Consider the following 57,671-nt stretch of genomic DNA (forward strand, 5'->3'; position numbering starts at 1 on the left):
TTAAGTAATCGGTAAATTTCACTTCTATATAAGATGAGCTGAATACATTGTTGGATCTCAGCTGGTCTGTAGTATTACGTACATATACATAAGGATTGGCAGCCAACCAGTTCAGTTCGTTCGATTCCTGACGGCCTACCAGAGGATCGTATGTAGGAGGAAAGATCAGTGCCGAACGAACCACAGAAGATTCGGATGAGTTTGTCTTTGCGAAATCCGTTATCGAATTCGTATAACTCAGGTTTGTACCCACCTCGAGCCAGCTTCTCAGCTTACGTCCCAGATTCGTACGCAACGAATAACGCTTATAAGCCGAATTCACAATAATACCCGTCTGATCCATAAAGTTACCGGAAAATGAATGCCATCCTTTATCGCTCGCACCGGAAACACTGATGTTATATTCCTGGCTATATGCAGTCTGGAAGATGCCGTCCTGCCAGTCGGTACTCATCACCGAAGTTGTATTTCCATACTGATCTGTACGCATACCCAGATTCTGGAAATCTTCCGGCCCGGGAAGGTATTTACCCGTATCGGTCAATATATTATTATTGGCATCATATCTGTACGACCATGCTCCCGGATATGGCAGCATAAAATAAGAAACACCATCGTAAAGTTTACGGTTGGTCACACCTTCATTCACATAACGAGCATAAGTCACCGGGTCGAGTACATCCATCTTCTTACTGCGATTGGACATACTGAAATTGGCCGTGAATTCTATTTTTTCAGAACCTAGTTGTCCTCTTTTTGTAGTAATCAATACAACCCCGTTTGCCCCGCGGGAACCATATATAGCTGTCGCCGACGCATCTTTCAATACTTCGATAGACTCTATGTCATGCGGATTGATATTTGCCAATGCATTGGCTGTCTGGTTATTCCCGTTCTGCAAACCATTTGTCGGCATAGAGGCAACGTCGTATGGAACACCATCGACAATATACAACGGCTGCGAATTGGTCTTAAATGAGTTTGCTCCACGAACCAGGATACTGATTCCTGCTCCCGGAGCGCCATCGTTCTGTATAACACTGACCCCCGCCATCTTTCCTTGCAGCGCCTGATTGATACTGCTCATAGGATTGCCTTTCAGCAGATCATCGGCTTTCACCTGACCTACAGCCCCGGAAAGGTCTCTTTTCTTTACAGTACCGTACCCGATGACTACAACCTCGTCCAGGTTTATATTTTCATCTTCCATGGCAATGTTGATACTCTTTTCCGATTCCACTTTTACTTCCTGGCGTTTCATTCCAATGAGTGAAAATGTGAGAATATCACCTTTGTTAGCCTTGATTGAATAAAGGCCGTCGGCATCAGTCATTGTTGCCACTCTGTCTTGTGTCTGAACAGCAACTCCCGGCAATGGAGAACCATCTTTTGCATCCGTTACCAGGCCGGAAATCTGATATGCCTGGGCGAACGCCGCATACGGGATTATGCAAAGAAAAAATAATAGATAAAGTATTCTTTTCATAATTTAAGGTTTAGATTAAGAATATAGTTAGTAATTATTATTGGAATAATATTTTCCGCAAGAAACTTACATTACAAAAGTATCTATGTGATGCATAAAAAACAAATACTTTATTATCATATAATAATACTTTTTTTGCCAAAAAAAGATTGATTCGGAAAGTTGTTATTTTGATATTGGATGTAATTGCCTTACTGTCAATGTTTGTTGTTTTATTATTTGTAATATCAATTTAACATTATTGGTATTATTTTTCATTTAAAAGGATAAAAAAGTATTACAACGAGATAAATAAATACTTGTCTCTTCAAGGGGATCTATTGTATTTTTGTAATATCATTTCTAATATTATCTAATACCCTCTAAAAATGAAATTTTCTTTATTATTTATTGTCTCCATATTTATATTATATGGATGTAAAGGGCAAACATCGGATAGCCGTTTTATTACCATAGCCGAAAATGGCCAGTTTCTAAAAAACGGGGAGCCTTATTACTATATAGGTACTAATTTCTGGTATGGAGCTATTCTTTCTTCCGAAGGTGAAGGCGGAAATAGGGTGAGGCTCGAAAAAGAACTGGACTCGCTTTCGGCTATTGGAGTTGACAACCTGCGTATACTTGTAGGTGCCGACGGGATAAATGGAATAAAGGCAAAGGTGGAACCTACTTTGCAAACTTCGCCGGGTGTTTATAACGATACCATACTGGCAGGGTTAGATTTTCTGCTGGCAGAGATGGGCAAAAGGAATATGTCGGCCGTTCTTTTCCTGAACAATTCGTGGGAGTGGTCGGGAGGATACAGCCAATATCTTGAATGGGCGGGGAAAGGCAAAGCACCCATTCCCGCAGTAGATGGCTGGAATGCTTTTTCTGAATATGTAAAGCAATATCAAAAGTGTGATTCATGCAAGACTTTATTTGCCAACCATGTCGAATATATTGTTACACGTACAAACCGCTACACTAATAAACGATATATAGATGATCCGGTGATAATGTCGTGGCAGATAGGTAATGAACCTCGTGCGTTTGCCGAAGAGAACAAGGTCTCTTTTGCTTTATGGATAAGTGATGTTGCCCGCCAGATAAAAAAACTCGATCCTAATCATCTGGTATCGGTAGGAAGCGAGGGGTATCAGGGCTGTGAAGGTGACATCCAGCTATGGGAACTGATACATTCGTACAAAGAGATCGATTATACGACTATTCATATCTGGCCTTACAATTGGGGATGGGCAAAGAAGGATGACCTGAAAGGTACATTGGAATATTCGAAAGAGCAAACAGGCATATATATTAAGAAGCACCTCAGCATCTCGTCCAAATATAAAAAGCCTATGGTTATAGAAGAATTCGGGTATCCCCGTGATGATTTTGAATTTGCAATAGCTTCTCCTGTAATTAATAGGAATGAATATTATACTTATGTATTCGATTTGGTCAAAGATAATTATAATAATAAAGGAATGCTGGCCGGTGCCAATTTCTGGGCGTGGGGCGGATTTGCCAGGCAAAATAAACAGCATATATTCTGGGAAAAAGGGGATGACTATATGGGCGATCCGGCTCAGGAAGAGCAAGGGTTATATTCGGTATTCCATTCTGATAATACAATAGATATAATTTCCGGATTTAATAAGGAAATGCAGAGTAAAAAATAAAACAAATAAAACTGTATATTATGTATAAACGAATATTACTACAACTTATATTAATCAATTTATGGCTCGCCTCCAGTGCTGCGATTTACAATGTAAAAGATTTCGGCGCGTTGAATGATGGAAAAACACTTACTACTATTTATATACAAAAAGCTATAGACCAGTGTAGTTATGAAGGTGGAGGAGTGGTATATGTGCCAAAAGGAAACTACCTTGTAGGTACAATCAATTTAAAATCGGATGTAGAATTCAGATTCGAAACCGGAGCCACATTAGTTGCTACTACAGACCTGTCACAATATCAGAAAGATAACAATGGTCTGGCAGGTGTATTTTATACAGAGAATGCAAAAAACGTATCTATCACAGGAAACGGAAAGATATTCGGGCAGGGAATGGAATTTATGTATGCAGATAGTGCAAAAGTTATCAGTGGGGATGTCCTTAATTATGTGCGTCAGAAAAATGATTTCCGGAAAGTGTCTGCAGGGCTTGGAGACGGTCCGGTATATCCTAAAGACAGGTTTCAGCAAATGATAATATTCAGCAACTGTTATAATGTTACATTATCGGACTTTGAATGTGTCGACGCACCTTACTGGACATTCCTTATCGTGCATTGCGACAGGGTAAAAGTAAGCGGTTTGTCGATTAATAATAACCTGCTGATTCCCAATAGCGACGGGCTGGACATTATATCCAGCAGCAATGTGAATGTTTCGGACTGCATTATCACCTGTGGCGATGATGCCATCGTGTTAGCGGGTTATGCACACCACTTTGGTGATCCGGGATTTAAAGATATACGCAAACCATCGAAAAATATTAATATATCCAATTGTGTACTTCAATCACGTTCGAGTGGAATAAGAATCGGTGGATGGGATCAAAACCATATGTCTAATTATAATTTCAATAATATAACAATCTTTGATTCCAATTGCGGAATCAATATTACAGTGCGGGATTCAGGTTCGGTACAGAATATGAACTTTTCCAATATACATATAGAGACAAGGCTGCATACAGGTGACTGGTGGGGACAGGGTGAACCTATCAAAATATCGGCGATGAGAGGCGTGCCGGATAATCCTGTCGGGATCGTTAAGAATATAAACTTTTCCAATATTACATGTGTAGCAGAGAATTCAATATTAATGTATGCTTCGGATGAGACTAAACTGGAGAATATAACATTCAATAATTTCGATTTTATTCTAAGGAAAAGTGCATTGGAAAAGACCAGCGGCGGGAATTTCGATCTCAGGCCAAATACTGTATCGGGAAAAGAGATATACAAGTCCAATATCCCCGTTATTTACATAGAAAATGCTCAAAATGTATATTTTAATCAAGGGAATATAGATTGGGATGCTACAGACGCATCTTATTATACACATGCGATTGAAGCTATAAGGGTAAATAACATGAAGTTGAATAATATGACAGCCGTTTCGTCTCCTTCCAATCCGAAGCTACCGGCTATTTCATTAACAAATTGTACACAAGTATCTAACAATATATTGAAAAGAAAATAACATATTCAAATAAATAAGAACTATGACTAACAAGATATTTTTTATTATTTTATTTTTCAGTTTTTGTATAACATCAAACGCCAAGATTTATAATATAATTGATTATGGTGCAAAAAATGATGGAGTAACACTAACTACCGCCCAGATACAGGAAGCTATAAATGAATGTCACAAAGAGGGTGGGGGAATAGTACATGTACCGTCCGGGACTTATCTTGTGGGGACTATCAATTTAAAATCAAATGTGGAATTTAACTTCGAAACCGGAGCCATATTGAAGGCGACAACCGATCTTACGCAGTATCAAAGGCATAACAGGGAATTGGCCGGGATATTTTATACCGAGAAATCCGAAAATGTATCTATCACCGGAAATGGCAGGATATTCGGGCGAGGCATGGAATTCATGTATGAAGGCAAGGCAAAAACAATAGGTGACGATCAAAAAGTATTTACTCGCCAGAAAGAGAATTTCAGAAAGGTTTTTAGCGGTCTGGGCGATGGGCCATTGTATCCAAAAGACAGATTTCATCAAATGGTTATATTTAGCGAATGCACAAATGTGACACTTTCCGACTTTGAATGTATCGACGCGCCTTATTGGACAATATTGATTGTGCATTGCGACAGGGTTAAGATTACCGGACTGAGTATAGATAATAATTTATTGATTCCCAATGGCGACGGAATCGATATTATTTCTTGCAGTAATGTAAATATGTCCAATTGTATTATTACCTGTGGTGATGATGCTATTGTTGTAGCCGGATATGCTAATCATCACGGTGATCCCGGATTCAAGGATATAATGAAACCGTCGAAAAATGTTAATGTGTCGAACTGTGTCTTACAATCCCGTTCCAGCGGGATACGCATTGGGGGACATGATCAGAATCATATGTCAAACTATAATTTCGACAATATCGTCATATATGATTCGAATCGCGGTATAAATATTTCTGTAAGTGATACCGGATCGGTACAGAATATGAACTTTTCCAATATACATATAGAGACAAGGCTGCATACAGGTGACTGGTGGGGACAGGGGGAACCTATAAATATAACTGCTATGATGCTGATACCGGAAAAGCCAAATATCGGAATTATCAAAAACCTCAATTTTACAAATATCACTTGTGTAGGTGAAAACTCAATTGTAATGATTGCATCGGATGATACACGAATACAAAATGTGACATTCAATAACTTCGACTTTGTATTGAGAAAAAGTGCCTTGGAAGAAGTAGCCGGGGGAAACTTTGATTTAAGGCTGAATGCAAACAGGGAAAAAGAACTTTATCAGTCAGATGTACCTGTGATATATCTTGAGAATGTAGAGAATATATATTTCAACCAGGGGAATATAGGCTGGGATAAGGTAGAGAAGCATCATTACACATATGCTATCGAGGCAAATAAAGTGAAAAATATGAATCTGAATAATATGACCGCTGCACCTTCTCCATCCAATCCTAAATTGCCTGCTGTGTCTTTAAAAAACTGTGAAAGAATAACAAATAATATACTCAAATAGGTTAGGTTTGCATTTATATGCCCGGTAATGTTTATAAAGGAAGAAGCATGAATCTTAGATACAGGTTCATGCTTCTTTTTATATTTTTCTTATACCTATAAGAAAAACCTCGATTCCTTATAGTTTTCTCTGAATTCGCGCGGAGTACAACCTTTTTTCTTTTTAAAAATCCGGTTAAAATTGGAAAGATTATTAAATCCGCAAACCATACATATCTCCATAATACTATGGGTTGTATCCACTAACAGGCGCGTGGCATGTCCCAGACGTATATCATTTAACGAATCGATAAAATTTCGTCCTGTCCTTTTCTTTATAAAACGGCTGAATGCTACTTCTGTCATACCTACAAGGTCAGCTACATCGGCCAGTCTTATTTCTTTATTGTAATTCTCCAGCATAAAGTTGTATGCCCGCTCTATCCTCCGGCTATCGTAACTTTGTTCGTGAGATTTAAACGAACGGCTCGAAAGTTCACGCATGGGGGAAAGTGAGAGATCATATAATATACCAAACAATTTTAAGACCGAATGCGCACCTTGGGCCTCCGATGCGAGAGAGTATAACCGTTCTCTCATTGAGGTAATGGTTTCCTGAGAAAAAACCACACCAAACTGCGCTTTTTCGAACATTTCCTTTACCGTGCGGAACTGGTTTTTTTGCAATAAATGCTCGTTCAATAAATCTCCGTGAAATTGTATGGTAATCTCTTTTATTTCTTCCGATTCGCACTTATTGTTTAACCATGCATGTTCGAGGTTGGGGCCGGTTATGAGAGCTAGTTCCAGATTTTCTATATCTTCCATGCTATCACCAACGACACGTTTGGCACCGGCACCGTTTTCGATGAAATTCAATTCATATTCGGCATGTATATGTACCGGATATGTAAACTCTTTCTTTGTTCGCGTAAAAATCATGAAGCAATCTCTTTCCGAAAGAGGTGTCACTTCTCTGAGTACAGATTCCATAGGTATATAGTTTGATAGCAAATATAAGAATTTTATGGTGTAAACAGAAGAAGGTATAAGCTTTAACATGGCGTATAATCATGGTGTCGTTTTTAGCATAAAATAACAATTGATTTAACTATGCAGGGAGATAAAGTCTGAAAGATATTTCAAATATTGTATATCTTGCCAAGAATAAAAGTGAGATTGATCAACATTTGTCAATAGTCTAGCCTGAGTATGTCTAATGCTCGTTTTTGAACCGTTTGATTGAAAAAAAAGATTAATAATTGATTCTAATTATTTAGTAATGTCAAAAAAAGTAAAAATATAATATGTGCGGCTCGTTATTTGCATTGTCTGTCTCTTGGATTCATTTACTGACATTGTTGGTGGCTTGGATGTCATAAATGAAATATATAATATGCTAAATGCTATAAAAGAAAATTATACTTTGATAATAATCACAAAATGTACGCTTCGAAAGTATCTGTATCTATAATTTTGCGACAAAATTAATATTGCTATATTATAATGACTTTACAGGGTTTAAGGATTGTGTAAATGGGGGTGTTGTTAAGTAAATAGTCTTTTCTATAGTTTATTTATAAACAGATTAAAAGGAAATTAAATCATGAATGTAGGAATAAATTCGATGAAAGAGACAAGTGCGCATGACAGATTAATCAGGACGATACGGACTGCAATTACAGAAAAAGAGAATTTAACAAAATCAGAAAAAGAAAAAGTCGCTTCCGTATTAGGTGACATCTTATGTTTGGGGAAAGAATCAGTTTATAGAAGACTCCGGGGAGAAGTAAGATTTTCGTTCGAAGAAGTAGCTCAGATATCGCAGGCATTAGGCTTTTCTGTCGATAATATCATAGGTTCGCAAGTGGATAAGAAGGCTATATTTGAGTTGAATCTGGTAGATATGACTCATATAAATATAAATTATGCCAAGAGAATAGAGGAATATGTAGCATTAGCTTCCAAATTTGGAGCATTAGAAAACTCAACATTCAAATGTGCATTTAACAGTTTGCCTTTTATATTTTTTCTTCACTACGATAGTTTGGCTAAATTTCGCCTGTTTAAATGGTCTTATCAGATTATGAGGGTTCAGTCATTGCCATATAAGGATTTTATGATAGAAAAAGAATTGACTAATGCTCACCGTGCATTTGTATCCGAAATACGGAAAGTGAAAAATTCTCAAATAATAATTAATCACGATATGTTTGCCTCAGTGATAAGGGAGGTGAAATATTTCTATGATTTGAATCTCCTTGATGCGGAAGATGTGGAACTTATCAGAGCTGAACTAAATGAAGTGATATCAGAAATAGAAAATATATCGATTTCGGGGATTTATAATAATACCGATTCTAATATTGCAGTATATTTATGTAATATAGATATTGATGCAACTTATTTGCTCCTGGAGAGCAATAATACTTCTCGTTCGCATATTGCATTATATGGTATAGGTGGGATCAATTCTCTTGATCCAAGTATCTGTAAAAGTCATGCATTGTGGATTGAATCTCTGAAGCGATATTCTACACTTATAACATTCGGCGGGGAGATTCAAAGACATAAGTTTTTTCAGGAACAACGAAAATTGATTAACTCAAAATTATCTACGACTTGAATTGTTTATGCCCAATTATTTTAATATCACAATTACAAAAATGCAAAATAATGGAATATTTGAAAGGTGAATGCAATATCTGCCCGAAAACTCTTCTTGGATATTAAAATAGAAAATAAAAAAGAGCCCATTGCTCATATTTTGTACCTTTTATGAATAGGGTATTGTCTATTTTTGTACATATAAGTAAAAGAAGAATAGAATAAAAGTTTATAAGGAGGAAAATAGCTAATTTATAATTAGCTACTGTGTAGTTTTGTAAAGTTTGTGTTAAGGTGAAATCCGTGGGTCGGGATGGTTCGCGGATTTTCAATTGTATAAATTAAAAAATAAGAATATTTATTATGTATTTATAGCAAGAGAAAAGCCTTTGATCACATATCCTTCTACATTTTCCGGCTTTTATGAATCTGAAATTTATTTGACAAGGTTTTACCTGAAGATACCAAAATATTTGAAATGAAAAATAACTAAAAATATACTTTTTTAAAGTAATAAATAAAGATCTGTCAACCCATCGGGGGTATGCCCATCATTGATTATCCGGGTATTTGAGATATACACCTATTATATAGTTTATGACGTGGAGAATTTAATGGTCGTGATGACCATAAGATTTGTTTTTATGTATATACATTCGTATATACTTATTGTCTTCCAAAACCTGTGAGTCGGGATGATTCGTAGGTTTTTTTATTCTTCATTTGTTGATTCGCATATTATAAGAAAGATAAATACCCGGTATATATATTTTCAGGAAATCCGTTTTGCAATTTTTCTCTTATCTCACCAGTAAATCGCAATATGACTTTACATTTGATTATCCGGTCTTTTTTTAAGTATCAATCATATATATGATATCTATAATCGATAAATGTGTTCTATAAGTGTTTGATTTATAATATACTAAAAGAGTTTGAATAGCTAGTCTCTGTTTCTGCATTATTCATTTGTTAAATTCATTATTGTATGTTTTATGTAAGTTAAAAAACATATAATGGGAATGTGTGGAAGTGAAATTGTGTCAATAATGATTATTCTGTGCCAGGATGGAAAAAGAGAAAATCGCAACCTTAAAATACTATAAAAATGTACCATAAATAAGGTCATATAGATAGATATTTGTAGAAAGAAATATAGCATGGATACATTGCCTTAATGATTGATTATAAATATATAACAAAAGAATGATGTGACGATTTCTTTAATTATATAATGTATATGATTTGTTAAGAAATAGATATTGTCAATATTAAGCGTACGAAGATTTTTTCTAAAAGTTGCATATAATAATGTAACTATAAGTTGATATGCATTATTCCGGATTACTCCTGCTGTATATTTCTTTAGTGAAGGACAAAAAATAATATAAACGTAGTGTCATAACATAAATATATAAATAAGAATGTAGAGCTTCTTTCATAGGGTAAGAAGTAATAACCTGATAATTATTATATAATATAAGAAAATGAATAATAGTCAAACATTAAGAAAAATCTGTCTGGTTGTTTTGATTTTTACGAGCTTTTATTCTGTAAGCAGATCACAGGAAGTAGGCGTAAAAACCAATCTGGCTTATTGGGGCACTACTACTCCCAACTTAGGCCTGGAGTTTGGGTTGGGTAAGAAAAGTACACTGGAAATTGCCGGGGGATTAAACGTCTTTGAGTTTTCTGATAACAAGAGTTTTAAGCACTGGCTTATCCAACCCGAATATCGGTGGTGGTTTTGTGAGACCTTTAATGGTCACTTTTTGGGGCTGCATGCACATGGTGCGCAATTCAATGCCGGAGGATTGGATATCCCTGTCGGCCGTCTGGATGTCTTTAAGGATAAACGTTACGAAGGATACCTTTATGGCGGGGGCATAAGCTATGGTTACCAGTGGGTCTTGTCTAACCGGTGGAATTTCGAATTCAATATAGGTGCGGGATATGCCCGCATTCATTACGACGAGTATCCATGTACAAATTGTGGAACCAAATTAGATGAAGGCAATTACAATTATTGGGGTATAACCAAAGTGGGCCTTTCTTTTATTTATTTCTTAAAATAGGAAGCAATGAAGAAGAAAATTATATTAAAGTCATCCCTGTATATATTATTAACAATATTCTTTACACCTGCTTATTCACAAGTCCGGACCGAAAAAATACAAGTATCGGCAGAACATTTTGTCAGGCAGGGTAATCAGGTTCTGGTCTCTATGGATATAGTTATTCCTGAAGAGATGGATGTTAAGAGAAATGACATGGTTATCCTTACACCTGTTCTCAAGTCCAATGAAAATAATATGGATTATCTTAATCTTCCGCCTGTAGCTGTAACAGGAGGTTTGCGAAATAAAATTATAAACCGTAAAAATAAACTTGGGGGTGATCTGCCTTTCGAAACACAACCGGAAACGATTCTTAAGAGAAAGAATAAAACGGAACAATCAGTCAGTTACAGTGTAGACGTTCCTTACAAATCCTGGATGGACGATGCATCTTTGGTGATTGAAAAGAATGTGTCGGGATGTGCAAACTGTTCCGAACCTGCAGGTAATCAGCTGATCGCGCATAATATATTGCCTAAGAAAGATCCGGAATTGTATAAACTTACATTCATTGTGCCTGAAGTAGAGCCTGTTAAAGCTCGCAGCGATCGTCATACGGCGACCTTTAATTATATCGTCGACCGGTACGAACTATTACGTGACTACAAGAATAACTCACGGGAATTTGCTCAGGTGGATAGTGTGATCGGTGAAATAAGGGACAACAAAGACTTGGAGATTACAGAGTTTAGTGTAGCCGGATATGCTTCGCCGGAAGGGGGATTTGAGCATAACCGGAAACTGGCGGAAAACCGGGCTAACTCATTTGCTGATTATTTGGTTACTAAGTTTGGCGTACCACGTAATAAGTTTACAGTTGATGGGATGGGAGAGGACTGGCCCGGATTGCGGAAAGCTGTAGCATTATCCTCATTGGCAGATAGACAAGCTGTACTGGATATTATTGATAAAGTTTCAAATCCGGATGCACGCGACGGGGAACTTTTAAAGCTTTCGGGTGGTGATACTTACCGTACATTGCTCAACAACTATTATCCGGCATTGCGCCGTACCGAATATTCTATCGCATATGTAGTACGTGCATTTAATGTAGAGGAAGCCAGACAGGTAATCAAAAAGAACCCTAAGCTGCTTAGTCTGAACGAAATGTATCTTGTGGCAGAGAGCTATCCGTCCGATAGCAAAGAATTCAGAGAAGTATTTGATATAGCTGTCAGGCTATATCCTGACAGTGAAATAGCCATTATGAATTCGGCTGCGGCAGATATTGAAAGTAAAAATCTGGATGCAGCTATCGAACGATTGAAAAAAATAGAAGACAAACCTCAATCCTGGAATAATCTTGGAGTTGCATATATACTCAAAGGTGACTCAGAGAAAGCTGTAGATTATTTTAGAAAATCAGCAGACTACAAGGACCCGAATGGAAAAGCAAATTTAGAAATAATAGAGAAATCAATTGACACAAAATAGAAAGTGCATAATAAATCTTATGAGAATAATTCTTTAAAAATGAATAGAAAATGACGATTAGTAAATTATTTATGATTGGTGCTGTAGCCCTGACTCTGGGATTTACAGCATGTAGCAGTGACGATGACATTACATCATCGACCGGGGAAAAGGAAGCGAACACAAACGTGAGTGTTACATTAAGTATGTCTTTGAGCGGAAACCAGAATTCAACTAAAGCTGCTGGTTTACCGGAAGATTATAATTATCTTGATGAATGGGCGGGAAAAGATAAAATTGAGAAAATAGCAATTTATCTTGTAGATGGAACTACAGTGACAATGAAGCCTTTCGCAGTAGGTACTGATTATTTATTGACAAAGAATGGAAATCAGGTTGTTTTAACACCACAGACATCCGCAGCTATTAAAACATCGGCAGGTATTAAAAAAGTTTATGTACTGGTGAACGGAACATCGGATGTTGAGACAGCTTTGGCTGCGACTCCTGCCGATGCATTCGAAAACGCTTATAAAACACTGGCCTTAACTCTTGCCAACTCAGGTACAGACCTTGCCGTAAGTACATCAGCTGAAAAACTGGCTAAGAAAAACGGTATTGTTGATGAAACGATTGTAATGACTAATACTGCTGAAATTACAATCAATGTTGCGCCTAATATAACTGAAGTTCAGACAATCTCAGGAGGCCAGAACCGTGCGAGTGTGAATGTGGAAAGAGCTGTTGCCCGTGTAATGGTAACCACTGAAAACGATACTTATGATATAAAATCGGGAGCAACTACTTTGGGGACTGTTTCTGATATAACATGGGTACTGGCTCAGGGAGAGAACTCTTTATTCGTTCAGCGCAAAGCAGATTTCGCTACACCTAATTTCGGATGGTCGCCTGCTACAGATGCAGCATATATAAGTGATGCAGGTAGTAAATATGATTACTCAGGCTTGTTCGAAGCATATGATCCCGCAACTCAGTTTGGAGGAACGGCAGTACCGACAATGGCTGATTATAATACCGATCCTAAAGGAACTGTAACTGCTGATCTGGATGCTCAACTTTCAGGTAAGTTCATATTACCGAATACACATACTATTGGTGTTGCGGAAGCATCAAACTACAAGAAAGGAAATACTGCTTATGTCCTTGTAAGGGCTAAATTTACACCTGGTGTGTTTATCGATGGAGGTTCGTATACTGCTGGGGATGACTTCTATGTAGGTGCAAACGGAAGATTCTACATATCTTCGGATAATGCTGTTGATCCGGCCAAAGGCGGCGTTGTAGGACAGACAGTAGCTAAATATGTTGGTGGCAAAATACTATACTATGCATGGGTGAACCCGGATAATGTTCCAAACTGGTATAATTCACCGGTAGTAAGAAACAATGTTTACCATGTTCATATTACAGGCTTTAAAAATCTTGGAACTAATTGGAATCCGCTTTATCCCGAAGATCCGAACAGTCCTACTCCATCAAATCCCGATCCAAAACCAAACGTACCAGGGGTAACCGAACCGGAAAATCCGATTGATCCGACTGATCCGTTGACTTCTCCCGAAACATGGATGAGTGTCGATGTTACTGTTCTTCCTTGGACTCTACATTCTTACAAAGTAGATCTGGGTATCTGACTATTATAGAATATCTGATATGTAAAATACAGCCGGAGGACGTATTTAGGCTTCCTCCGGTTATTAAAACAAACATCAATTAATTAAAAATGAAACGGATGAAGAATTTGCGAATCAGGATTATGATGACATTGTTCGCGCTGGGAACAGTTTTATGGAGTTGCGATTCCCTTATCTACAATGATCTGGCGGATTGCCCCCAGGGTGTTTATGTAAAATTCTATTCCATGACTCCATGTGCGACAGACTCTGCTTTCATTGGTAATGTTTCATCGCTTACAGTGTTTGCATTCGATGAAGAAGGAATATTGGTGACTTCAGTAAACCAGCAAAATGTCACTCTCGACCGTGATTTTGAAGTTCTTATGCCGGTTTCCAATGGTAATTATTCATTCATAGCGTGGGCTGGTGTCAATGAAAAATTCAGCAGGAGCGCCTTTACTCAAAAGGTAACAACCAAGAAGGATGTGATGTTAGCTATCAACTCCACAAATAGTATAGCGGCCCGTTTAGCGACTACAGAACGTATCTGGCATGGAGAAAGTCCGATTGTTTTTCTTCCTGATCCTGAAGAATACGGTTCATTATATAAGCACACGGCTGTTAATCTGCATGAACTGACCAACAGGGTAAATATTATTGTAGAGTTCGATGAGGCTACAATGAAGGGTTACGATCCGCAAAAGCTGCATGTAGCCGTTTCTTCGGCTAACGGAATAGTACGCATAGATGGTACGATGCCTCTTAATACTCCGGTATTAACATATCCTGCAGTTGAAACTAAATTCGCCGATAATTCGGCAACATGGAATTATTCCATGCTCGGGCTTGTTACCGGATACAATAACAAACTTAAAATAACTTATACAGGTAACGATAAAGAAGAACTTGTTTTTGACGGAGACCTCATTGCCAGTATTTTGTTGAGAACTGTAGAGGGTGGAATTAACCTGAATTGTGAGAATGATTTCACTGTCAAATTCGTGATAAAAGATTATTGTTCAGAATGCTGGACACATTTTAGCTGTGCTATTTATGTAAATAACTGGCTTGTACATAGCTATAAAACAGAATTGTAAATCTAAGCTGTCGGGCTTAAATAATCGATATGATTATGAGATTGAATTTATTATATGTAGCACTTATTGGAATGCTGGTTTCTTTTTCAGCATGCGAATCACAGATCTACGATAATCATCAGGATATAGATAATGAGACGGGTAAAGAACCTCAGGTTTTCCTGTCGATAACTAAAGCACAGGCTGCAGGGTTGGAATCTTTTAATGCTGATGTTGTGGACTATGAGGACCGTGTGCATGATCTTGCCATGCTGGCTTTCGATTCATCAACCGGAGTAAAAGTCTGTGAATTCTTTGATGAAGAGATACCGTTTACTGATAAGGAAAAAACTTTTACGGTTCAGATGACGGCGGGGCAGCGTGATTTTTACTTTGTGGCCAATATGCCAATGGATGACCTGAAAGGCATCACTACCAAATCGGCTATGGACGCTTATATGAATGCCTTTAGCGAATTGGATGCCGATTTATACCTGAACGCACAGGAATCGAAAGGCTTTCCTATGTCGAGAGTATATCTGAACCAGGCTATTACAGAGGGAGGTAATATTTATTCTCCAAAACCTTTCTATCCTGATGGGGAAGAAAGGGTAAAACTTATCCGTGTAGTTGCAAAGCTGGAAGTACAGATCGAAGGCTCTGAAATCAGTTCCGGCGTAAAAAATATATATTACAAAAATGCAAACAGGAAATTTAGCCTTATATCACCGGCGACTCCTGTTACTCCTGTTTATTATGAAGATAAACCTTTGAAAAAAGTAGGAAATAGATATATCTATTATATGCCTGAAGCTTTGATGAAGGCTCCCGATTGGTCGGTCCTAGCCGATCACAAACCGATTAATTACTTTTTGATTGAGACTCTCGATGGTGCTTTCTATGAAATACCGATCATAACGGATAGCCGTACGATAACCGACACAGATTATTTATCTTTTGCTACCGGGCAGCAGACTGATAAGCCGGATTACAATATTTACCGTAACCGCCATTATTCCTATATTATCAGCAAACTGCGTGCCATAGAAATCATCTATAGCCTCGATCCGTGGCAGGTTAAACAAAGCTCGGCCTATATGGGATACGGATATAATGTTACTGTGGATGAGGATGGAAAGGTCACAATCGGTAATACGGTAGAAGCATGTACCCCTCATGCAGTCAGATTAAAAACCATAACTCCTTTTAAGTTTTCTGATGGTACGGACGAAAAAGACTTTGATAGCCTGGACACTGTAGCATCAGCCGATTATCAGTTGGGGACTATACCTGCCGCAGGCCAGTCGTATCTGGAGGTATGGTATAATGATAATCTTGTTAAAACCTTTATCAAATAAGAGAAAAGAAGTATGAAAAGAATAGTATATATATCATTGCTTTTAAGTATGTTCTTTGTTGCCTGCTCCAATGAGGAAACTACAGATACTGCCTTAGAGAATAATAAGATTGAGTTATCTTTCAGCATAGATAATTACGTCACAAAACAGACAAAGGCGGCTGATGCGGGAACTGTGGAAGAACAACGTATAGATGATTTATACTTGTTCCTCTTTCCTACGACAGGTTCACAAACCTTGAAAAAGTATTATGTCAATACTGCAACTTTTACCGGAGGCTCATGGAACAGTAGCAATAGTAAGGTCTCATTAAACCTGACTCAGGCCGAAGCCGGTAACAGGCAGGTTTATATTATAGCGAACTGTTCTTCAATCAAGACGGGTCTTGATGCTGTGGCCTCATTAACAGGGCTGCAATCAGTTCTGAACGAAACGTCCCAACCTTGGTCGGATAATATAACTACACCTATATTAATGTCGGGGAGTAAAACTCACGATTTTAATTCTAATTTCCAACTGAATAATGTACCGCTAATCCGTGCCGTAGCTAAGGTGCAGCTTAATGTCAAACTATCGGCGGAGCATCAAAGCAGCCCTCTGTTCAACACTATAGCGCAGTATAATTATAAATTTATTGACTTTGACAAGAATACATATGCGTTGAAGCGAGCATCTAAACCGGATAATTTAGTAAGTTCTTCTGATTGGGTGGCATGGCAGGCTGGCGGAACTGTATCATCATACAATCTGGAGAACGGGAAGGTTACGGAGTTGATCGTTACCACTTATATCAATGAGCGTGATAATGCAGGAAGTGCGATAGAAATAAGTATTCCTTATCAGGGCTCAGGTCCATTACCTCCGCCTGAATTCGGAAATGAAACCTATAAGTTGTTATTGCCTGCGAAAATAGAGCGCAACCATTGGTATATATACGATATGGAAATCTGAGAATAATATCTGAGTAATAGTTTAAATCTTGATATAACAGGCTTTGGCCGGTCATGTTTCAAGTACAAAAAATATCAACAATATGAATTATATTAGCAATCGCTTTTTGTTTTTTATTCTGCTGTTTATAAGTCTCTTGCCATTGGTCGGAATATATGCGGACGGATCAAAGGATCTATATCCAAGCGGCACAACAGGCAATAGGGCATATTTAAGATCCAATACAGGAGTTACTGAAAACTGGCCTTTTCCTAACAGGGGAACACATTTTGTATATGCAGAGGTTGGAGAAACCATTACTTTAGCATCGAGTGCTCAGTCCGGTACCACTAAACGTATTAGATTATACGCACCTAATGGTAATGAGGTTACATTAACTGTTGCTAATAACCAGGGAAATATAGCTGATAGAAATGCCGAATTAGCCGGGCCGCGCAGAGTGGGGCAGGCTGCCGGTGATAACAGGTATTTACCTATCTATTATACTGTGCCGGCAGGAGCAGCAGGTATTTACAAAGTTGAATTTGATGGAACAGGAAACAATAGTGGAAGTGTAACAGGAGCGGCTACCAGCTTATCTCAACCGTCCAATTCAAGTTATGTGGCAGGATGGGATGTATCTGTGATTAACACTACTAATACAGACTTCATAAAAGGGCGGGTGTATACCAATGTACTGAATATGTCGGTAGCATCATCTACTACAACAGGATTCTACGGACTAGTATATGTACTGACTAAAGATGGCTACACCTACCGGGTAAATAATAATGGGAATAATGGTATTTATTTCACTTTCTTTGTTAATAACAATGGTTTCGTAAATGCGACAACAAAAGTTCCCATATATAAAAGTCTGAATACTACTACAGGTATTGGAAATCAGGTTCACGACCCGAATCTGGCAGATACAGATGTTAGTATTACACATAAATTATTCTATACTCAGCCTAGCGCCGACCTGCCTTTAGATGTAGAAGTCAGTGGAGCTGTCCCGGGAGGGAAAACCTGGCTGAAAAATACGATTGTAGTGCCTAAAGTTGAAGAGGTTAAGGTTCTGGGGACAGATAATACAGAGGGACAGATATCGTCGAAGGGCGGATATATAAGATTTAAGACCGAATCTCAGGGAACGTTTACGATAAAGATAGAAAGTACAGGCACTCCCGCCTTTACTACCCGGCATATGTATGGGGCAGCCAAAATAGGTGAAAATAGTGTATATTGGGATGGAAAAGACGGGGATAATATTCCTATTCCGGCAGGGCATGTACCTGCAAAAATAACAGTGCAATTGCAAGGTGCAGAGGTGCATTTTCCCTTCTTCGATATGGAGATGAATCTGAGAGGAACAATCATCGAATTATTAGATCACAATAATTTAAATAATGTATTATCCGATATTGTTTATTGGGACGATTCGAATATAACAATTAACAGTAATAATAATAGCGGTAGCAGTTCCAGTCCGGTAAATAACAGCCATCTGCCACCTACTAACAGTAGTGGTATCTCCAGTAACAGTAATGGACATAAATGGGCAGTAGGGATTTCGAATGCATCCAATGGATTTGGAAACGAGAAGTCTATAGATACATGGACATTTATAAAAGGAGAGGAGAAAACAATAGAAACGGCTGTTACTATAAAAGAAGCAGATCTTCAGGTGTCATCTGTTACGGTTGATAAAACTTCTGTCCGGCTGGAAGAGGAAGATATAAACGGAGATTATAATCCGACAATATTATCCTACACTGTAAAGGTTAAGAATAATGGTCCCAGCGATGTCGTAGGCGCGCCTTTTACATTTACTCTTCCAAAAGGATTTGACGGAACGGGTTATACAGCTGTTTTCAATAGCAATGGTTGTGGAACGGAATCGGTAGTTATAGTTTACGATGCAGTTAAACGCCAGTATTCATCCTCGCTTAATCTGCCCGATGGCTGTGAAATAACATATACATTCCAAGCTAAAGTTACACTCGATGCAGATCCGGGGAATAATAATGCGGTGGCAACCATTCTGCGTCCGAATGATGTTACAGACCCCGATGCTACCAATACGAGCGATCCTGCCAATCCGGTTGCTCCGGCAAATGCCGAAAATCCATATGATCTTACTCTGTGGTATGTACTCCCTACTGACCCATATTTTGAATGTGCAAATAATGGAAAGGGTGGAAATTGTAACAATATCAAAGGGGTGATGGTAAATCTGACACGTGAGACTGATCTGGCTATTGAAAAAACGGTAAATGAATCTAATCCGGAGGTCAGCGATTTTGTCACTTTTACTCTGAAAATTACAAACCATGGACCACACAGTGCATCTAATATAATAATAGAAGATATTCTCCCCAATGGCTATACTCTCGGCTCTATAAATAATGGGGGAACAAGTGCCGGAAATACTATAACATGGAATATTACATCTTTGGCTAAAGAAGCAAATATCTCTGTCAGCTTTACTGCAAAAGTAAATGCTTCCGGAAGCTATTTAAATACGGCCTCTGTCTCTGGTGACGGAGTAGACCCCGAACCGGATAATAACACCGATACGGAAACAGTTGTCCCATGCCGGGAAGAAAACATATTTTTTGAAGATTTCGGGGTGAGTGCATTTCCGGAAGCATCAAATAATTTTGGACGTCTTACTTCGCCTTATATGCCATCCAACAGTTTTAAGTTTGGTACACCATATCCTCTTTCAGAAGAATATGATAAATATGCGATTGATAATAATCATTATGCAATAGTAGCCCCCGGATATATAAAAATGGGACATAAGTCTAATGATTATTACTTTTGGACACCGCCTTACAATGAGTCCAATACTGTGCAAGATCGTTCGGGCACAGAAGATGGCGCTGTTATGGTTGTAAATGCCGGACAAGTTCTCAATTCATTCTACAAAAGGCCTCAATTATTACAGGTCGGTGCTTCATACAGGGCTTCACTCTGGTTGTATCTGGTAAATGGGCCTTCACAAGTTGCCATTGACATCTTGAATCCGAAAACGAATGAAGTATTGGCTACAATAGAATCTCATGTAATGAATGATTGGGATACTAGTGTTAAAAATAAATGGACATATCTGGAACTATATTTTTCAGTGCCAGTGCCGGATGATGAGGAAAATTGTAAAGTAGATAATATTATTATTTCTTTCAGGAATAATCTGGCAGAGAATAATGGAAATGATTACTATATCGATGATATAAGCCTCGATAAAGTATGTTCTGTTCCCAATGGCACAATTATAATAAGATGCCCTGATCCTAATTATAAGAGAAATTATTGGCACGGAACGGTTAGCAATGAATGGGCTGATACTGATAACTGGACAGCAGAGTTTGTGCCTGCAACAGGAGAAGATATTGAGTTTGCAACAGACATCAATAATGGTTCTTCAGGAAATGGAAATGGTCTTGGAACTTCAGTCCGTGATTTACATCTTGATACCGATCGTGTGATCGGAGACCTGATTAATAATTCGGATATGGATTTACTGGTAACCACCGAAAACCAGCTTACGATCAACGGTGTTGTAAGAGATGATAATCCGGCCAAAGGGACTATTGTAGTGAAGGCATCAACTGATAAGCCGACAGGGACATTGTTCTTTGCTGATCCTGATAATAACCGCAATGTAAATGCTACGGTAGAATTTTATAACAAAGCGTATGAATGCTCAACCTGTGGATTCTATAAAAATCAATGGCAATATTTTGGAATTCCGGTTCAGGCATCCGGTTTTCCATATCTTACTCCTAAGGTGGAAACAATAAACCAATGGGTAGAACCATTCAGTGGCAATAAATGGCAACCCGCGCCATATACGCCGGATACAGGCTTGAAAGCATTCAAAGGTTACGAAATGACTAATAGCAGTAATACTTTGCCGACTCATATTTACAGTTTCCCCGGAATCCTAAATGTAGGGAATGCAGTTGTTCCGCTTACCAGAACATCTAATGTCAACTATTCGGGAATGAACCTTGTCGGCAATTCATTTACTGCTGCTATACCAATTACTACCACTGCTATCGAACTTGGTAGTGTGGAGTTGACCGAAAATACAGTTTATTTGTTCAATATGGGAACTCGCGACCAATGGCGGAAGCTGAATGGCGGAACAGTCAGCGGTGTTGCCGGAGGACAATATCAGGCCGTACCGTTTAATCTGGCAGGACAAGTTGGAATACCGGACAGGATATTGTCTATGCATACATTCATGTTGGATGTAAAAACTCCCGGTAGTATAACATTGAAGTATGGCGAACTGATAAAGAATGAGTTGAATACATCGACTACAAAACCGTGGAAATCGGCCTATACTGAAAGTCGTACGCCACAATACCCTTATATTGTTATGGATGTCGTGAGCAATACATCAGCCGATCGTGTATGGTTATTTGAAAATTCAAATACAACTAAGGGCTTTGATAACGGATGGGATGCATACAAACTTCAGGAAGAAGGACTGACTCAGGTATATGTATCGGATGAAACGGAGTCTAAGTATCAGATAGCTACCGTACCTGAATTTACAGGAACTACTTTTGGTGTGCATACAATCAAAGATGAGAAATTTTCGATAACGCTTTCCGTAACCTCTGATGTAGAAATGCGCAAGTTATATTTGCACGATATACATACAGGCCGTAGTTATCCGATCGGAAATAATGTGGAATACACTTTTTCAGGAACAAATACCATAACTAATGGTAGATTCAAAATCACAGAAAGTTCGTCTCCGTTAACCGGAACCGGACAAGAATCTTCTCTTGTGAATGTTTATGTCAGAAATAACCAGGTCGTGGTCGATAATCAGTCTGAAAAGAATTGTGTTGCTACAGTTTATGATATTTTAGGCCGGTTACTTGACGAGAAGAAGGTTTTCAGTAATTCCAGCGGATATTTTGTAGGGAGTCAACTGATAAACAAAGGTATATATATCGTAAAAATAGTAAGTGAAGATAAATCTATCAACAAATCTGAACGGGTATTGTTAAAATAAATTATTCAGATTCAATGTGTAAAGTAAAACACGACCATTCATCGTTAGTCGTGGTGTAGTTTTGTAAAGATTTTTATAAAACCCATGAGTCGGGAGGATTCGTGGGTTTAGTTTTTACATAGTATTGAAAAAGTTATCCTCTTGCTAACTGGAGACACGGCTGGTTAAATTCCAAGTGTCACATATGGGAAAATAATATTTACTACTTTTTTGATAATCAATATAGAAAATCAAAAAACAAATAGGAATGCGAGATTGATTCTATTTATATCAATAATTATCTTATATAAATAATTATCTTTGCTGACAATAGAGTATAACCACTTAGTTCATTTAATATCCATTCATTTCCATGTGATGGAAATCAAAACCGGAAATAATCAATGAGTTCAAATCAGGAAAATGCTTCCCGATGGTTGGGTAAGAAGATTGCCGAAGCAAAAAGTGCGTATATTTCAGCTTCGGTACTTACTGTTTTAAGCGCGGGATGTTTTGTTGTTTTTTGCTGGTACTTGTCAGAATTTGCAGCGTCGTGGCTCAATGACGGACTGCTTTTACCCAACGCATTGTTGTATGCATCCCTATTCCTCTTGGGTCGATATATTTTTGCCCATTTTGCATCGCTGTTCAATTACAAAGCAGGAAATATTATTGTTTCTAAAATCAAAAAGAAGCTATATCCTATATTGTTAAATAACAATAAGTTTGATTCTATATCGAGTACGCTGTTCGTTACAAGGATAAGCGACGATCTGAAACCATTTTACGCTTTTTTCATTCCATATCTGATGGCTTCGCTCATAGTGAGCGGAATACTCTTGGTTATTTGCTTTTGGATGGAAAAGTGGGTTGGTACTGCACTCTTGGTTTCGTTGGTAATCATTCCTATACAGATGATTATCATAGGTGTGGGTGCAGAAGCTCTTCATAAAAAACACATCAATCTTTTCATTAAATATTCAGCTGTCTTTTACAATCGCCTTCAGACTATTGCGGAAATTGTTAATTTAGATAATTTCAAACCGCAATACCTCTTTCTATCGAAAAAAAGTAAGGAATTAAACAAAGCGACTACCAACGTGATGCGTGTTGCTATCCTTTCGTCGGCTGTGTTGGAGCTTTTTGTTACCATCTGTATTGCTGTTATTGCTATTTATTTAGGAATGAGCTTGCTTGGGATTATGGCAGGTCCCAATTACGGGAAAGGTTATGATTTTCGTACTGCATTGTTCCTGCTTACTCTTTCGCCTTATTTTTTCTTTTATCTGAGAAAATTCGTCAGTGCATATCACGACAGGAACAAAGCCCTGGCTTCGGCAAAGCTACTGTTGCCTATCCTAAACGAGGATATTGATACACCTTTAACAGAAATAAATGAAGAGCTTGATACTTTTGATATCGGTGGCCTTAGCTTTGCTTATCCCGATTCGCCGGTAAAAGTTCTTCATGATATCAATTTGAAATTACCTGCAAAAGGATTGGTATTGGTAAAAGGTATTTCAGGATCAGGTAAATCTACCCTGCTGAAGATTTGTGCAGGAAGCCTGTCTTCTAAGGATGGACTGGTTTCCGTAAACGGGAAAGACAATAGGTGGTCACAGCAATGGTTGAAAGCAAATACGTCATATATGAACCAATTTCCTTTTATTTTCGACGGAACACTTCGATACAATGTTTTTCTCGAGAAAGAGGTTAATAAATATAACCAATACCCAGAGTTCTTAGATAAAATTTTGACTAAAAAGGAAGAGGGTTGGCAAACCGTACTGAGCCATAACGGAAAACAACTTTCGGGTGGTGAAAAGCAATTAGTTACGCTTGCCCGGATGATGTTGCACCCGAGGCCGATAGCCATTCTCGATGAACCTACGGCTAACCTCGACACTGGTACTGTTGAAATCATTCTTCCGCAAATAATGAAATTGGCAGAAGATAGGCTGGTTATAGTGGCATCACACGAAAAGATGTTCGAGACTTTTGCCAATACAATTGTAAACTTAAATTGGGGGGAACAGATGAGCCATGAATAAATTTATCATAAAATATATATTACAGCCTTTGGCAGGCAGATGGTTGAGAGGTTTTCTTCTGTTATTGCTTTGGACAGTGGCATTTATAGCTCTTCCTGCTATTTCGGGCTGGTTTCTGGCAATATGTAGTGTTGTATTCATTACAGCAAGTACTACGTTCTCTTATCTGGTCCCGTCTGCTATTATACGTTTAATGGCCCTTATACGCACAGTGCTGAGGTATTTTGAGCGGTTGGAAAACCATAAAACCACATTGGATGCCCAGCAAAGCCTGCAATTGAAAATATTCCGGTCCGTAGCTAAATTTCCTTATTTCAAAAAGCAATTCAATAATAACTCGACTCTACTCGAAAACAGTACGCATGGTGTAGATCAAATATTGAATCACATTCTTTTGTGGATATTACCATTCTCTGCCCTGATTCTTTCGCTGAGTATCTATTTCTTTTTCCTTATTGTATTCTCACAGGTGGTAGCTATCGAATTTTTGATTTCATCTGCCATTCTTTTGTTTATTATACCCCAATTAATTTTCCGAAAAAACAGAAAACTATACGGAGAATTGAAAGTGCATCGGGAGGAGAATAATCAGTCCCTTATCCAAAGTTTCAGAGGCCGGATAGAAATTTCGAAATATGAACTGGAGGGGAAAGCCATAGAGCAGTATGAACAAAGATTGCTACGACTCGAACAATTGGAAGACCAACTGCAGACCAATTCATTTTGGTTGCAGTTGATAGCCGGTCTTGGGTTTAGCTATATTGCCACATTTTTGCTTTGGAGCTCACGCGATTATGGTATAGATGCTCCAATGGCAATTGGAATTTTCTTCGGTATTATGGCGCAGGCCGAATTGGCTGAAATGCTTTTCTCCGGAAAATCGGAAAAAAGTTCGGTCGCACACCAGATTAGAGATATTGACTCGATTATCACGCAAGGGGAACGGCCTGTTGCAACAGTGGAAGTTAATTCCATATTCGAAAATTTAAGTTTAGAGAACCTAAGTGCAAAAATACCTGAAACATCTATACATACAAAAGAAGTGTCGCTAGAGATAAAAAGAGGGGAGTGGATTGCTCTTTTCGGAGAAACCGGAAAAGGAAAGACTACCTTGTTGAATAGCCTCTTCTATCCTGAATACCGCCGCAGTGGCTTATTGAGATGGAATAGCGATGGCGAATTATCTCATTTACCTGTACCGGAATGTATTTACGTTACCCAGAAAGCTTATTTATTAACCGGTACCTTGCGCGAAAATTTTGAAGGATATTCTGATGAAGCTATTGAGCAAGTACTGGATACGGTAGATTTGACAAGCTGGCGTTTGTCGCTTCCTGATGGTCTGGGGAGCTGGTTAGGCGAAAATGGTGAAACATTAAGTGGCGGGCAACGGAAAAAGTTGCTGCTGGCACAGGCCCTGTTGAAAACACCTCAACTGTTGGTAGTAGATGAACCCACGGCCGGCATAAGCTCTGAAAATGCAATTGCCATCTTTCGAAATATCAAAGACCAATATTCTGATATTACTATTTTGATGGCTACCCACCTGCAGGATTTTGAATGTGTGGTAGATAAAATTGTAAGGATCTGACAGAATATTCTATAAAATAGAGAAGAACCTAAAACAAAGATAGCTTCGTTTTAGGTTCTTCAATGATATCTTTTACTGTTCTATAGTTACATTATATGTGATTCCTTTTTGAGTCTCAAACGTATTCAAATAATATTGTCCGTCAAAAGTTTGTTTCGATACAGCCCCGTTAATTTTTACCGGGACAGAGGTTCTGAGAGTACATTTTTTTCCTAGCTTGGATTTGATCATAGCATTATCTAACACGTTATTTTTCCACTCGATGCCGATTTCAAACCCACCTCTGGCCATAATACCTTTTATTTCCCCCTCCGTCCATACATCAGGAAGTGCAGGCAACAGATGTATTTCATTCAAATGGCTTTGCAGCAACATTTCAATAAATCCGGCGGTGGCACCAAAGTTTCCGTCTATCTGAAATGGCGGATGCGCATCGAAGAAGTTCGGATAAGTCCCTCCTGTGCTGCTACCGCCTTCCTCTACATATTTCATAATTTCCCTTATCATTTTATAGGCATGATTACCATCTAATAATCTGGCGGCAAAGTTGATTTTCCATCCTTTACTCCAACCGGTTCCCTCATCGCCTCTTATTTCGAATGTCCGCTGGCAGGCAGCCGCTAAATCGGGAGTGATAAGTGGTGATATCTGACGTCCGGGATGTAATCCGAACAGATGTGAAATATGCCTGTGATGGGGATCCTGGTCTTTGTAATCTTTACTCCATTCCTGCAATTGCCCTTGAGAACCTATCTTATAAGGTAAGAGCTTATCCCGTTTTTTTATGAGTTGTTCCCTAAACTTTTTATCAAAGTTCAGTTCTTGCGAGGCCTCAATCAGATTAGTAAACAGATCCCGTATAATCGCTATATCCATAGTCGCCGCTTCAGTAACAGAATAGCGCTTACCATCAGCTGTAACGAAAGCTGCTTCGGGTGATGTGGAAGGAGATGTAATCAGATAGCCGTCTTTTTCTATCAGCCAGTCGAAACAGAATAGAGCAGCCTCTTTCATTACAGGATATGCAATATCTTTGAGGAATCCTTTATCCCCCGTAAACTGATAATGTTCCCAAAGATGCTGACACAGCCAGTTTCCACCCATATACCAGTTAGCCCAATTGGGATCTCCATCCCCTCTGTCGCCCACTGCATTACTAAGCCCCCATATATCGGTATTATGGTGGGCGACCCACCCTTTCGCCCTATAGTACTCCTGTGCGGTAATTGTTCCTGTTTTGGAAAGATTCTGTATAAATTGCAGTAATGGTTGATGCATTTCGGAAAGATTGGCAATTTCGGCAGGCCAATAATTCATTTGAGTGTTTATGTTGATCGTATAATTGGAACTCCATGGCGGGCGGAATTCCTTATTCCAGAGCCCTTGTAGATTAGCCGCAGAGCCGCCCGGCCGTGAAGCCGAGATCAGCAAATAACGTCCGTAATGGAAGAAAAGGGATTCTAATTCAGGATCATAATTACCATACGAATATAGTTTTAGGCGCATATCCGAAGGTAGTTTACGATTTACATCCCTTGTTATGGTCGTATTCGGCAAACTAAACGAAACCCGGTTGAAATATTTCTGATAATCATTGATATGAGTAGTTTTCAGGTCGTAATATCCTTTATCCTGTACGTGTGCGATATATGATTCGGATATGCGTTTTTCATCTTTTCCTTCACTATCGGGGCATTTGTCAAATCCATTAAAACTTGTTGCGGCTGATAATAAAAGAGTAACAGATGTGGCATTTTTTATATATATCCCATTGTTGTCAGATATGATCGCCCCGTCTTTAGATCTGGCTTGTACAACAGTCTGGAATCTCATGCCATTGCAGCCCTCTGCATCTGTTTGCTCTATCGGATTCCTTCCGGGCTTATTATAATAATTGGGATCTACCCGGGCCGGCGCCTTCCCTCTGAGAACAATCCGGTTCTTCCCGTCGGCAGACAGCGTACCGGACAACTGGCTGTTGAGCGACACTTCCAAGTTGATCATCCCGGGCATACTTGCCGTTATATGCATCACTAAAACACTGTCGGGAGCAGAAGTAAATATCTCACGGATATATTTTACCCCATTTATTTCGAACTCAGTAGTTGCTATAGCATTTTCGAGGTCCAATGTACGCCGGTAATTCTTGAGTCGCCTGTTATCCGCATAAGTTTGTTTTATATGAAGGTCTCCTAAAGGCAGAAAACTCTCACCATAATAACCCTGCATTTTTTTGCATAATTCGGTAGCCAGTTTATAATCTTCTTTGGCTAAAGCCTCTCTGATGGGCTGCAAGTATTTGTATGCTTCGGGATTTACATTTTTCTTTTGTGGCCCGCCGGACCATAAGGAGCCTTCGTTCAGTTGAATAAGCTCATTGTCAACACCACCAAAGATCATTCCCCCGATAAAACCGTTACCTACAGGAAGGGCTTCAGTCCACTTACCGGCAGGCTTCTCATACCAGAGTTGAAGTTTATTCTGGGCACATACACCTGTAAAAATAAGGAAATAAAGAATAATAAAACAGAATCTACTTTTCATTAAATATTAAATTGTAATTATTAAAAACGACGGGTTATTTTTTGCATAATTAGAAGATTTATTGGCAATAGAAATATTTTTTTATGGCGAAGTTTCGATAAAACTTTCCATCTCTAAGTAAAATTAATTCTTTTCCGGCATCAGACAATACGTAAGTAGCGAAACTTAATGTTTTTCTTTCCTTTTTTGCTATCTGCAATTTTTTATATAAATCTGTCATCGTTTTTTGTTGGTGCAGGTCTTATATATTAGTTAATATTAGTTGCCTACCCGGATTGTAAAAATATTTGATAAACGGAAGGCTCTGTATCAGAGTTCCTGAAAAATGGAATCCGCTGGTTATCACAACCCACAGGATTCCATAAGCACAAATTCTACAAAACTACGCAATAGGTCTCCACGACCTAAACTTATATAAACTTGATAGTATGCCTGCTTGTTATTCCTCTACGACACAACGAACACTAAAACCCAGCTGGCGGAAAAGGATTGTATTTGGTATTACCAGACCATATGCAAAATTCATGGCATATGAACTTGTGCTGTTAGCAGATGAAGACCAGTACATTCCATTTTCTCCGACTTTTGTCAATTTAGTTTCTTCCCGGAAGCCGGAAGCCGGAAAAAATGGGGATCCTATGTCAGACTTATTATATCCCCGGTTAAATATCTGGATGCCATAAGGTTCGATCGGAACGTACGGAATAAATGTTCCGGTAACTGTATAACTAGCCTCAGTGTTAAATTCGTTGGAAGTAGGCATGCGCCATTTTTTACCTGGAGGAGCCCAGCCTTTATCTGTCATATATTTGCAAATGTCGCCAACACCAGTTGCTTCATTGGTTATTTCATAAAGGTATGCGCGGTCAAACTGCGTTTTCCCTACAGGAGGGTTGCTGCTTACACTGGCGGTTGCATAAGGGATGGCAGACCATGCAAAATTTAATGTCGTTCCGCCTATAGTGGGATATATTGTGTTTGCTAAAGGATTGATATCTACAGGAGACATTCCATATAAGCTGCCTGCCTGAAAATACACTCCCTGATAGGTTCTGTGAGTAGTAACCCCTACATCGTCAAAGGTCAAATGTCCTGAAGCGAAATCGTAATAAATATTGCTTCCGGCCCAGCCCTGATGAGCTTTAGGATAATATTCATTGATTATATTCAATACAAGGGTTACATCATTGAATTTCTTCGGAGAGTCGGGACTTTCAAAAACAACACTTATCTGTCCCGCCATACTTACAACATTACTCACAACTCTGAAATTAACCGGAGTGCCTGTTCCCGTATTGGTACTACCGACAGTTCCTATTTTTAGATTATCTGATGCCTGCAGGTTCAAAAGCGAGCCGCTCCCTGTTGTTATATTCTCTGTGATGGATTTGATTCGCCAGTTGGTATTACTTCTCACATTAAAGGTATACGTGTTTCCGTTGGTCCAGTACGAAGAGTTGACATTGCTGAATACAAGGTTATATGCTGATTGTCGCAAGAAGAGGCTCTCAGTTATATTATTGGTCCCGTTGGATACCGTAAAGTCCATTTTTGATACTTTTACCAGAAACGGGTCTGTTAAAAGTTCGGCATCTGTAATAGCGGTGGGCTGCACTGTAAATAATTTTTCGCCCGAAGGATCGCTTATGGACGACTGTAGACCGAAGGAAGGTAAACCGGAAGACCCGTCTAAAGATAGCCCTGCGTTACCTATGACATAGTTAGTTGCGATAACAGAAGACGTTGCAGGACTCCATTTCATTTTGAATTGCTGGGTTGAAGGTAATGCATTTATTGGTGCAGCAAATATCAATTCATTAATACTCTTGGTCCCGGCTACATTCTTTATGCTCAAAGCAAGTGCTGCATTGATATTTTGTGTCACCTTGACTATATAAGTAAGGCGTCCGGCTTTCAGATGTATAAAACCAATACGCACTATACCGCTTATATTTTCAGTCAGGCTAAGTTTTACATTAGTAGTAACGCCGGAGGCTCCTGATGAAATTACGCTTCCTGATGTTGATAACAATCCCAGCCAGCTAATGTTATTCCCTCCGGTATCTACTATTTTATCAACATTCCAGCCGGAAGGGTTATCTGTGCTCACAGCGAGACTGTTGCCTTCGCTGGTAGCTATATGGATATCGCGAGGTAATATAAATTCTCCTTGTGATACTCCCAGCATATACTGTCCGTCAAAGACGACATCGGATAGTTGAGCGTCATTCCATTCAATAACTTCCGCTTTTATATTCACAGGACGGGAATTGAAGGCATCTGTCGGAGTCGGCAATCCGGAGCCGCTTATTTCAGAAATATTTACTTTATAGTGATGATTTCGTAATAATGCCAGGTAGGTAGTATTGCCTGAAGACGTCTGGGTAAAATCGATCCGGTAATATGTAGGTTGGCTATCGCCTGTGTAAGTTCCACCAATAACCAGACAGGTATTGCTTTGTAATGAGGATGAACTTCCGGCTGACGCCTCGAAGGTGTAGATCTCTCTTGAACTCGAAACACCCGGTGTTGTGATGGCAGCCCCGTCATATACCAGCGGATTTTGTGCCGGATTAACCGGTTTCTGTGCTGAGGCCGGGACTGATGCTGCTGTTACTTTATTTTGCAATGCACTCCAGTTTGATGCAGTTGGAGCAATCCTGCCTTTGTTATTATAGTTATAGAGACGTATGCTTTCCAGAGTAAATTTGCTTGTGGCATCGGTATGAGTAAGTGCTACATCTATCTTAGAGACCATACGGATCAGATTTACCGGATTACTGGCAGGAGTGCTGTTATTGACCGTGAGCGATGTTATTTCCCCCCACATCGGTATGGGGATGTATCCTGTAGATGCAGGATTGGCATTCCATTTTCCTGAGTTTGCCAGCAACAATTTTTCCAAGACTGAAGATTTTGCCTCTCCATCACTGATACTACCTAAAGCATTAGCAAGGCTTTGGCGGGCATTAGCCAGAATCACTATGTTATAAGTACCTTCCGGAATTTTTACAGTGAAGGTCTTAACCTTACTGTCTGTAGGGTTTGTATTTATAACATTGCTATACAAGGGTTGGTAAGTATATTTACCATCTGTGTCGAACAACAAAATTTCTATACTCTGCACATTATCTTCATCTTCTTCGTCCATAGAGGACTTAAGTCCGGATGAACCCGGAACTATGACGGAGAACAGTATTTCCATATCATTAATATTTCCAACCGGTACATCTTCCGTATCGCGGCAAGCGGAGCAGAAGAGGATTAGAAATATAGCCCAAACGGGTATAGTCCGGTATATAATTGATTTGATGGTTACTCTCATATTTTATTGCTTAATAATGCATTGTATAATTCTTTTTATTTCTGTTTATTCAGATTACTGCTATTGCTCGGCAACACACCGTACAGAAAAGCCTCCGGCGCGATAGGTCGGGTATTGTACTGCCACAGTGTTATTGGTGAAACTGAGATAATTTGCACTTGTACCTGAATTTGTAGCCGTCCAATATATTCCGGTACTGCCAACATTAGTCAGATTTCCATTCGAATCTACGCGATAACCTGCTGCGGGATACCATCCACCATAACCTGTCCAGGTCATTCCATTGCTGCCCCATACGGCCCCATTTTGTCCCATTGTAAAGTTAGCAAGGAGCCATATTCCCTGCTGAGGTACACGCCATCCGGTGGGACATGGATCATAAACCGTTTTGGACGCAGGACCCCAGAGGGCATCGCTCCTGACTCCACTATTGCTGTACCAGTCGCGGGGATCTGTAGCCAGATAATAGAATGTGAAGGGATTAGCTATAGCATTGCCAAGATTATTTGCTACAGATACTTGTGCTCTGGTAACAGATATTGTTCCTGAGGCAGTGTATAATGTAGGTTCATCGGTTCCTGTCAACGTAGATGAACTCGGGAACGGGTCTTTGCGTCCCCATTGGTATAGCAAGCCTTTTGTTGCCGCCGCACTTGGTGTGTTGCCTATGGCTCCGAGGTTACGGTCCATAAATTTACCTGTACCTAAAGCTACCGGTGTATAGTCGGTCACCCATATATGCCAGGACCAGAGGGTTGTATTAGATGCGTTCTTGATCTCTACAACAGCATTTCCTGAAGCGCTTCCCTGTTTAACAAGAAGATAAGCAGATGATCCCGTTCCAATAATATGAATCTGGCTTATATTTGAATTGGATGCTACCCTGTTTGCATTGTCTGTCCAGAGGAGTCTGGCCGTGAAATTCTCCGATGCACCCAATTGAGTCCCTATCCCGGAGTCGTTTGCCCGGCTGACAGGGATAAGTATTCCTGTTCCTCCCGGATTGACAATATATGAGTTCGATTTAGGTTGGATGACACCGGCATAGCATGGCAATGTAATATCTGTATCGGCAAAACGACCTTGGGGGCTTTTGATCGTAAATACAATGTCTCTGTAGTAAAGCGCCGGATTGGCGGCATCGTTGATTATGTTGAAATATACTCTGGTACCGCTTGTATTGGCTCCTCCGGAAGTGGTCACTAAGGATTGTACCACATTATCCGGGTTACTTTTGACCTCAACGGTGAAGTTTGTATTGGATTTGACTGTGAAATATTTCTGAGTTCCATCCATCAGGTAATATGCGTCTTTTTGCGTAGAGATATTATATCTGACTTGCCTGAGGAAAATACTTGTGGTTAAGAAGGTATATGGGTCGCCTATCCTGAAATCGACGACAGAGACCTTCTCCATGAAAGGATTTACTGCAATCTCAGCCGCTGTAATAGCTGTAGGGCGTACAGTAAACGTTTTCTCTCCCGAAGGATCATTCAGAAGAGCGAGTATACCTGATCCCGGCTGGTCTGAAGATCCGTCGAACGAAAAGCCGATATTATAAATGTCGCTACGGGTTGCTGTGACACTTAATGTGACCGGGTTCCATTTGAGTTTGAATTGTTGTGCAGCAGGCTGAACATCGGCAGATGATGCAAAAACCAACTCGGATATAGCCTTGCCTGACAGGTCAGTCACCTTTAAATTCAGGTTGATTTCAGTTTTTTGCAGAACTTGTACCGTATGGGTAAGGCGTCCTGCGCTAAGATGAATATATGCTGTACGGTCTGATCCGCTGGTGTTTTCGGACATATTTAGCTTTAGGTCTGTAACGCTACCCGAAACTCCTGTGGATACGGCAGCTCCCAGAGTGGATACGACGCTGAGCCAGGTTACATTGTTACCGGAGACATCCGTTATTTTGTCTATCTTCCATCCGGAAGGATAATCGGTTGTTACACAAAACGCATTATCAGAGCTGGAGGTTGTATGAGCATCGCGCGTAAATGTGATTGAACTCTGCGATACTCCCAGCATATATTGTCCGTCGAAGACGATATCACCGATCTTTACATTATCCCACATGATCACATTTGCTTCTATATTTACCGGGCGGGAACTGAATGCATCGGCAGGTGTGGGTAATCCACGGCCGCTGACTTTTGTTATGTTTACTTTGTAATAATGGTTTCTGAGGACGGGCAGGTAAGTGGTAACCGATGATGACGTGCGGGCGAAATCTACACGGTAGTATGTTGGTTGGCTGTCTCCCGTATATGTACCGCCTATCACCAAGCATGTGGCATTTTGCATCGATGACGGATCAGCCTTTGCAGCCTCGAATGTATATATTTCTCCTGATGATGCCGTATGTGCTGTAGTAATAGCCGTACCGTCATATAATAACGGGCCTGGAGTGAGAATAGAACCGGTAGGTATACTGACTCCGGTGACAATACTTTGTGACTGGTCCCAATTACCTGAAAGTGGTGCTATATATCCTTTATTATTATAATTATATAGGCGTATGCTTTCTAAGGTGAAATTAGCCGAGGCATCTGTATTGGTTAGTGCCACATCAATTTTAGATACCATACGAACCAGATTTACAGATGTACTGGACGGCAATGATGCATTTACGGAAATAGAAGGTATTTCGCCAAACATTGGAATAGGTATATATCCTGCGGACACCGGATCGGCATTCCATTTATTGCTATTGGTGATAACCAGCTTTTCGAGTACCGATGCTTTGGAATCTCCGTCATGGATACTGCTCACGATTCCTGATACCGCTTGTCGCGCGTTAGCGAGTATTACCATATTGTATGTGCCTTCGGGAACCTTTATGGTGAAGGTCTTGATATTGCTGTTGTCAGGATCGGTATTGATTACATTGCTGTACACCGGTTGATAAGTATATTCCCCATTGTCATCGAACAATAGTACTTCGATGCTCCTGACTTCATTCTCATTACTTTCTGGCAGAGTCTTGGTTTTAGGGGCTGATGCTCCCGGAACTTTTACGGAAAAGGTTACTTCTTTTGTTGCTGAACCGGGAGATGGTACTTCGTCATTATCCTGACAGGAATTTAATAGTACTCCCGATAAAATGCATAAAGTAATGATGATTTTTTGTCCGGTATGCATATTTATGATTCTCATACTCTATTTTGTTTCTGTGTTTTGCGCTGTGATATATACAGACCGGAAAGGAACCGGGCGATTCACCAGCCTGATATGTTTATAATTCCGGGTCTACCGGTATTTGTCCCCATTCGGGAATACTTATTTCGACAGAGGCTTCTTTATATTCAACCAGTATAGGTACTACAGCCTTCTCTATACCTTCTACTGTTATATTATTCTCTTTCATAAAATCTTTGAGATTGATTACTGTAAGAGTGCTGCCATCGGAACTTTTCTTAATCTTTATTTCTATCGGATTGTCATCTTGGAAACGAAGTGTGTAAAATGTTATAGCAGCGACTTTTTCTCCTGATATGTATTCAAATGCGGATATATCAAGATAATGGACAGCATTGCCGAAAGTCTGCATCTCGAAATTGTATCCACTGGTAACTCCGGTCATCTCTACTATCGGTGCAAGCAGTTGCCCCTGAGGACCTTTGTCTGAAAGCCCTTTTACATAGACCTGTATTTTTATGAATGCATTATGAAAATCGAGTATCCGTTCTATCACTGTTTCGGATACTGTCGTAACTTTTAATGACGGGGACAATACGGTATGATCCAATGCATAATATAATGTGTCGCCATTCGTTGCAGCAATTCCGCTTCTGAGGGCAGTATGAGTTACAAAAGCATCTTTCATCATGCTATTTGTACTTAACGGACTGAAAAATGTTTTTCCGGAAGCATTTCCCCAGCAGACGATCCGGTAACTACCCGGATCAAGATCCAGCATGATTCCGGCAAAAGAGGTTAACGCAGCCAGGTTTGCACTTTGGGTCATTACATATTGTCCATCTTCCTTGAAAACAAATACGTCCACCCTTTTTATTTTTTCGATAAAAAGTTCTTCGGGTCCATCGCTTACATAACGAAACTTCAGTATAAAATTTTTATCGATACCGACCGGACATTCACCTGAACTATCATCAATACACCTACTGAATATCAGGATGGTAAACAATACGAAAAACAAATGGAACAATCTCATATATTAGGCCTTTAGATTCTTACTAAACCGCATCTCTCTGTGATATGGCGGATTTGTATAGTGATCCTTCGGGGAAAGTATAGTCGGCTTTCCCCGAAGAATGCTGTATACATTAAAGTTCAGGCGTTACACCTACTACTGTCCAGGCAACCAGATTAACTGTTACTTCTATATCGATCAGGCTTAAATTTGGTATCGGAGACAGGTCGGTCTCATTGAATGTCAATGCTCCTGCTGCTATCTTGTATATTTTACCCGATTCAATACTTGTTAGAGAAGCTCCTCCGGAAACAGCTTTGAATCCTTTGACCGTGACAAACTGCGGAGCAGTATATGTAGATCCATCATTTGTTACGATATCACTCAGGCGTATGATTATACGGGGAACTGTACTACCGGTGGATGAAGCAAATAAATTATAAGCCCATACTGTACCCGTACCTGCAGGCTTAGCTACTTTTGTAGAGGCAGAGAGTGCCGGATCATAGAAATCATAGATGGCAGGTTTCAGCCCGGCCGGATATTCACTGGTTTCATCATTAAATGCTGCCGCCACAGCTCCGTTTTCCACGAAATCGGTACTGGTCACACTTCCTTTTACTAAAGCCTGTGAAAAATAATTATCGATGAAAATACCATCTACTTTAAAATCAGTAATAACACCACTGGAAGTAATATCCGTTAGTTCGATACGTGCCACGGTAGGTTTAAGATCAACCTCACAGGTATAGGCAGTAGCAGGTGATACAGGATCGACTAGTGGGCCGCTTCCGTACAGGTTTGCGTCTTCAATATCATTCTGGGATTCCACTTGCAATACAACTTCCTGTACTGTGGAAATGTTGCCCGAAGTAGGAAGACCGGACGTATTACCTACAACATAGACCATCTCTGTATTTCCGGGCAGGTTGGTTATCGATGCTCCGTTATGAGCTTCTGTCATATTAATATTCGTAGCACTTGTAGTAGAAGAGGTTATCGTGTAATGCTTTAATATGGCACCTGATGCATTTACGAAATATAAATCTCCCGACTGTAGGACTACATCGGTTCCATTACTCACCGGACTACTTACCGAATGAGGTGTGACGGCGCTCTTGCCAAGTTTCAGGAATACACTTTTTGGTTTTGCATTATCTACGGGTTCTGTATCTTCCCCGTTGGAGCAACCGCTAAAGCCCAGTAATAGTACCATGGCTAATAATGCTAGATAGCTGAATTTTTTTTTCATACGCTGTTGGTTTTTAAAATTGATTCAATGTGATTGATTTGACTTATAAATGAATTATTTGCTTTTATATATGTCAGTAAAGCTTATTTATTTTTTACGCTGCAACTCTTTTTTATTATATACAGCCTGTTCATTACCTGAGGTAATGGCTTTGTCGAAACAACGGAGTGCTTCTTCCCGATTACCTTCCAACATATAGATTATGCCCATGTTATTGTATAGCAGATCACTTGGGACAGCCTGCTCTAAAAGGCGTCGCGCAGCATCTAAGTCTCCGTTTTTAATCGAGACTGCGGCAGCATTGTTGATCGCTACTGTATCTTTGGGATAGTAAAAAGGAATAGTCTTTGTGAGCAATCGATTATATTCGGTGCTGTTCTCTCCATAGCTCATGGCCAGATTGTAAAGCTCCCGATGGGATAAGTTTTCAGGATTACTTTTTTCTAATGTTTTGATTTCATCCCCACTATAATCCTTGATAGAATAGCGGATTTGATATTCTACGCGCCTTAACATGGGAAATAACTCTTTTAGTATTATATGATATGGCTTTCCATTGTCTAGTTGTTTCAATGCAGCCTCGCGTTCATCATCTCTTGCTATGGATATAATATTTTGGATATCTTCATTGCTAATCAATTCTTTAGATTCGATAAGTGTAGTCAGGCCAGGCCAGTCTTCCGGGGTTGCATCTGTTTTTAATAAGCTATCCGGGATATTAAACATTGACCTGATGTGATTTTTCAGAGCCAATGCTCTTTTCATGGCTAAAGTTTCATTTACTCCATATCTTCCTTCAGGAGAAGCATATCCGTGTATGTATATTGATTCCAGAGAAATATTTTTATTATTAACTATATCCCTCAATATTCTTTCCATTTCGGATATCCCTGTCTGGTTGTCTCTGTATGCCGGGAGTATGCCTGAATGTCCTGTCTTAAAAAATACAGAACTACTTTTTTGCACACAATGAAGTTTATTTTCTTTTTTAGGGATGATAAAGCTGACTTGGGGCGAAAAAGTATATGTCTCCTGATTTGCCGGAATAACAGGACTTACGGTCATATCAGATGTAAGTGTATGTTTACCCCTATAGTGTAGAGTTTCTAACTTTACAAGCATACGGGCAGAATCGACTTTTTGCAGATAGGGTATTTGTACATTGAAGTAAAGCGCTGAATCATTTTGTAGTTCAGGATTAATAATGCAGGACGATAATTCTCTTTTATAGTTGTTCGCCCATCGCCGTAGTACCTGCTGTTTATTCTTTCCGGCAATGATTACCGGTTGTAGAGGGTAGTGGTTGCCCTTCATCATTAGTATGGGACTAAGATATATGGCTTGGCCGTTGGTAACGGGGTTCCCGTTCGTGTTTATCCGGTAGCTCACCTGTAAACTATCGTTTATCTCTTTTATTTTAATATCTTCCAGATGTGTATTTTGGCCAATGTTATATAATGGCGTAAATTGTAAAAGGATTACAAACAGAATGGTATAATATTTTGTCCGGTTCATAATATTATTTGATATGTTATTATTTAAGAATGTAAATAAGAGAGATACCTGCTTTGGTAGGACCGAAATAGTTTTTATTCCCGGTGCCCAGTTCTCGTCCGCACTTTTCACATTCATAGCGTGTGTAGTCGAAATGAACATAGCCTATACCGAGCGTTGCCTCTAAATTCCAACGGGGAGAAAGAATCCACTGATAGCCATAAGATATACCCCATCCGTAAGCATCGCCCTGATAACGGTAATCTTTTAAAGACCCGAAAGGTAAATTTCCTGCATTGTAGTGGCTGTAAAGGAGGTGGGTGCCTATAAAATGGGTGTTGAACGGCTCGTTGATCCAATAGCGCAACTCCGGCTGTATAAGGATATGTTTGAATTTTCTGTTGTTTGAGAATGTCCAGGGATTGTAGTTGAAGGATATATCCAAACTCAGATATTCGGATAAACGGTATTCAACCCCCACATTCAAGGTTGTTGTCAGGTCATAAATCAGATTGGATTTAAGCCCTAGTAAAGGCATTGCCTCCCTTCCTGAGGGGAATCCGGTTCTTTCAGAGATAGTTTGGCTATTACCCTGAAAAACCGTCCCACAGATAAACAGTGTGAGAAATATTATTCTTTTGGTCATCGGATATTATTGAGTAGTTATTTTATTGATTTTATAAAAAATCAATTTGACTTAGAGTATTTGTTACTTGTACTGTTGTCTTCTTTTGTTGTCTTCTTCTTTTGTTATTATAAAGTCATTATTTATAAATTCCGGATAGTACACCCTCTTAAATGACGCGTTAACACAAATTTTATTTTTTATTCAGGGGTGTTAATTAAGCTATGTATATTCATACATAGCAGAATATGCTTTTCTAAATTTTTATTCTTTTCTGTTAAATTTACCAGATTAATGATTTTTTTTAATGTTTTGTTGTCTTAGTCTAAATGAAGATAAATTTCTCTATTATTATGTATTAGTAAGTTTAAACTGTTGTCTTCGTGATTTCCGAGTTACAAAAATAAATTTTAGATAATTAAAAAATATCATATATTTTTTCCTTTTTTAGTTACTTTTTCACCTTTTTTATAACATCGTCATCTGTCCGCATCTGTTTGCGTATAAATCCGGGTGATAAGCCAAATTTTGCTTTGCAGAATTTATGAAAATGAGACAGGGATGAGAAACCATGATCAAAACTGATTTGTTTAATGCTTTTCCGGCTCCGGCGTATTTCATGATATATATCTGCAGCCTTACGCAAGGTGATCCAGTGAGATGCGGGTACTCCAAAGGTTTTGCGGAACCGTTTTTCGAAACCGGAACGGCTATAGAAGGACAAACTGGCCAGTTCATTTATAGATTTTACTTTTCTGTAATTCTGATATATGAAATCGGAAAAATCCCTGTCTCTTGAAGCTAAATTTCTAAAAAAGAGACTTCTTTCTCCGTGAGTATAGCAAATAGACATCAGGTAAAAGAGTTCCCTGGTCTTTATGCAGATATATAAAGTATGGTCTTGGGAGTTCATGTTAAGAAACCACCTTAATGAATCAATGTATGCTGAAATAATGGGGGTGAATTTCAGAACTGTCAATTTATCTTCAGGTAATTCGGGTTGGTAAAGGTCTGAATGATTACAGCGGCTTAGGATTAACCCGGGTTTCAAACATATGACAGATACTCCTTCTATGGTATTTATCAGGCAACGCGTACCTATAGATATGAATATCATCTGACCGGAACTGAGACTTTCGTCAGTATATCCGGGCAGGGAGCATTTCAGACTTCCATTTATTACCAGCAGAATTTTATTTTCTCTGGCAATAAATTCAAAATCCTGATTTTCTTTTAAGTTCCATACATCAAGAGATACAGAAATTTCATCAACATCTTTGATATACATTTCAGATGTAAGATCCGGTGTCTTGGTTTTCATTGGCATAAGGATATTAAGTTAATTAACAAGCTGCCTGATATACAAAATAAGTCAGGCATGTGAATAATAATTATTAATAACCTTTCAACCAATAATCATTTTTTATGTTCACTTATAGTAAATAATTTTGTATTTAGATACTATTTTTCAGTCTCGATATATTTATATGTATATTTTGGACTTTGTTGTTGATCTCCGGTGTATACAGATCGTTCGTATCATTGGAGATACATGCTGAAAGATTTGTTATCATCATAATAGAGACTAATGCGGTAGCTATCTTTTTCATAATGAGCTTGTTTTTATTTTCCTTATCTCTCTTGCCGGATTACCACCTACTATCATATTATCAGGCACATCTTTAGTCACTACAGCTCCCGCTGCAACGATAGCATTTTCTCCGACCGTAACCCCCGGTAATATAATTGCTGCTGCGCCTATCCAGGCATTACGCTTTATAAGGATAGGTTTTGTATAGACATTGTGCCGTAATCCGGGCTCTTCAGCATGGTTTTCCGTAATTATGTTTACATTCGGTCCGATAAAAACACCGTCTTCCAATGTGATACCTCCTCTGTCCATAAACATACATCCACTGTTGACAAATACTTTTTTACCCAAGCGGATAAATTGACCGAAATCGGTATAAAATGGTGGTACAATCCATGTTGTTTCGTCCAATTGCTGTCCGGTTAGTTCACTGATAATATCACGGGTTTGTTCTTTAGTGTGATAGGACGCATTTAGTAAGCCTGTAATACGCATTCCTCTGAGAAGAGCCTCATATAATTGGGGATATTCGGGGTCATTTTCAAGGATTAAATCCCCTTGTTTCATTCTTGCAAATATATCCATCTTATTTTTTTATCGTTTATAATCAGATGTCGTCATTTATGTATAATGCAAAATTATGATAGTTAATCCAGGGTATTTTTGCTCAACGGCTCAATGGTTTTTGCTGTCAGGATCATCCTGTTTTTTTTTGATACTTTTTATGGGTAGTTTCCACATAATAAAAAAGGCAGCAGATTACCTGCTACCTTTTTATATAAACCCGGATCAGCCTTTCTAATTCTTTAAAGAAGCCATATCAATTACAAAACGATATTTAACCTGTCCTTTCTCCAGCCTTTCAAAGGCAGTGTTAACATCCTGTATATTGATAAGTTCTACATCGGCTTTGATGTTATGTTTTGCACAGAAGTCCAATACCTCTTGTGTTTCGGCTATACCTCCGATATTGGAGCCGGAGAAACTTTTCCGTCCTTTTACCACATTAAAGGCACCTATTTCCAATGGCTCGTTAGGTAAGCCTACTATTACCAAAGAACCATCTGTTTTCAGTAAGTTGAGATAAACATTGACGTCATGTTTTGCCGAAACGGTATCCAATATCATATCCTGTTTCGGGCATTTATTCATTTGTTCGGCATTGAAAGAAATGATCACAGCATCTGCCCCCAAACGTTTTGCATCGTCAGCTTTCGATTGAGATGTGGTAAACACTGTAACATAAGCGCCCATTGCTTTGGCAATCTTTATGGCCATATGCCCCAGACCTCCTATGCCTATTATTCCGATATTCTTGTCTGGTGCGGCATTCCAGTGTTTCAACGGAGAATAAACCGTGATGCCGGCGCAGAGGATAGGTGCGGCGCCCGGTAGATCTAAAGTATCGGGTACATGTACAACGTAGTTTTCGTCTACAACAATACTTTCAGAAAACCCGCCATAAGTGACTCCTCCGTGCTTGCTGTCGGGTGAATTGAATACAACTGTCCATCCTTTTTCGCAGAATTGCTCTTCTCCTTCATGGCAATGCTCACATTCGCGGCAACTATCTACAATACAGCCTACACCTGCCAAGTCCCCGACTTTGAATTTAGTTACTTTATTACCTGTTTTTGTAACCCTGCCAACTATTTCATGCCCGGGAACGACCGGATATATAGTACTGCCCCAATCATTGTGAATGCTATGTAAATCGGAATGGCAAATACCACAATATAGAATTTCTATTTCTATGTCGTTGGGCGCAACTTCCCTACGCTCTATATTTAAATCTTTTAAAGGTTCTACAGCAGCCTCTGTTCCAAATGCTTTTACTCGTCTTGTACTCATATTCTTTATTTTTTATTTTTATATAACAATATTCAGTATTATTTGGTTTGAGACAAAATTAACAGAAGAACTTTGTGATTCTTTTGCTGAAAGGCTCAGATTTTTTTGCTGAAAGGCTCAGGTATCCTTTTATTTCTTTGGGGAGTATCCAAATTGTTTTTTGAAAGCTGAATAGAAATGAGACAGGTTTTTAAAACCTACCTCAACATACACGTCACTTACTTTTTTATCCTCGTTTTTGAGTTTTTCGTAAGCAACCTGCAGCCTTTTTTGAATAAGCCATTTTTGGGGCGGTACATCACTGATTTTTGTGAAATCCCTTTTAAAAGTTGCCAGGCTACGGCCAGTATAAGATGCTATTTCTTCCATCGAAAGCTCATACATGTAATTTTCGTTCATAAACTCGATAATATCAATCTTCCAGGGTTCGGTAAAGTCGAACAGTATTGGAAAGAATTCCTTACTGGTATTGAGCAGGCAGTATATTCCTTCCTGCAACTTCAACTTTGCCACTTCATCGCTGGGTTTGATTTTGGAATCGAAATAGGGTGTGAGTGATTGAAAAAGGCTTGTAATATCGGGTCTGGGTTTGATCCTGAATACACTTTCGTGAAGTTCGGATACCGATTTTGGAATTTCGCTTTTATGCAGTTTATTGTAAAATTCGCGAAGCAGGTTACGGCGGAAAGTCAGGGAAATCCCCTTATATTGTTCTGTTTCCGTGTGATTTTTATACATCGTGATGCGGTGGTCACGACGAATAAAAGCGCATTCTCCCGGGCGAATAATAGTTTGTTGCCCATTATCATCAATCACATGCTCGCCCGAATAGAGATAAAGCAGCGTATGGTCTTTTGTTGCATGTACACATGTGGTATTGTCGTTGGTATAGCACGACAGAAATATGCCGGAATAATCTAACGTTTCCACTATAACTCTCTGTTCCATATTATCTTTGGTTTTTGCAAATATAACTATTCTTTCGCTCACAAGCTCAATCTTATGGATTGATAGAACTATTTTTATTATCCAAAAATAAAGAAGATAAACCGATTTGTTTTTGCTGTGAAGCTCAAGTGTTTTTGTTCACGGGCTCATCGGGGATTATTGTTTTTTACATGAATGGTGAAGATAATGAGCATTATTATTTAATCTATCAAAGCTCTATTTCATAATCGATATCCATCTGGTTTATAAAATACATGTCGTGCGATACGAGCAATACCGTTCCTCCAAAATCCCGGACTGTAGCAGTGAGTATCTCAATATTCCGGATATCGATGTTGTTTGTCGGTTCGTCCAGGATAAATATATCAGGTGTGTTAGAGGATACCATCAGGCAACTGAGAGCAAGTTTCATTTTTTCACCGCCACTGAGAAGAGCGCACTCTTTATCCCAGGACTGGTAAGAGAAAAGAAAGCGGTTGAGTATCGTTTTTATTTCATGTTCTTGCAGTCCTGTACTAAATTGCTGTATTTGTTCATAAACCGTCAGTCTGTTATTGATGATAGAATATTCCTGATCGAGATACACGTGAGTGAAACCGGCCAGTTCCAATATCCCCTGCTGAGGTAACAATTGTCCTGTAATTAGTTTCAATAAAGTAGTCTTACCCGATCCGTTACTACCTCGAAGCAATATTCGCTCACCACTCTTTATCTGGAAATTCAGTGGATCCTTCCACAAAGAATTATCATTGTAGCTGAAATTTATATCTTTTGCCGAAACCAGTATTTTTCCCGCATGCAGCCCTGATTCACTGAAATCTGTTCTCATTGCTTTCATATCGGGCATGGATTTTCGTATATCGTTGATATTCTCTCTTAAAGATCCCATCTTCTGTTCATGTGTGCCTTTCTGTTTTGCTGTACTGTTTTCTGCTTTGTTTCGTAATGTGTTGACCACAATACGGGCTATTCCTTTCTGCTCAACATTTTTTTTATTACGAATATCCCGTTTTTGATTTCGTTCCGCTATTTCCCTCGCTGTTTTACGTGCAAGGCGCAGTTCTTTTTCCTGTTCTTCCAGCTTTACCTGCAAAGATAGTACTTCTTGCTCTTTTTGGATTTTATAGAACTCGTAATTTCCTGCATAATAAGTAATTCCATCCTTTCTCAACTCATAGGTTTCCGGCAATAAGTTAAGAAGAGCCCTGTCGTGGCTGATGATAACCATTGCCTTACGGGATGATGTGATGAAATCATACAATTTTCCCCGATAGTGATAATCGAGGTGGTTTGTTGGTTCATCGAACAGGATAAGCCCCGGTTCATGTATGTCTATACCTGCAAGAAACAACCTCGTTTTTTCACCTCCGCTGAGACTATCCAAAGATGCTGTAAGCGGGAGATGTCCCATTCCCCACTGGGATAATGCAGTTTGGGAACGTTCTTCTATTGTCCAGTCATCGTTAAGTAAATAAAAGTTTTGAGAGGAAGCATCGTTATTGAGAATTGCATGCAAAGCTCTTAACTTACTGTCTATTCGCAACGCCTGAGCCACAGTCATCTGGTTATACTGCCCAAAATGCTGTGGTATATAGTATGGATCAGACGAACAGATTATTTCGCCCGATGAAGGCTTTAAATCTCCTTTCAGCAAATGCATTAAAGTCGATTTGCCAGAACCGTTATCTCCTATCAGAGCTATTTTCTGCCCTTTAGTTAATGAAAAACTGACACCCTGAAAAAGAACTTCTTTATCAGGATGTGTATATGTTAATTGTTGTACGGAAATACACATGATAGATATAATTTTAAAATATTGAAAACTTGGATACCCCGAACACGGCATAATTAATGCCAGTACAGAGTGCCAGAAATGATATCCGTCTTACATACCGGATAGAAGCATTGTATTTGCTTTGCTGATTTAAGAATTACATGTTGGTATAAAAAATGACTGGGAAACAGATATTAAAAATATACTGTATAGTCAATTAAACAATTGAGAAATAAACCTGTGTATGGTAAAAGTTTTTTTACATTCTCATCGGAGTGTTTTTATTGTTCGGGGTAAAAGTAGTAAATGTTATCGATAAAGGCAATATATTTACAATCTTTTGTTTCGACCAATCACATTCTGTTGTGAAAACTTTTCGCTAAAAGTCTTTTGTTTTAACCAAAATATACTATCTTTGCACTCGCTAAAAGCAAAAAGGATGGTCCCGTAGCTCAGCTGGATAGAGCAACAGCCTTCTAAGCTGTGGGTCAAGCGTTCGAATCGCTTCGGGATCACTTATATCGTAAATTAAATAGCTGCAAACAAATTGTTTGTAGCTATTTTTTATTTTATGCTTGCATGACATTTACTCAACACATCTATTTTTTACTCCTATGAATTTATTTTTTCGCTACTATCCTTACATGCCGAATATATGGGGGAACAGATAAGTACGGAGATTGAGATGGTAAAGTCTGTAAATAGTAGAAGTTGTGTGAATATTGCGGGATAGATTATTATCTTTAAACCTTGTAAAAAGTATTTCAAACTAATTATAACAAAGAGTTCTCTAGTTATGGAAAATGAGCAAAGTAAACTTAATATTGAATTTTCTTATCTGCCTGTTGTAAACTTTGCCATGCAACAGAATCGGGTATCTGTTATACGTGATTTTTCGATAGAAAACCTGACAGAAGAAATACTAAAGGATTTAAGGATAGAGTTAACTGCAGATCCCGGCTTCGCAACGGCTATTCCTATATCCGTAGAAATAATCAATGCAAAAGAAAAGATAAGAGTCGAAATACCTAAGTTAAATCTCTCTGCCGGTTACTTTGCCCAACTTACAGAACGCATATCCGGAGATATATCGCTAAAGATATATTCAAAAGAGGAACTCCTGTTTGAAGAAAAATACCCTATCAATGTTTTGGCTTACGATCAGTGGGGAGGTATTGCTGTTTTACCGGAAATGTTATCTGCATTTGTTACGCCAAATCATCCGGCAACACTACCTGTAATCAAACGGGCGGCAACTATCCTGGAACAATGGACAGGTAGCCCGTCATTGGACGAATACCAAAGCCGAAATCCCGATAGAGTACAAAAACAAATGGCTGCCATATATACAGCCATTGCCGAACAGGAAATTATATACAGCACTGTACCCGCTAGTTTTGAAGACTACGGACAACGAATCCGACTTGTAGATTCAGTGATGACTCAAAAACTGGGTACTTGCCTTGATATGGCCTTGCTATATGCCTCATGCCTGGAAGCAATTGGAATACACCCGCTTATTATAGTGGTTAACGGACATGCATTCGCAGGAGGATGGCTTGTACCGGAAACATCTCCCGACAGTGTGATTGAGGATGTCTCTCTGATTAATAAGAGAATAGCTGACGGTATTAATGATATCACACTAGTCGAGACCACCTGCATGAATATGGGACAAAATATCGATTTCGATCAGGCTGTAAAAATTGCCAACAAGTGTATTTCACAACCCGGTTTCATATTAGCTATAGATATAAAGAGGACTCGTTTTTCAGGAATTAAACCAATTCCGCAACGAATATTGAATGGGCAACATTGGGAAATAAAAGAAGAAGTATTGCCCGTCTCAGACAGGTCACAAGCAACACCTCAAACTATAAATCCTTACGATTTGTCAGGAATAAGTTCAGAGGTTGTTGTTACCAAACAGTTACTGTGGGAGCGCAAACTTCTCGATTTAAGCCTGCGGAATAATCTCCTGAATATAAGGATCACAAAGAATACATTGCAACTCATTTCTGCTAATCTCGATTTATTCGAAGATGCATTAGCCGATGGAGAAGAATTTAGAATAATGCATAAACCCACCGATTGGGACAATCCATTGTTTGATTATGGACTTTACAAATCAGTTTCAGATGCCGATCCTATAACAGACCTGATAAAATCTGAATTGACGCAAAAACGGCTTCGCTCTTATCTGACCGAAAACGAACTGGGCAAAGCCCTTACGTACTTGTACCGTTCGTCACGTACAGCCATGGAGGAGAACGGGGCTAATACGTTGTATATAGCCTTAGGTTTATTGAAATGGTACGAAACAAAATCGAGTGAGCGTCCGCGCTATGCACCAATACTGCTTATCCCTGTCGAAATAATACGTAAATCGGCAGCAAAAGGCTATGTAATACGTTCCAGGGAGGAAGAAACAATGATGAACATTACATTGTTGGAAATGCTTCGCCAGAATTTCAATATTACTATTTCAGGATTAGACCCTCTGCCCGTGGATGATAGTGGTGTGAATGTTAAACTCATTTATTCAATTATTAGAAACAGCATAAAAAATCAGCCAAAATGGGATGTGGAGGAACAAGCAATTTTAGGACTGTTCTCTTTCAATAAGTTTATCATGTGGAACGACATTCATAATAATTCTCATAAGCTTATTGAGAATAATGTTGTTTCCAGCCTTATGAACGGTAAGATAGAATGGAACGTTGAGGAGTGTGAAGTTGATGCTAAAACACTGGATAGCACGATTCCTCCCGACGAGATAGTTTTGCCGATCAGTGCCGACTCTTCGCAGTTGGAGGCCATTTGGGAAGCATCCGAAGGCCGAAATTTCATCTTACATGGCCCTCCCGGAACAGGGAAGTCGCAAACAATTACGAATCTCATAGCTAATGCTTTATATAAAGGTAAACGAGTTTTGTTTGTTGCTGAAAAGATGGCGGCATTGTCGGTAGTTCAACGCCGTCTCGAAGCTATCGGTTTAGCTCCCTTTTGCTTGGAATTACATTCTAACAAGACAAAAAAGGGGATGATCCTTTCGCAGCTAAAAGAAACAACTGAGATCGTAAAGACTACACCTCCTGAAGATTTTAAGCAGGAAGCTGAGCGTATTTTTGCCTTGCGCACTGAAATGAATAAGTATATCGAGGCTTTGCACAAGGTATATCCGTTCGGCATTTCGCTTTACGATGCTATTGTAAAATATCAACAAATAGATACTGATCCTCTATTTAATATACCCGAAGTACTTTTATCTGAACTGGATAAAAACAGGCTTCAACAATGGCATGAAACAATAGAGCAGCTGATATCCACAGCGAATGCTTGCGGGCATCCGTATAAGCATCCTTTGACAGGTATTACTATCGGACAATACTCGTCCACAATCAAAGACGAAGCGTCAAAAAGCATTCAAGGTCTGATCAGCCTTATATCAGATATTCGAAAGCAGCTCGATCAATTACCGGGTCTATTTGCAGAATTTGATGTCTACAAGGATAAGCAGAATACAAGAACTGTAACAAACATAATTGATAAGCTACTAAATATACCGGAACTTACTTCTGCGTTACTTATATCACCTCAACTAAGCGAGATTTTAGACGAATACAGCGATGTGTGCGAGCATGGAAAAAACAGAGATCGCTTAAAACAAAGCTTACTCTCGAGATTCTCGGAAGGAGTATTGTCTCTTGATGCCAGGAAAATGCTGTTCGACTGGAATCAGACCTTAAATAAATGGTTTATCCCTAAATTTTTCGGACAGAGATCTATAAAGAAGCAACTTATAATATATGCAACCTGTCAATTAAGCAAAGATCAAATATCATCAACTTTAGAGGATATAATCGAATATCAATCGGAACAAACCTATTTGAAAAAATATGAGGAAGATATGCCTCTGTACTTTAAGAAGTATGGACGTAATGGTAACGAAGATTGGAAAACAATACAACAGATTATTACAGACACTTCAATTATTAATTCATTAATACTGGAACATACAAAAGATATATCCAAAGCCATAAATATAAAGCGTGTGTTATCTCTACAGTTATCAGACGGGATCAATACATTCAGGGGAATGCATGGTGAAGCACTGATTACAATAAACAATCTGATACCGAAGCTAGATCAGCAAGAACAACTGTTATATAGTGTATTGGGAACAAGTGAAGATGTTTTGTACAAACAATCGAACAACTGGATAGATTCTGTTTTGGAGCAGCTTAACATTTGGTACGATAATCTGGATAAACTTAAAGACTGGTATCAATGGTTACTTGTCTATAACAAGATGCAAGCTCTGCAAATAGGTTTTATCGCCGATCAATACAAAAATGACAACATTGAAACAGCCAATCTTCTGAATATATTCTATAAAAGCTTTTACAAAGCTGTAGTCGAATATATTATCTCCAAAGAGCCAAATCTGCAACTGTTTAAAGGGAAAATATTCAATGATACAATAGAAAAATACAAAAGGCTGGTTGCCGACTTTGAACAATTGACACGAAAAGAGTTGGTAGCTAAGCTAGCGGCTAACCTTCCATCTTTTACAAGAGAAGCAACTCAAAACTCGGAAGTGGGCATTCTGCAACGAAACATCAGGAACAATGCCCGTGGCATTTCTATCCGCAGATTATTCGATCTTATACCTACTCTGCTGCCAAGGATGTGCCCGTGTATGTTGATGAGTCCTATATCTGTTGCTCAGTATATAGACGTGGATGCAGATAAATTTGACCTTATAGTATTTGATGAAGCATCACAGATGCCGACTTATGAAGCGGTGGGAGCTATTGCCCGAGGGAAAAATGTAGTGATAGTCGGTGACCCGAAACAAATGCCTCCAACTAATTTCTTTTCTGTAAATTCTACAGACGAAGACAATATTGAAATGGAAGATCTGGAAAGTATTCTGGACGACTGCTTAGCTCTTTCTATGCCATCCAAATATTTACTCTGGCACTACCGGAGTAAGCATGAAAGTTTGATTGCTTTTAGTAATTCGGAATATTATGACAATAAACTATTGACATTCCCTTCACCTGATAATATTGAATCTAAGGTCAGGTTTGTTCCTATTGACGGGCATTATGATAAGGGTAAATCCCGGCAAAATAAAGCGGAAGCACAAGCTATTGTAGACGAAATAGTAAGAAGGCTGAAAGATGAGAAACTGAGAAAAAGAAGCATCGGTGTCGTTACATTCAGTTCAGTGCAACAATCTCTTATAGAGGATTTACTGTCGGATGTTTTCTTGTTCAATTCTCAGTTCGAGAGTCTGGCATTAGAATGTGAAGAGCCTATATTTATCAAGAATCTGGAAAATGTACAAGGAGACGAAAGAGATGTTATTCTGTTTTCGGTAGGATATGGCCCGGATAAGGATGGGCGGATAAGTATGAATTTCGGTCCTCTCAATAGAGAGGGGGGAGAGCGCAGGCTGAATGTAGCCGTATCGAGAGCCAGATACGAAATGATAATATATTCTACTTTACGCTCCGATCAAATTGACCTTAACCGGACAGGTGCAGTCGGTGTTGCGGGACTTAAACGTTTCTTGGAATATGCCGAAAAAGGAGGGCAAATAGCAAATAGAACGCAAAATACAGTTGCTGAATATTCAATAAACAATCTGATAGCCAGCCAACTCGAAAAATTAGGATACAAAGTCGATACGAATATCGGTTGCTCAGGCTATAGAATAGATATTGGCATTGTAGATAAGGATAATCCGTCCAGATATAGACTTGGTATTATATGTGACGGGGAGAATTACAGGCGGGCTAAAATGGTTCGGGATAGGGAAATCGTACAGAATAGCGTACTAAGAATGCTTGGATGGAAAATACTTAAGATATGGACTTTAGACTGGTGGGAGAATCCCGATGCGGTTTTGGCGGCTATAGAGGAAGCTTTGATTGCCAAAGAAACAGATGTTGTTGATATAGAAGTTATAACTCCGCAAAAAAATGTAGAGACGGAAAGTGAGATGACAATGGATATATCATCTCCGGCCGAACTTGTTGAGAATAATATATCATCCTACCGGATATCAGCATTAATGCCTTCTCCATATGGCGGTGAGGAGTTCTTCTATCCGGGACACAGGGCAGTCATACTGAATCAGATCAAGGAAGTCATGGAGACAGAAGCACCCATAAGCAAATCGTTGCTTTGTAAAAGAGTACTTGCGGCATGGGGTATTTCAAGATTAGGACAGCGTTTAGACGGTTATCTTAATGAACTGTTGCTGTCTACTCCTTTTTATGTGTCACATTATGAGGATTTATCTTTCTATTGGTTGAATGAAGAGCAATATATGGAATATGATCTTTTCCGAACAGGATTGAGAGATGCTGTTGATCTTCCACCCGAAGAAGTAGCCAATGCGATGAAGCATATACTGACAGATGAGATAAGTTTACCCACAACAGATTTATCAAGGTTATCAGCCCAGCTTTTGGGTTTTTCCCGGGGTGGATCGAATGTTGATGCCGCAATGCATCGGGGGATAGTTAAAGCTATGGATAAAGGCTGTTTGAAAGTAGAAAATGGACGTGCGGTAATAATATAGTCTATACCTTTTTTAAGGCGGCAATAGACTTTTTTACATATTCATTATCAGGCTCTACCATAAGCCAGAAATTGAGATAGCCCATTAACCGTTTCATATAAGAAGGGTCGGTTGAACTAATAAATCGTTGATGTTCAGCCAGACCCTTTGTTAAAATATAATGAACATTTTTTCTTACTTCACGCTTCTTTGCTTTGGGAATCATTAGCTTTTCGCCTGAACTAACGGAAATGCCGGTAACAATCTTTCGCTTCTTCTCTGTCAGGAAACGGGTCTTTTTTCGTTGCAATACAAACTTTTCTTCCCTTATTATACGATCAATTTCGGATAGGGTAAGTTCAAAAGAGATATTTTCTCCTGAAAAGGTTAAATCATCAGCATAGCGGGTATATGTCAGATTACTTTTTTCGGCAACAGAAGCCAATTTCATATCCATATCATATGCAATAATATTGCTAAGGGTGGGGCTGGTTACTGCACCTTGAGGAAGTTTATTTTCAAGAGTACATAATTCTGCCAATACCTGTGATATATTAGCAGGATATCCGATTCTTCGAAATGCTTTTATTATTCTGTGCTTTTTTATTGAACCGAAGAAGTCGGTAATATCGGCTTTTAATATTTGTTTATTCCCTAAATGGGTTTTTGCATTATGCGTAACAGATATGTTTTGACGAAATCCCATGCTTGCAGGATGCACATTTACAGAGAGTAATATACGTTTATAGATTATTTTTTGAACATTCAGCAAGGTTGCATCAGGTGCCGATATTGTACGATACCCCCCACTTCTTTTACCCAGTTTGAAGTGAGAGTAATGGTCAGAAGTATCTTTTAATATCCCGATCAACGTATTTTTATCAATAATTAAAAAGTTTGCACACCAGGTTATGGCTCCATCATCGAAAGGTAAAGGTTCGGAAAATATACGGGCGAAGATACTTTGCCTTTTGGCTTTTTTCTCTGTATTGCTTTTCTTTTTATGTAAAAATGAGAAAATAGATTTTTTATTATTTTCCTTTTTCGTTTCTCCTCTATCATAGTTATCTGCGTTACGATTATAGCCACTTGTATTTCTGTTGTAGTCGTCTTTTCCTCCTGAGTTAAAGAGTTTGTAAAGCAACCATAATCCCAAAGCTATAATAAGTATGACTAAGATTGTATTCATCGTTTAAATAAAAAGAGGATGGGCGTTTACTTTCAGTAATACTTTGATTTATACCTAAGAATCTGAAAGGTTCAGGTAATAAATCAAAGTATTACTGAATCTCAGAAAAGGCATGAACCAACGAGGCGACTACACCTCTTTTTTGCTAAATCTTTTACTCATCCTCTTTTACAAAAATAGTTATTTTTATCAGATATTAGTTGTAAAGAATAGGAAGGCGTTAAAATATATGGATTTATTTTATGAAAGGATTTAATGAAAACATCCGGTATAACTATGTATAGGTTTCTAAGGTTCAAAGCTAGATAATAAGAGATTTTTTTATTAGAAATGCAGACTCATAAATATCTCGTTTCATCTTAATATTCTAGGTTCCTTTTTATTATAAATACATAACTTCTGATTTAGGGTGACATCAGAACCATATTATTTTCAATTTTAACATTTAAACGGATAATATCATTTACTATAATACGACTTTATCTCATCCTACTTTTTCAAAATAATCCTTTAACTTTGCTTTATATTTATATCTAATGAATAATTATTCTTTGCAATTATAACGGGAGTTGAAAGATTGGTATTATTGGCAATAAGCAATAAGGACGAAAAATCTTGGGCTTCCTTATATGAATATTATTATGCTGCATTGTGCTCGTATGTTACAAGGATTCTTGAAAATTCAGACCATGCAGAGGATATTGTACAGGATATATTCGTCTCGCTATGGAATTCCGAAAAAACATTCTCAAATATCAAAGAACCCACTGCCTACTTGTATAAATCCTGCTATAATAATGCATTGATATATCTACGGAACAATAAGACACGCAAGAATATTTTAGATACTTTGGGCAAAGAGTTGGAATCTGTGGAGGAAGACTATTATATCGCCACCATACGGGAGGAAGTCATACGCCAATTATATACTCATATAAAAGCACTGCCTGCCGAACAAAAGCGGGTTATTATGCTGCGCATAGAAGGCTATTCATGGAATGTAATTTCCGAAATGCTCAATATTAGCCTGAATACAGTAAAAACACACAGAGCCCGCGGCCTTAAATTCTTAAGAGAGAAACTTAAAAATACACCATATATTTTCCTTTTGTACTTTTTATAATTTCGGATGTCAAAGATATAGATTCTGAAAAATTTAGAGGACTTTCTGGATAGCTGGAACTAATTAATGATTTTATCGACAAAAAAGAGAAGGTTATGGAATCAGCTTTCACTATTCTGTTTTACCTGAGAAAGAATAGAGTAAACGAAAATGGGCAGATTCCTGTCATGAGCCATATTGCCATTAAGATGCCTTTTTTCATCGATCATGTGAATAAATCAAAGCCGTCGGGTCATGTGACCCGACGGCTTTGATTTATTGGGGAAGAAATGTTGTAAGACCTTTTCGGTCAGTGGCAAAACCTACTTTCCCGAAGTATTAGGGTAGATCTGTAATCGTTTGCTTCAGATTGGGATGAGAGCATTGTCTCAGGTTATTCACCAAGGCTGATAGCTACCTGTGTGTGGTCACACACACAGGCATACCAGCAAGAGCATTATCACTATCAATTTTTCAAATCTTAGTTTCGTAATTTATTCGTTTGTTGTTATTATTTAATAAAGTATTTATTCTTAATCAGCAGATACTCGTATGTTTCATTCAGGGTAACCGCATTAGAATTGTTGTATAGTATTATTATTTTTTCATCGGATTCCCGGTACCTAAGTTCATTAAGTCAGGATTTACCGGAATGTAGCATGGGATGGCGTTCACCAGATAATTTTCAACAAACCCGCCACAGGCTGCGTCCGTTACAGTCCTTCTAAGATATTTGAAACTATAAGATCCGGCTGTATCAGTTGGCCCTGTAACAGTAAGAGTAGACGTCGTCGTATATGTATACCAGGTTGTACCGTTACTGCTGTATTCCCATTTGTATGTATAATTTCCACTACCGCCGGTTACAGCCTCTCCCAAAGTCAAGCTTGCCTTTGGACATATCTCGAATGTCTGGTTTGCCAGCACCGGATCCGTTATACTAATAGGATTGTAAACTGAGATATAAATACTGTCTGTTACCGGCGATCCACAATGCTCAGCCTCAACGGACACTTTGTACCAGCCTGCTTTTGAACTGTTAGCGCCTGAAATCACCTGGGCCTGGCCATCAATAGTTGTTCCGTCTGGATATGTCCAATGATAGTCCGTTATCCCTAAAGTGAGGCATCTAAGATTGATATCGTTACCATAGCAAACCGGGTTAGAATCGGCAATTATAAGCTTTGCTGTTTCCAGATTAGCCACAACTACCGTTTGTGCAAATGAATTTCCGCAATCGTCAGTTACGTGCACAGAATAAGTTGAACCGGGAGTACCATAATTGTATACCACCTGGCCGGAAGATTTCTGAGGGCCTTGCAACTGGGTTGTGTCGTTTTCGTCCCACAATTCGTAAGTATATGGCGCTACGCCGTTTACAGCTTGCAGCATTATAATACCTACATTACTGCCGACGCAGGCATAAGCTGACGTTCTGGTATTATCCAATTCCATTGGCGGGGCGGTATAGACGATGGTTTGGCTCGTCAAGTCGCATTCGCCGTCATCGTCAATCACAACGACGGATAAGGTGTAAGTTCCTGCTGCTGAAAGTGTTATTTTGCCTCCGCTAGTGACGACATTCTTGTCGTAACCGGCTGGACCGGCTGACAAACGGAACTTAGCTGTTACCTCATTTTCCATATAAGTCAACGTTCCAGAGGGAATTATACTCATTCCATCACATGTCTTTTCTGTTTTGTATGTGAAATCCTTCACATCATACGTACCTGGAAGATAAGTTGTCATTGAGTACGGCGTATCGCAGCCATAATCAGCGGTAACTGTATAATTTCCCGGAGGAATAATAATACCATAACGATAAAAATTATAACCAGATGCAGTTGAAGATTGCGTATATGTTTGTGTTGTGAATGGGGGGGGACCGGTTACCGTAATCACAGTACCGGCAGGCCACTGACGGGAAGATGACCCGGTGCTTACATACAGCGAACCCTCGTTTATTTCACATCCCTCGTAATAATCATATTGGTATATGGATAGATTCAGGGTAGGTAGTGTATTCGCTACGGTTTTGGGATAAGAACTTGTATGTACATTTCCGTTCACTATTCTACCAGGATATGTAAAATTGAATGTATATGCCTTATCATACTCGAGAGGAGGAGAATAATTAGAGGCGGTTGCCGATGAATATATGGTATCTAAGGCAACGGTGGTTCCTCCGGAATCTTTTATATCGACATAGACCGGATAGCAATATAAATAAGGTCTGTAATAGTAATTTACCCATGTGTCACAATATTTGTTGTCGGAAGTTGGATAGGATGTAATGTTTGGGAAAGAGTATGAAACATTAGAAGAGTATATTGTTCCCGCTTTATCTGTAAAAGAAACGGCATAGGTGGTGTTATACTCAAGAGAAACAGAATCTACTATTTGAGTAGGATTTGTTATACCGCTTTGTTCTATCAATACATCACCGGTACTATTATTTACAACCTTGTATGTTATCGGATAGCAGTAGACACTTGAATATGTAGTAGTTGGCCTTCTCCGGTATCTTACATAATCGCAATATTCCCTGTGTCCTATAGAACTACCGCTCGGTTTGTATATATATACGTCATATCGTTCCCGCACTGTAGGACAGTTTTTAACTCTGAAATAGACCGACATTTTGTTGGGTGAACTGTAGAATTCGGATATTTGGTGCGATCCCAGATCCAATATGGGATTAGTGCTTGTCCATGCTGTCCACTGCTCCGGCTCTCCACCCAGTGGAGCTGCGCCTATTTCATATAGTCCTTCCCTGTAATACTGATAAAGATCGGCATTCGATGTAGCAGAAGTAACCCCATCTAAACTTAATCTTATCAATGCACAATCCTGATTATCGCCTATATATGGATAAATATCGGAATAACTCATGGTCGTAGATGTACCGTTTGGATTAGGGACATCTGTCAATTCACCCAAGGTAAAACTTCGGGATGCAGTATAACATCCGTCATTAATTTCTATTGTATAATTGCCTCCCGGATACAATCCGTCGAGCGTGTATGTATAACCGGCCGACAGCGATCCTCCCGAATTTCGGGTAACGGATACTGTCTGTGGAGTACTGATTCCCGTAGGGGCAGAGGTTATAGTAAACACAGGCGTAGTTGTTTGGTTACCATCTTTCATGGTCATCACAATTCTTCCGGTCACACATCCGGCATATGAACTGCGTGAAACCGAAGTCGGTACTGTAGTAGTAGATGTTACTCCTGT

33 protein-coding genes and 1 tRNA gene (2 of these 34 only partly in view) are annotated in these 57,671 nt (G+C 39.0%); 17 read left to right on the top strand and 17 right to left on the bottom strand.

Annotated elements, in window-relative coordinates; translation table 11 throughout:
* Nucleotides 1–1,486 carry the start of a SusC/RagA family TonB-linked outer membrane protein gene (locus HMPREF9455_RS02130; protein WP_006797926.1) on the bottom strand. It extends 1,718 nt beyond the left edge of the window, so the window shows 1,486 of its 3,204 coding nt (coding positions 1–1,486); it begins with the start codon at nt 1,484–1,486; its stop codon lies off the left edge, out of view.
* Between the two features lie 368 nt (nt 1,487–1,854).
* Between HMPREF9455_RS02130 and HMPREF9455_RS02135 the strand changes: the two genes are divergently transcribed.
* The 3 genes from HMPREF9455_RS02135 to HMPREF9455_RS02145 are packed head-to-tail and all read left to right on the top strand — an operon-like array spanning nt 1,855 to nt 6,225.
* A complete protein-coding gene (locus HMPREF9455_RS02135) occupies nt 1,855–3,150 on the top strand; it encodes a glycoside hydrolase 5 family protein (protein WP_006797927.1) in 1,296 nt (431 codons plus the stop codon).
* Between the two features lie 20 nt (nt 3,151–3,170).
* Nucleotides 3,171–4,688 carry a glycoside hydrolase family 28 protein gene (locus HMPREF9455_RS02140; RefSeq protein WP_006797928.1) on the top strand — a complete coding sequence of 506 codons (1,518 nt, stop codon included), beginning with the start codon at nt 3,171–3,173 and terminating at the stop codon, nt 4,686–4,688.
* Nucleotides 4,689–4,710: 22 nt separating this feature from the next.
* Nucleotides 4,711–6,225 (top strand): glycoside hydrolase family 28 protein, encoded by a 1,515-nt coding sequence (locus tag HMPREF9455_RS02145; protein WP_006797929.1) that lies wholly within the window; start codon nt 4,711–4,713, stop codon nt 6,223–6,225.
* A 95-nt stretch (nt 6,226–6,320) separates the two neighbouring features.
* On the opposite strand, the gene HMPREF9455_RS02150 is transcribed toward HMPREF9455_RS02145, so the two are convergent.
* Nucleotides 6,321–7,196: an AraC family transcriptional regulator gene (locus tag HMPREF9455_RS02150; RefSeq protein WP_006797930.1), complete on the bottom strand. Its 876-nt coding sequence runs from the start codon at nt 7,194–7,196 to the stop codon at nt 6,321–6,323.
* Between the two features lie 613 nt (nt 7,197–7,809).
* On the opposite strand from HMPREF9455_RS02150, the gene HMPREF9455_RS02155 reads away from it, so the two are divergent.
* The 10 genes from HMPREF9455_RS02155 to HMPREF9455_RS02205 all read left to right on the top strand — a co-directional run bounded on the left by HMPREF9455_RS02155 (nt 7,810) and on the right by HMPREF9455_RS02205 (nt 26,003).
* A complete protein-coding gene (locus HMPREF9455_RS02155; RefSeq protein ID WP_006797931.1) occupies nt 7,810–8,829 on the top strand; it encodes a helix-turn-helix domain-containing protein in 1,020 nt (339 codons plus the stop codon).
* Between the two features lie 1,468 nt (nt 8,830–10,297).
* The gene (locus HMPREF9455_RS02160) at nt 10,298–10,885 is read left to right on the top strand and encodes a DUF3575 domain-containing protein (protein WP_006797933.1); all 588 of its coding nucleotides are present in this window, start codon (nt 10,298–10,300) and stop codon (nt 10,883–10,885) included.
* Nucleotides 10,886–10,891: 6 nt separating this feature from the next.
* Nucleotides 10,892–12,361, top strand: a complete 1,470-nt coding sequence (locus HMPREF9455_RS02165; RefSeq protein ID WP_006797934.1) for a DUF3868 domain-containing protein — start codon at nt 10,892–10,894, stop codon at nt 12,359–12,361.
* Nucleotides 12,362–12,411: 50 nt separating this feature from the next.
* Complete coding sequence (locus tag HMPREF9455_RS02170; protein WP_006797935.1) at nt 12,412–13,995, top strand: Mfa1 family fimbria major subunit; 1,584 nt, start codon at nt 12,412–12,414, stop codon at nt 13,993–13,995.
* Nucleotides 13,996–14,093: 98 nt separating this feature from the next.
* Nucleotides 14,094–15,074 carry a FimB/Mfa2 family fimbrial subunit gene (locus HMPREF9455_RS02175; RefSeq protein WP_006797936.1) on the top strand — a complete coding sequence of 327 codons (981 nt, stop codon included), beginning with the start codon at nt 14,094–14,096 and terminating at the stop codon, nt 15,072–15,074.
* 35 nt (nt 15,075–15,109) lie between these two features.
* Entirely contained in the window at nt 15,110–16,411 is a 1,302-nt protein-coding gene (locus HMPREF9455_RS02180) for a FimB/Mfa2 family fimbrial subunit (protein WP_185095941.1), read from the top strand.
* A 12-nt stretch (nt 16,412–16,423) separates the two neighbouring features.
* Nucleotides 16,424–17,362 carry a fimbrial protein gene (locus HMPREF9455_RS02185; protein ID WP_006797938.1) on the top strand — a complete coding sequence of 313 codons (939 nt, stop codon included), beginning with the start codon at nt 16,424–16,426 and terminating at the stop codon, nt 17,360–17,362.
* An 82-nt stretch (nt 17,363–17,444) separates the two neighbouring features.
* A complete protein-coding gene (locus HMPREF9455_RS20555) occupies nt 17,445–22,382 on the top strand; it encodes a T9SS type A sorting domain-containing protein (RefSeq protein ID WP_006797939.1) in 4,938 nt (1,645 codons plus the stop codon).
* 383 nt (nt 22,383–22,765) lie between these two features.
* Nucleotides 22,766–24,412, top strand: a complete 1,647-nt coding sequence (locus HMPREF9455_RS02200) for an ATP-binding cassette domain-containing protein (RefSeq protein ID WP_006797940.1) — start codon at nt 22,766–22,768, stop codon at nt 24,410–24,412.
* The gene (locus HMPREF9455_RS02205) at nt 24,405–26,003 is read left to right on the top strand and encodes an ATP-binding cassette domain-containing protein (protein WP_006797941.1); all 1,599 of its coding nucleotides are present in this window, start codon (nt 24,405–24,407) and stop codon (nt 26,001–26,003) included. Before HMPREF9455_RS02200 ends, HMPREF9455_RS02205 begins: the two co-directional genes overlap by 8 nt.
* Before the next feature lie 72 nt (nt 26,004–26,075).
* Here the strand turns inward: HMPREF9455_RS02205 and HMPREF9455_RS02210 are convergent, their stop codons facing one another.
* The 13 genes from HMPREF9455_RS02210 to HMPREF9455_RS02265 form a co-directional block, all read right to left on the bottom strand.
* A complete protein-coding gene (locus HMPREF9455_RS02210) occupies nt 26,076–28,547 on the bottom strand; it encodes a glycoside hydrolase family 95 protein (RefSeq protein WP_006797942.1) in 2,472 nt (823 codons plus the stop codon).
* 439 nt (nt 28,548–28,986) lie between these two features.
* Nucleotides 28,987–31,872 carry a fimbrial protein gene (locus HMPREF9455_RS02215; RefSeq protein WP_006797944.1) on the bottom strand — a complete coding sequence of 962 codons (2,886 nt, stop codon included), beginning with the start codon at nt 31,870–31,872 and terminating at the stop codon, nt 28,987–28,989.
* A 60-nt stretch (nt 31,873–31,932) separates the two neighbouring features.
* Complete coding sequence (locus tag HMPREF9455_RS02220) at nt 31,933–35,034, bottom strand: fimbrial protein (protein WP_006797945.1); 3,102 nt, start codon at nt 35,032–35,034, stop codon at nt 31,933–31,935.
* A gap of 79 nt (nt 35,035–35,113) precedes the next feature.
* Nucleotides 35,114–36,052 (bottom strand): FimB/Mfa2 family fimbrial subunit, encoded by a 939-nt coding sequence (locus tag HMPREF9455_RS02225; protein WP_006797946.1) that lies wholly within the window; start codon nt 36,050–36,052, stop codon nt 35,114–35,116.
* 112 nt (nt 36,053–36,164) lie between these two features.
* Entirely contained in the window at nt 36,165–37,283 is a 1,119-nt protein-coding gene (locus HMPREF9455_RS02230) for a hypothetical protein (protein WP_006797947.1), read from the bottom strand.
* Nucleotides 37,284–37,370: 87 nt separating this feature from the next.
* On the bottom strand, nt 37,371–38,798 hold the full coding sequence (locus tag HMPREF9455_RS02235; RefSeq protein WP_006797948.1) for a tetratricopeptide repeat protein: 1,428 nt from the start codon (nt 38,796–38,798) through the stop codon (nt 37,371–37,373).
* 19 nt (nt 38,799–38,817) lie between these two features.
* Complete coding sequence (locus tag HMPREF9455_RS02240; protein WP_006797949.1) at nt 38,818–39,423, bottom strand: DUF3575 domain-containing protein; 606 nt, start codon at nt 39,421–39,423, stop codon at nt 38,818–38,820.
* A 430-nt stretch (nt 39,424–39,853) separates the two neighbouring features.
* Nucleotides 39,854–40,723: a helix-turn-helix domain-containing protein gene (locus HMPREF9455_RS20560; RefSeq protein ID WP_052303040.1), complete on the bottom strand. Its 870-nt coding sequence runs from the start codon at nt 40,721–40,723 to the stop codon at nt 39,854–39,856.
* A gap of 133 nt (nt 40,724–40,856) precedes the next feature.
* Nucleotides 40,857–41,012 (bottom strand): hypothetical protein, encoded by a 156-nt coding sequence (locus tag HMPREF9455_RS21265; protein ID WP_006797951.1) that lies wholly within the window; start codon nt 41,010–41,012, stop codon nt 40,857–40,859.
* Nucleotides 41,009–41,578: a sugar O-acetyltransferase gene (locus HMPREF9455_RS21855; protein ID WP_006797952.1), complete on the bottom strand. Its 570-nt coding sequence runs from the start codon at nt 41,576–41,578 to the stop codon at nt 41,009–41,011. Before HMPREF9455_RS21855 ends, HMPREF9455_RS21265 begins: the two co-directional genes overlap by 4 nt.
* 213 nt (nt 41,579–41,791) lie before the next feature.
* Nucleotides 41,792–42,844 (bottom strand): NAD(P)-dependent alcohol dehydrogenase, encoded by a 1,053-nt coding sequence (locus HMPREF9455_RS02255; protein WP_006797953.1) that lies wholly within the window; start codon nt 42,842–42,844, stop codon nt 41,792–41,794.
* A 129-nt stretch (nt 42,845–42,973) separates the two neighbouring features.
* Nucleotides 42,974–43,792 carry a helix-turn-helix domain-containing protein gene (locus tag HMPREF9455_RS02260; protein WP_006797954.1) on the bottom strand — a complete coding sequence of 273 codons (819 nt, stop codon included), beginning with the start codon at nt 43,790–43,792 and terminating at the stop codon, nt 42,974–42,976.
* Between the two features lie 208 nt (nt 43,793–44,000).
* Complete coding sequence (locus tag HMPREF9455_RS02265) at nt 44,001–45,587, bottom strand: ABC-F family ATP-binding cassette domain-containing protein (protein WP_006797955.1); 1,587 nt, start codon at nt 45,585–45,587, stop codon at nt 44,001–44,003.
* A gap of 420 nt (nt 45,588–46,007) precedes the next feature.
* Here HMPREF9455_RS02265 and HMPREF9455_RS02270 point away from each other — a divergent pair.
* Nucleotides 46,008–46,081, top strand: a tRNA-Arg gene (locus HMPREF9455_RS02270).
* A gap of 281 nt (nt 46,082–46,362) precedes the next feature.
* Complete coding sequence (locus tag HMPREF9455_RS02275; RefSeq protein WP_006797956.1) at nt 46,363–52,164, top strand: DUF3320 domain-containing protein; 5,802 nt, start codon at nt 46,363–46,365, stop codon at nt 52,162–52,164.
* 1 nt (nt 52,165) lies between these two features.
* Here the strand turns inward: HMPREF9455_RS02275 and HMPREF9455_RS02280 are convergent, their stop codons facing one another.
* Nucleotides 52,166–53,332, bottom strand: a complete 1,167-nt coding sequence (locus HMPREF9455_RS02280; protein WP_006797957.1) for a retron St85 family RNA-directed DNA polymerase — start codon at nt 53,330–53,332, stop codon at nt 52,166–52,168.
* Nucleotides 53,333–53,909: 577 nt separating this feature from the next.
* On the opposite strand from HMPREF9455_RS02280, the gene HMPREF9455_RS02285 reads away from it, so the two are divergent.
* Nucleotides 53,910–54,455 carry an RNA polymerase sigma factor gene (locus HMPREF9455_RS02285; RefSeq protein ID WP_006797958.1) on the top strand — a complete coding sequence of 182 codons (546 nt, stop codon included), beginning with the start codon at nt 53,910–53,912 and terminating at the stop codon, nt 54,453–54,455.
* 95 nt (nt 54,456–54,550) lie between these two features.
* Nucleotides 54,551–54,709: a hypothetical protein gene (locus tag HMPREF9455_RS21270; RefSeq protein ID WP_006797959.1), complete on the top strand. Its 159-nt coding sequence runs from the start codon at nt 54,551–54,553 to the stop codon at nt 54,707–54,709.
* Nucleotides 54,710–55,031: 322 nt separating this feature from the next.
* Here the strand turns inward: HMPREF9455_RS21270 and HMPREF9455_RS02290 are convergent, their stop codons facing one another.
* On the bottom strand, nt 55,032–57,671 hold the 3' portion of the coding sequence (locus HMPREF9455_RS02290; RefSeq protein WP_006797960.1) for a hypothetical protein. Its footprint extends 384 nt past the window's final position; only the last 2,640 of its 3,024 coding nucleotides appear in the window; its start codon lies off the right edge, out of view — the gene reads right to left on this strand; it ends in the stop codon at nt 55,032–55,034.

Source organism: Dysgonomonas gadei ATCC BAA-286 (genome assembly GCF_000213555.1).
GTDB lineage: Bacteria > Bacteroidota > Bacteroidia > Bacteroidales > Dysgonomonadaceae > Dysgonomonas > Dysgonomonas gadei.

What these genes read in the sequence shown, in the direction of transcription:
- HMPREF9455_RS21270 (WP_006797959.1), top strand. Translation starts at nt 54,551, where the DNA reads ATGGAATCAGCTTTCACTATTCTGTTTTACCTGAGAAAGAATAGAGTA.
- HMPREF9455_RS02180 (WP_185095941.1), top strand. Translation starts at nt 15,110, where the DNA reads ATGAGATTGAATTTATTATATGTAGCACTTATTGGAATGCTGGTTTCT.
- HMPREF9455_RS02255 (WP_006797953.1), bottom strand. Translation starts at nt 42,844, where the DNA reads ATGAGTACAAGACGAGTAAAAGCATTTGGAACAGAGGCTGCTGTAGAA.
- HMPREF9455_RS02155 (WP_006797931.1), top strand. Translation starts at nt 7,810, where the DNA reads ATGAATGTAGGAATAAATTCGATGAAAGAGACAAGTGCGCATGACAGA.
- HMPREF9455_RS02170 (WP_006797935.1), top strand. Translation starts at nt 12,412, where the DNA reads ATGACGATTAGTAAATTATTTATGATTGGTGCTGTAGCCCTGACTCTG.
- HMPREF9455_RS02280 (WP_006797957.1), bottom strand. Translation starts at nt 53,332, where the DNA reads ATGAATACAATCTTAGTCATACTTATTATAGCTTTGGGATTATGGTTG.
- HMPREF9455_RS02150 (WP_006797930.1), bottom strand. Translation starts at nt 7,196, where the DNA reads ATGGAATCTGTACTCAGAGAAGTGACACCTCTTTCGGAAAGAGATTGC.
- HMPREF9455_RS02230 (WP_006797947.1), bottom strand. Translation starts at nt 37,283, where the DNA reads ATGAAAAAAAAATTCAGCTATCTAGCATTATTAGCCATGGTACTATTA.
- HMPREF9455_RS20560 (WP_052303040.1), bottom strand. Translation starts at nt 40,723, where the DNA reads ATGAAAACCAAGACACCGGATCTTACATCTGAAATGTATATCAAAGAT.
- HMPREF9455_RS02140 (WP_006797928.1), top strand. Translation starts at nt 3,171, where the DNA reads ATGTATAAACGAATATTACTACAACTTATATTAATCAATTTATGGCTC.
- HMPREF9455_RS02215 (WP_006797944.1), bottom strand. Translation starts at nt 31,872, where the DNA reads ATGAGAGTAACCATCAAATCAATTATATACCGGACTATACCCGTTTGG.
- HMPREF9455_RS21855 (WP_006797952.1), bottom strand. Translation starts at nt 41,578, where the DNA reads ATGGATATATTTGCAAGAATGAAACAAGGGGATTTAATCCTTGAAAAT.
- HMPREF9455_RS02240 (WP_006797949.1), bottom strand. Translation starts at nt 39,423, where the DNA reads ATGACCAAAAGAATAATATTTCTCACACTGTTTATCTGTGGGACGGTT.
- HMPREF9455_RS20555 (WP_006797939.1), top strand. Translation starts at nt 17,445, where the DNA reads ATGAATTATATTAGCAATCGCTTTTTGTTTTTTATTCTGCTGTTTATA.
- HMPREF9455_RS02220 (WP_006797945.1), bottom strand. Translation starts at nt 35,034, where the DNA reads ATGAGAATCATAAATATGCATACCGGACAAAAAATCATCATTACTTTA.
- HMPREF9455_RS21265 (WP_006797951.1), bottom strand. Translation starts at nt 41,012, where the DNA reads ATGAAAAAGATAGCTACCGCATTAGTCTCTATTATGATGATAACAAAT.
- HMPREF9455_RS02185 (WP_006797938.1), top strand. Translation starts at nt 16,424, where the DNA reads ATGAAAAGAATAGTATATATATCATTGCTTTTAAGTATGTTCTTTGTT.
- HMPREF9455_RS02165 (WP_006797934.1), top strand. Translation starts at nt 10,892, where the DNA reads ATGAAGAAGAAAATTATATTAAAGTCATCCCTGTATATATTATTAACA.
- HMPREF9455_RS02260 (WP_006797954.1), bottom strand. Translation starts at nt 43,792, where the DNA reads ATGGAACAGAGAGTTATAGTGGAAACGTTAGATTATTCCGGCATATTT.
- HMPREF9455_RS02205 (WP_006797941.1), top strand. Translation starts at nt 24,405, where the DNA reads ATGAATAAATTTATCATAAAATATATATTACAGCCTTTGGCAGGCAGA.
- HMPREF9455_RS02135 (WP_006797927.1), top strand. Translation starts at nt 1,855, where the DNA reads ATGAAATTTTCTTTATTATTTATTGTCTCCATATTTATATTATATGGA.
- HMPREF9455_RS02210 (WP_006797942.1), bottom strand. Translation starts at nt 28,547, where the DNA reads ATGAAAAGTAGATTCTGTTTTATTATTCTTTATTTCCTTATTTTTACA.
- HMPREF9455_RS02145 (WP_006797929.1), top strand. Translation starts at nt 4,711, where the DNA reads ATGACTAACAAGATATTTTTTATTATTTTATTTTTCAGTTTTTGTATA.
- HMPREF9455_RS02265 (WP_006797955.1), bottom strand. Translation starts at nt 45,587, where the DNA reads ATGTGTATTTCCGTACAACAATTAACATATACACATCCTGATAAAGAA.
- HMPREF9455_RS02275 (WP_006797956.1), top strand. Translation starts at nt 46,363, where the DNA reads ATGGAAAATGAGCAAAGTAAACTTAATATTGAATTTTCTTATCTGCCT.
- HMPREF9455_RS02235 (WP_006797948.1), bottom strand. Translation starts at nt 38,798, where the DNA reads ATGAACCGGACAAAATATTATACCATTCTGTTTGTAATCCTTTTACAA.
- HMPREF9455_RS02225 (WP_006797946.1), bottom strand. Translation starts at nt 36,052, where the DNA reads ATGAGATTGTTCCATTTGTTTTTCGTATTGTTTACCATCCTGATATTC.
- HMPREF9455_RS02160 (WP_006797933.1), top strand. Translation starts at nt 10,298, where the DNA reads ATGAATAATAGTCAAACATTAAGAAAAATCTGTCTGGTTGTTTTGATT.
- HMPREF9455_RS02175 (WP_006797936.1), top strand. Translation starts at nt 14,094, where the DNA reads ATGAAGAATTTGCGAATCAGGATTATGATGACATTGTTCGCGCTGGGA.
- HMPREF9455_RS02200 (WP_006797940.1), top strand. Translation starts at nt 22,766, where the DNA reads ATGAGTTCAAATCAGGAAAATGCTTCCCGATGGTTGGGTAAGAAGATT.